The sequence below is a fragment of the Klebsiella sp. GW_Kp182 genome, from assembly GCF_040062275.1.
GTDB lineage: Bacteria > Pseudomonadota > Gammaproteobacteria > Enterobacterales > Enterobacteriaceae > Klebsiella > Klebsiella michiganensis.
This window is the reverse complement of the sequence record NZ_JBEAFQ010000001.1, coordinates 113017-169512: the sequence shown is the minus strand read 5'-3', so window position 1 is coordinate 169512 and position 56496 is coordinate 113017. Positions and strand designations below refer to the sequence as shown.

Here is a 56496-nt window from a genome sequence, read left to right as displayed (position 1 = left end):
TGCAGCTGCTCTTCTATTTCGCTGAGAGATTGCTGTAAGGCAAGGTAGTTTTCGCTGGCTTTAAGTTCCGGGTACGCTTCGCCGAGCGCGAAAACGCGCCCTAGCGTACCAGAGTACTGGCGTTCGCTGTCGGCGATCTGTCGGGTGCTGCCGACCAGTTCGCCGCGCTGGCGGGAGATCTCTTCCAGCAGTTCTTTTTCATGCTGCGCATAGCGTTTCACCAGGCTCAGCAGATTCGGCGCCAGGTCGTGGCGGCGCTTAAGCTGTATGGCAATGCCGCTCCAGGCTTCGTCTTTGAAACGTCGCAGGGAGATAAAGCGGTTATAGGTCATCACGACCCAGATGAGGACGACAACGAGGACGGCGAGGCCGATATACATTTCCATATGCAAGATCCATGAGCAGAGTAGGCTTTAGACCAGGACACCAGAGTCCGTGGCGATGGCACTCATACTGGCACATTCGTCCCTGCCGGGTAAATCAGCTTGTCGCTACAGATAAAGAAAAACCGCCGGTCCTGCCCAAAGCCTGTTGGCGTTATTGGGCAAGACCGGCGGTCTTAAGTCAGCGCGCTGAGTTATTCAGCAGGTGCAGGCATTTTACCTTCCGGCGCTTTACGATCTGTCAGATGCTTCTCAAAATTGGCATTGAACTGCTTTTTCTGTTCCGGCGTCAGAATGTTGTAAATCTTGTTCTGGGTTTCCAGACGAGCCAGCGCCATCTCTTTATGCTGGGCTTCCATCTTATCAATCTGCGCTTCCGCTTTTGCCTTATCGAAGGTATCGCTGGCTACCAGCTCATGCATCGCGCGGCGCTCATCCAGGGACGGACGCTTCATGTTGTCGCGCTGGCTCTTCATAATGTCGCGGATTTGCGTTTTCTGCGCATCGGTCAGGTTCAGCCCTTTAAACATCATTTCATGTGGGCCCGCAGGTCCGCGCTTATGATGCATCATCGGCGCGTTATCGGTTGGGGTTGCAGTAGCGTCAGCCGCGTGGGCCAGGTTAGCCGCGCCCAGAGCCAGAGTAGAGGCAACAAACAGTGCAGTAATCTTCTTCATAGTTCAATCCTTACTTTGCGTTATTCTTACGGCGCGTTGCCGTGTTGACGAGATTAACTTTACGACGTTTATCGTCAATTAATCAGAGCAAGCGTAAAACATTGAAAGTGTAAAAAACATTTTCTCGCCAATTATGGAGAAAATAAGGAAAATGAGGGGATAAATGCAATAAAAAATAAATAAGCAACTGTTTTAGTGGGAAATTATGAAGATTATAAATCAGCAGAGATTAAAAACAAAGCATTTAACCAGGAATAATCTGCAATCAATGGACAGAGCACGAAAAAATAAGATGACTGCGGAAAAATAAACGCTGAAATAAATGCCGCCGCCCGGACGGGCGACGGATTCACCGGAAGCGCTCCAGCATGAGCCCGGCGCGCTGGCCGAAGGCGACGCTGGGGTTGGGAAACAAAACGTACTCTTGATCCCTTTCCACTATGTAGCGGGTATCGCCATCCTCAGCAAGCAGCGTCCCGGCGGCAAACGGCGTAAAGTTCAGCGTCTGCGCCGACATATGCAGCTGGAAACTGTCGCTGCTGCGGGTAATTTGCTGTACCACCCTGTAGCGCAGCGGCGCGTGCGCCTCTTCCGCCGCCACTTCTCCCGCCAGCAGCAGCGACAGCGCGCGTTGAGTCGCCGCGAACAAGCGCAGATCGTTTTCGCCAAAAGGTAGCGCCTTGCCGAGCTCCAGCGTGCAGGAGCGCGCGCCGAAGCGTTCGCAGCTGAAATGGGTAAAAGTCCCGCCAGGCTGCTGATGAAACACCAGCGCCTCCAGCCCTGCCGCCCCTAACCAGCGCAAAAACGCTTCATCCCACGGCGTGTCCCGCGCCGGCAGGACACCAAAGCGGGTATGCAGCGAACCGCGTATGGCGGTATGTAAATCCAGGTGCCAGCGCTCGCCGGGCATCCCGGCAAAAAATCGCGCCAGCGCATGCTCCAGCTGCCGGGCGCGAACGGTTTCATCGCTGGCGCTAAAAGCGCGCCATCGCTCGCCGAACATCCGGTTGATATCGCTGTGCATATAGCGCTTGTTGGCCCGCAGCGCCGGAGGGTTACCAAAGATCGCCAGCAGCCGCCAGCGGAGCGGTATTTCCCCACGAAACAGCTGCCGCAGCAGTAAATCGGTGATTTCGACCGGTGCGGTTTCATTGCCGTGAAGCCCGGATGACAAAACCAATGACCGATCGCAGGGTTCATGGGGAATGAGCTGCAGAATACCGCAGTCAATCCAGTGCCAGCGGAAATGCGCGGTTTGACCATGGAAATGGTGGGGCAGACGCCCCGCCAGAGTAAGTGCCAGAAAGTCGTCCACGACGCCTCCTTATTGCTGAAACGGATACACTGAGCCCAGGCGCAGGATTTGCGTTAAGCGGTCGAGCGCCTCGCGCCCTTCGCGCAGCAGCTGCGGGTCCGCGAGATCGACCTGGGTCAGGCGATCGCGATAGTAGCGGTCTACCCAGTCATTAAGGGTGGCGAACAGCGTATCGTTCATCATGACCGCCGGATTCACCGCCTGTCGCTCGTCCTCCGTCAGCACCACCCGCAGCCTCAGGCAGGCCGGGCCGCCGCCGTTGGCCATGCTTTCGCGCAGATCGTAAACCTGTAGCTCATCGATGGGGTTATCGCCCTCCACCAGCCGGTTCAGGTAGCGCCAGACGCCCGGGTGTTCCTGCGCTTCCAGCGGCAAAATCAGCCGCATCCCGCCTTCTTCTTTGCTTAGCAGCTGGCTGTTGAACAGATAGGTCGCCACCGCCTCTTCTACTGAAACCTGACTCGCCGGCACCACCAGCGGCGTAAAGCCGGAGACCTGCTGCGCCAGCTGCTGCAGGAGCTGCGGCTGGTCAACAAACGCCTGTTCGTGGCAAAACAGCACCTGCTGATTGCTTACCGCAATCACATCGTTATGAAACACGCCTTTATCAATCACCGCCGGATTTTGGCGGGCGAAAATCACCTGCCGGGGATTGACCTGATTCAGGCGGGCGACGGCCTGGCTGGCCTCGAGCGTCTGCCGCGCCGGGTAGCGCAGCGGATTATCTTCGCCCCCCTGCTGGCGGCCGTAAATAAACAGCTGCACGCCGGGCGCGCCGTAGTCGCCGCCGAGGCGGTTATGGTTTGCCGCCCCTTCATCGCCGAACAGCGATACCTGGGGCAGCGCGCCGTGTACGGCAAACCGCTGCTCATCGGGGAAAATCGCCCGCAGCAGCGCTTCGGTGGTCGGCGCTTCGCTGGCGCGATGGAATTTATCGTTCAGGTTGGCGACGGTCAGATGCACCCGGCCATCCAGCGAATCGGCCGAGGGCGAGACCGTGGCGGCGTTAGCCACCCACATTGATGACGCGGAGCTGACCGCCGAGAGCAGTTCCGGCGCCTGGCGCGCCGCCTTTTCCAGCACCTGCTCATCGCTACCGCTAAAACCGATCTGCCGCAACAGCGGAATGTTTGGCCGCTCCTGCGGCGGGATCAGCGCCTGCGGATAGCCCGCATCCGCCAGCGCTTTCATTTTTTTCAGCCCCTGCTTTGCCGCCAGCTGCGGGTTCGACACCCGATAGCGGTGCTTCGTCGAGGCTTCGTTGCCGAAAGATAAACCCGCATAGTGGTGGGTCAGGCCCGGCAGCCCGTCAAAGTTCACTTCCCGGGCTTTCATTGTGGTGTCTCCTTACGGAAATTCAGCCCGGGGCTGAGGGTTGCCGGCAGCGCCAGCTCCGGTGATTCGAGACTGGCCATCGGCCAGGCGCAATAGTCTGCGGCGTACCACGCCCCCGGCCGGTGGTTACCGGAAGCGCCGGTACCGCCGAACGGCGCGGTGCTGGCGGCGCCGGTTAAGGGTTTGTTCCAGTTAACGATCCCGGCCCGCGCCTCCAGCAGCAGCTGGTCGAATTTGTCGCGTTCGGCGGAGATCAGCCCGCAGGAAAGCCCGAAACGGGTCGCGTTCGCGAGGGCAATCGCCTCATCGAAATGGTCATAGCGCCAGACGCAGAGCAGCGGCCCGAAGACCTCTTCGTCGGCCACCTGCGCCACCGCGCTCATCTCGATAATACCCGGCGTCAGCAGCGAAGTTCCGGCCTGCAGCAGGCGCGGCTCCAGCAGGGTTTTGCCGCCGCTGGCCACGTGGGCCAGCCAGGCCTGATGCACCTTTTGCGCGGCCTGCGCTGAAATTAACCCGCCGAGGAACGGCTGAGGTTCAGCGTCCCAAGCGTCGGGAATCAGCGTTTGTGACACCGTCACAAGCCGCTGAAGAAACGCATCGCCGATCTCGCCGCGTTTTACCAGCAGCCGCCGCGCGCAGGTACAGCGCTGTCCGGCAGTAATAAACGCCGACTGAATGGTCAGATGGACCGCGGCGTCGATATCCTGTGGGTCATCGACGATCAGCGGGTTGTTGCCGCCCATCTCGAGAGCGAGAATTTTTTCCGGCTGCCCGGCAAGCTGACGATGCAGTTGAAAGCCCGTCGCAGAGCTGCCGGTAAATAGCAGGCCGTCGATGTCAGACTGGCCGCTCAGCGCTTCGCCGGTTTCCCGCCCGCCCTGGAGCAGGTTAAGCACGCCCGGCGGCAGGCCGGCTTCGGCCCATAGCTTCACCACCGCCTCGCCGCTTTGAGGCGTCAGCTCGCTGGGTTTGAATACCACGGTATTTCCCGCTAGCAGCGCCGGAACAATATGCCCGTTAGGCAGATGTCCGGGAAAATTGTAGGGGCCAAATACCGCCAGCACGCCGTGCGGCCGATGGCGCAGCGTCGCCTCTCCGTCCGCCATCGCGGTCCGCGCTTCCCCCGTACGGCTATGATACGCGTTCACCGAAATGGCGATTTTGTTGATCATCGCGGTAATTTCCGTTGCCGCTTCCCAGCGCGGTTTGCCGGTCTCCTGGGCGATAATCCGGGTTAATTCGCCTTTATTTGCTTCCAGTAACGAAGCAAATTTTTCCGCTATCGCTTTCCGGGCGGCAAACGGCTGACGCGCCCACGCGGGAAACGCCGCGCGCGCCGCGGTGACCGCCAGCGCCACCTGCCCGGCATCGGCATCGTTGCCCTGCCACAGCAGCGCCTGGCTTACCGGGTTATGTTTACTACGGGCCGGGCCGCGACCGCTTTGCCAGTCGCCGTTAATCCATAAACTCATGATTTTTTCTCCTCAGGGCACAAACGAACCAGGCGAATCTGGTCGCCGGGGTGGCATTTCAGGGCATCCAGCTCGCGCGCGCTTAGCACCAGGCGGTCGCTTTCCGGGTCGGCGTGAACCAGCATGGCGCGAAACTGCTGGTACTGCTCATTAGCAACCAGACAGGCCGGCCACTCGCCCGGCGCGGGCAGGCCTTCGACGACGGTGACCAGCCGGCTTTTGCGAATGGCCCGCACCCGGTCAATTTCGCACTCCAGCGTCGGGCCGCCGTCGAAGATATCGACGTAGTTGAGATAGCGAAATCCCTCTTTCTCCAGCACCGCGCGTGCCGGCGCGGTTTGCGGATGGACCTCGCCGATGACCGCTCGCGCTTCGTCGCTTAAAAAGTCGATATACAGCGGGTGCTTCGGCATCAGCGCGGCGATAAACGCCTTCTGCCCGGTGCCGCACAGGTAGTCTGCGCGGGAGAACTCCATCGCGAAGAAGCGTTTCCCGAGACTCTCCCAGAACGGCGAGTAGCCGTGTTCGTCAATGACGCCGCGCATTTCCGCCACGACCTTATCGTTGAAACGTTCGCGAAAGGCGGCCATAAACAGAAAACGCGATTTCGACAGCAGATAGCCGTTGCCCTCTTTACGCCATTTTGGGTCCAGGAACAGCGTACACAGTTCGCTGCTGCCGGTATGGTCGTTACTGAGAAACAGCGTCGGCAGGGCGTTGTAGACGTTAAGCTCTTTCGATGCGTGCACCTGGGTACCGACGCGATAGTTGTACCAGGGGTCATTAAGCCCGACGGCCACCTCAATGGCGCAAATTCCCGCTACCGCGCCGCTGGCGCAGTCCTCAAGAACGAACACATAACCCTGCTCGCTTTTCGGCAGCTCGCCGCGCCAGGTCATCTGCGAACGTTCAATGCGCGCGGCCAGCGTGGCTTCATCGGCCGGCAGCGACGTCAGGCCGCCGCCGGTCTCCCCCGCCAGGGTCATTAGCCCCGGCAGATCGCCTTTTTCTACAGGACGGATCACCATCATGATGAGACCCCCGCGAGAAAGCGTTTGCAGGCCAGTTCGAAGCGATCCAGCCCAGTGTTGATCTCTTCTTCGCTGATAATCAGCGCCGGAGCGAAACGCACCACGTTGGCGCCGGCGATCAGCATCATCAGCCCCTCTTCCGCCGCCTCATTACTGATGGTCTTCGCCTTGCCGGCATATTCATCCTTCAGCACGCAGCCGATAAGCAGCCCCAGCCCACGAATCTCTTTAAACAGGCCGTAACGCGTGTTAATCGCGTTGAGCCGTTCGCAGAACCATTGATGGCGCTGCTTAACGCCGCTGAGCACTTCGCGAGTGTTGACGATGGCAAACACTTCTCCCGCCACCGCGCAGGCCAGCGGGTTGCCGCCGTAGGTCGTGCCGTGGGTGCCGACGGTCATCACGCTGGCGCAGCGCTCCGATGCCAGCAGCGCGCCGATCGGGAAACCGCCGCCCAGCGCTTTCGCGGTGGAAAGCACGTCCGGCGTCACGCCGTAGTGCATATAGGCGTACAGCTCCCCGGTACGGCCGACGCCGGTCTGGACTTCGTCGAAAATCAGCAGCGCGTTGTGCGCATCGCACAGTTCACGCAGGCCGCGCAGGAAGTCCGCATTCGCAGGTACGACGCCGCCTTCACCCTGCATCGGTTCGACGATCACCGCGCAGGTATTGTCGTCGATCAGGGCCTCTGCCGAGTCGAGATCGTTATAGATGGCGTGCTGAATCTGCGGCGGCAGCGGCGCAAAATCCTGCGAATAGGCCGGCTGGCCGCCCGCGGAAACGGTAAACAGCGTGCGGCCGTGGAAGGCATTCTTGAACGCCACGATGCCGCTTTTCTCACTGCCGAAACGATCGTGGGCATATTTGCGCGCCAGTTTTAGCGCCGCTTCGTTGGCTTCGGCCCCGGAGTTACAGAAAAAGACCCGGTCGGCAAAAGTGGCGTCAATCAGCTGCTTAGCCAGACGCAATACCGGCTCATTGGTATAGCCGTTACCGGTATGCCAGAACTTTTCCGCCTGCCCGGTCAGCGCCTTAACCAGCCGAGGATGAGCGTGACCGAGGGCGTTCACCGCAATGCCGCCGGCAAAATCGATATACTCTTTTCCCTGCTGATCCCACAGGCGTGACCCCTCGCCGCGTACCGGAATAAAAGCCGCTGGCGCGTATACAGGCATCATCCATTCATCAAAGTTGCTACGCGTAATTGACTGAGACATATCGACCTCTTCCGGTAAATAAAAAGTTTAAATAATGTTAATGAATATGGTTATTACGCTGTAAATGTAGATTGCACGGTTCGTGCCAGCCAGAGGTAAAAATGCATAAATCGAGGTCTTCAACGAAATATCAATAATTTACGAAAGACCGTTATTCACATAAAATGCATAAAAAGTGAATAAAAATACTAAAAGAGGCTTTTGCAGTGGAATAAAAAGAAAGATTATGCAGGGGTAAGATATAATTCTGTAATTGTGATCCTTGACGGAATTTATCGGCAATAATCGCCCTTTTTTGGCGCAGCGCGTTCCAGAATGGTGCACAGTTTGTGCAAACAGGCTACCAACCGCTGCAATCGGCAGAATAAAGCGCCTTTGCGCAGCCAGCCCGGCGAATTTCTGCTACCATCCCTGCACTATTCACCTTGCACAGTGGCAGCGACTATGAAATTTGTCTCTTTTAATATCAACGGCCTGCGTGCCCGCCCGCATCAGCTGGCCGCCATCATCGATAAACACCAGCCCGACGTCATCGGCCTACAGGAAACCAAAGTTCACGACGATATGTTTCCTCTCGAAGAGGTGGCAAAGCTGGGCTATAACGTCTTTTATCACGGGCAGAAAGGCCATTACGGCGTCGCGCTGCTGACCAAAGAGACGCCGATCTCCGTGCGTCGCGGTTTCCCAAACGATGGTGAAGAGGCCCAGCGCCGCATCATCATGGCGGAAATCCCTTCCCCGTTTGGCAACGTGACGGTGATTAACGGCTATTTCCCACAGGGCGAAAGTCGCGATCATGAAACCAAATTCCCGGCGAAGGCGGCGTTTTATCAGAACCTGCAAAACTACCTTGATACCGAACTGAATAAAGAGAATCCGGTACTGATCATGGGCGACATGAATATCAGCCCGACCGATCTCGATATCGGCATCGGTGAAGAGAACCGCAAGCGCTGGCTGCGTACCGGCAAGTGTTCCTTCCTGCCGGAAGAGCGCGAATGGATGGAGCGCCTGCTGAGCTGGGGCCTGGTGGATACTTACCGCCATGCGAATCCGCAGGATAACGAACACTTCTCGTGGTTCGACTATCGCTCTAAGGGCTTTGACGATAACCGCGGGCTGCGTATCGATCTGCTGCTGGCAAGCACCCCGCTGGCGCAGCGCTGCATCGAAACCGGCATCGACTACGAAATCCGCGCAATGGAAAAGCCGTCCGACCACGCGCCGGTATGGGCGACCTTTAAAGTCTAAATATTCCCTCTGTCAGGCTCTCCCGTCCGGAGAGCCTGAGCCATATCAAAAAAGCCGCCGTCAGAGATTGTGAACGGCGGCAAACTATTATACTGTCGCGCGCACTTCAGACCGCCCGCGCCATACAGGAGAACCCAATGCAAAAGAAGCCGTCATAAAGCAGAATATAAGCTGCTTTTTGTTGTGGTGATATTGAGCATTGTCGCCTGTCTTATTCAGCAGTCGGGTTTTGCCGGGCTGGTTACCCATTTTGATCGTCTGCGCGAAATGATCCGCCAGAGCGGCGCCTTCGGCTATACGCTCTATATTCTGCTGTTTATCGTCGCCACCCTGTTTTTGATTCCGGGCACTCTTTTAGTGATTGCCGGCGGGGTGATTTTCGGCCCGCTGGCGGGAACCTTGCTATCGCTGCTGGCGGCGACGCTCGCCTCCTCCGCGTCGTTTCTGTTCGCCCGCTGGCTGGGCCGCGAGCTGCTGCTTAAATACGTCGGGCAGACGGCGATTTTTCAGGCCATTGAAAAAGGCATCGCCCGTAGCGGCACCGATTTTTTAATTCTGACCCGGCTCATCCCGCTGTTTCCCTATAATATTCAGAACTACGCCTATGGCCTGACGGCGATTCCGTTCTGGACGTTTACCTTTATTTCCGCCCTCACCACCTTGCCCGGCATATTTATCTATACGCTGATGGCCAGCGAGCTTATCCGCGAGGGTATCACCCCCCTGTTTATACTGAAGCTGACGCTCGCGGGGCTGGCCTTATTTGTTCTGATTCAGGCGGCGAAAAGATATGCCCGCTATCGGCGAATCGAGACATCACGGATACAGGCTCACGATGAAAAATAGCAACGCGCGCTACCGGATAGCCATCGGCATGACGCTGTTTGCGCTTCTGCTGGCATGGTGGCTGATACCCGGCGTCAACGAGTTTATGCAGCGCAGCCTCGCCGCTTTTGCCACGCTCGATCAGCAGGCTATTGAACGCTTTATCGACTCCTGGGGCCCGCAGGCGGCGCTGATCTCCTTCGCCCTGATGATTTTGCAGGCGATTATCGCCCCGCTTCCCGCCTTCCTGATCACCTTCGCTAACGCTTCCCTGTTCGGCGCCTTCTGGGGCGGCGCGCTGTCGTGGGTGAGCGCGATGGCCGGCGCGGCGCTGTGCTTTTTTATCGCCAGAGCGCTCGGCCGCGACGCGGTGGAAAAGCTCACCGGCAAGAGCGTACTGCAGAGTATAGATGGCTTTTTTACCCGCTACGGCAAACACACCATATTAATCTGCCGTCTGCTCCCTTTCGTTCCCTTCGACCCGGTGAGCTACGCCGCCGGGCTGACGTCAATGCGCTTTCGCCACTTTATGCTGGCCACCGGTCTCGGCCAGCTGCCCGCGACGATAGTCTATTCGTGGACCGGCAGCCTGCTGACCGGCGGCACATTCTGGCTGGTGACCGGTTTATCGATCCTGTTTGCGCTGGCGATTGTGGTGGTCGTCGCGAAAGCGCTCTATCTTGAACAACAAAAGAGGCGTTCACGATGAGCTTACCCCCTCTGAAGTCCATTCCGCTGATTCTTCGCCCGCAGGCCTGGCTGCATCGTCGCCACTACGGCGAGGTGCTCAGCCCTATCCGCTGGTGGGGCCGTATTCCGCTGGTGTTTTACCTGGTGTCGATGTTCGTCGGCTATCTGGAACGCAAGCGTTCGCCCCTCGATCCGGTGCTGAGATCGCTTGTCAGTGCCCGCGTCGCGCAGCTGTGCCTGTGCGAGTTTTGCATTGATATCACCAATATGAAGCTGGCGGAACGCAGCGGCGGCAGCGCTAAGCTGCTGGCGGTCGCCGAATGGCGGGACAGCGCGCTATTCAGCGACCGCGAGCGGCTGGCGCTGGAGTATGCCGAGGCGGCCAGCATGACGCCGCCGGTGGTCGACGATGCGCTGCGCGACAGGCTGGCAGGCCAGTTTGACGCCCGCGCGCTCACCGAACTCACGGCGCTGATCGGTTTACAAAACCTGTCGGCGCGCTTTAATTCGGCCATGGCGATCCCCGCCCAGGGATTGTGCCGGATCCCAACCGATTCAAAACCATAAGGAGTGGTTATGCGCAGTGTGCTGGTCTTCGCTTTGCTGTTGCTCTCCCCGCTGGCCGCCAGCGCTGGCTGGCAATCCCTACAACAAGAAGCCCGCGGCCAGACGGTGTGGTTTAACGCCTGGGGCGGCGATCCGGCGGTGAACCGCTATCTCGACTGGGTCAGCGGTGAGGTAAAGCGCGACTACGCTATCGACCTGCGCATCGTGCATATTGCGGATGCCGCCGACGCGGTAAAACGCATCCAGACCGAAGCCCGCGCCGGACGCAGTAAAGGCGGTTCCATCGATCTGCTGTGGGTCAACGGCGAAAACTTCCGCACCCTGAAAAACGCCAGGCTGCTGCAAACCCGGTGGGCGGAAACCCTGCCCAACTGGCGCTTTGTCGATACGCAAAAGCCGGTGCGCGAGGATTTCTCCATCCCCACCGACGGCGCCGAGTCGCCGTGGGGCGGCGCGCAGCTCACTTTTATCGCCCGCCGCTCACAAACGCCCGACGGGCCCACCTCTCCGCAGGCGCTGCTGGCTTTCGCCGCCGCGCATCCCGGCAGCGTCACCTACCCGCGTCCGCCGGATTTTACCGGTACCGCGTTTCTTGAACAGCTGCTGCTGACGCTGACTTCGCGGCCCGACGCGCTACGCCAGCCGCCTGAGGAGGCCACCTTCGCCGCCGTGACCGCGCCGCTGTGGCACTATCTTGATCGGCTTCACCCTCTGCTGTGGCGCCAGGGCCGCGACTTCCCGGCTTCGCCCGCCCGTATGGATGCCATGCTTAAAAATGGGACCCTCAGGCTGTCCATCACCTTTAACCCGCTGCACGCGCAGCAAAAAGCGGTCAGCGGCGAGCTGCCGAAAGACAGCTACGGTTTCGGCTTCCGCGAGGGGATGCTTGGCAACGTCCACTTTGTGGCGATCCCGTCCAATGCCCGGGCGACGGCGGGGGCAAAAGTGGTCGCGAATTTCCTGCTCTCGCCGCAGGCCCAGCTGCGCAAGGCCGACCCGACGGTGTGGGGCGACCCCAGCATGCTGGATCCGGCGAAATTAACCGAGACTGAGCGGCAGGCCTTTAACGCCGTTGTGCCGCAGAATATGCCGCCGATGCTGGGTGAACCGCACGCGGCCTGGGTTGACGCGCTGGAGCAGGAATGGCTGCGCCGCTACGGCACTCACTAAGGCTGCTGGCCTGGGCCGCCGTCGCGCTGATCTATCTGCCGCTGCTGCCGGCCGCTGCGCTGATGGCGCTTCCGGCGCTCCGCCGCGCGCGCTGGCTGTCGCTGTTTGCCGACCCGCAATTCAGCCAGGCGCTGGCGGCGACTCTCGTCTCAACCCTGCTATCGGTTGGCGGCGCGCTGATCATCACGCTCACCGTCGTGGCCGCACTCTGGCCGTCGGGCGGCTGGCGGCGGCTGGCCGCAAGGCTCCCTCTGCTGCTGGCGGTGCCCCACGTGGCCTTCGCCACCGCCGCCCTGCTGCTCTTCGCCGATGGCGGCTGGCTCTCGCGCCTGTTGCCCTTTTTTACCCCGCCGGTTGACCGCTACGGCATTGGACTGGGCCTGACGATGGCGCTCAAAGAGAGCGCGTTCCTGCTGTGGGTGGTTTATGGCCTGTTAGGCGAGAATCGCCTGGCCGGACAGGCGACGGTATTAAAAAGCCTCGGCTATGGACGCTGGCAGAGCCTGAAATGGTTAGTCTTGCCCACGCTGCTTCCGTCGCTGTCGATAGCGCTGCTGGCCACCGCCGCCTGGAGCCTTTCGGCGGTCGACGTCGCGCTGGTTATTGGCCCGGGTAACCCGCCGACGCTGGCGGTGCTGGCCTGGCAATGGTTAAGCCAGGGCGATGAGATCCAGCAGGCGAAAGGCGCCCTCGCCAGCCTGGTACTGCTGCTGACGCTCGCTATCATGGCGCTGGCGGCGTGGGGAGTCTGGCGTCTCTGGCGACGGCGGATCCCGCAGGTTCAGGGGATCCGCCACCCGCAGCCGCGGGCGCTCGCCGGGAAAAGCTTCGCCCTTCTTCTGCCGCTGTGCGGCGTGGCCTGCGCCCTGCTGCTTGCCGCGGCGGCGCAGAATAGCCAGCCGGTCAGCGATAGCGTCGGCAACAGCCTGTGGCTTGGACTCTGCTCAGCGTCGCTCGGCGCGGTTATCTGCCTGCTGTGGCTGGCGTCTGGCCCTTCCCGTTTCGACGGATGGATCTGGCTGCCGCTGATTTTACCGGCGCTGCCGCTGGTAGACGGCCAATATCAGCTGGCGCTGTATACGTGGCTGGACGGCGAGTGGGTCGCCGTTTTATGGGGGCACCTGCTGTGGGTCGTGCCGTGGATGCTGTTTATTCTGCGTCCCGCGTGGCGCGCTCGCGACCCGCGCATGGAGCTGCTCGCCCGCACCCTCGGCTGGCAACGAGGCCGCATCTTCTGGCTGGTTACCTTACCCGCCCTGACGCGTCCTCTGCTGACCGCGCTGGCGGTGGGCTTTTCGGTAAGCATCGCGCAATATCTGCCGACGTTATGGCTGGGGGGCGGACGGTTCCCGACGCTCACCAGCGAAGCCGTCGCGCTGAGCAGCGGCGGCGAGACGTCCACTCTGGCCGCGCAGGCGCTATGGCAGCTACTGCTGCCGGCGCTGTTTTTTGCCGCCACCGCGCTGCTGGCCTGGCTGACCGGCCGCTATCGACAAGGATTACGCTAATGTTGATCGTCAAAAACCTGACTCTCAGCCTCAACGGAGATCCGCTGCTGCGCAACGTCGACTTTTCCGTTGCTCCCGGCGAGATACTGACCCTGATGGGCCCCTCGGGCAGCGGTAAATCAACCCTGTTCGCCTGGATGGTCGGCGCGCTGGCGGAGAATTTTCGCGCCGCCGGCGAGCTGTGGCTGGATAACCAGCGCTGCGACAGTTTACCCACCGAGCGACGGCGCATCGGCATCCTGTTCCAGGACGCGCTGCTGCTCGACCACTTCAGCGTCGGGCAAAATTTACTGCTGGCGCTTGCCGCTGACGTCCGCGGCCCCCAGCGCAAAGCCCAGGTCGAACAGGCGCTGGAGCGCGCCGGTCTGGCGGGGTTTTATACGCGCGATCCGGCCACCCTTTCCGGCGGCCAGCGGGCGCGGGTCAGCCTGCTGCGCGCCCTGCTGGCCCGACCGCGGGCGCTGCTGCTGGATGAGCCGTTTAACCGCCTCGACGTTGCGCTGCGCGCCGATTTTCGCCGCTGGGTGTTCAACGAACTGGCGCGGCAGGCGATCCCCGCGGTGCTGGTCACGCATGATGACCAGGATACGCCCGCCGGCGGACGCTGTTTGCATATGGGGCTCTGGCAATGAAAGCCTGCGCTATCGCAAAGAATTCTCCGCGTTGTTCGCGGAGAATTGCCGCTCAATTTTCTACTGCCGGGCATTTCGATGAAACGTGTTTCTCAATTGACCGCACTCGCCCTGCTGATGGGGCTTGCTGCTGCTTCCACCTCCGCCGCTGACACCATGCCAACGCTAACGCTTTCCACGCTGCAACAGCACAACGGCGTCGCTATTGATACGCGCCTTAGCGCTTTCTATAACGGTTGGCCGCAAGGCGCCAACGGCCCTCAGGGCCATGAACCGCAGGCGCTCAACCTCGCCGCCAGCTGGCTTGGCTCGCTGAACGATGAACAGCTGAGCGCCTGGGCTAAGCTGCACAATCTGCAGGCCTCTACGCCGATTGCGCTGTACGGCAGCGCCGACGACAACGCAAAAGTCGCGGCGCGCCTTAAGGCGGCAGGTTTCACTCACCTCAGCTCGCTCGGCGACGCCCTGAGCCAGGCGGACCGCCTGCAGAAGCTGCCGCATTTTGAACAGCTGGTGTATCCGCAGTGGCTGCACGACCTCCAGCAGGGTAAACCGGTCACCGCCGCGCCTGCCGGGCACTGGAAGGTGTTCGAGGCCGCCTGGGGCGCGCCGAAGTTTTATCTGCTGAGCCATATTCCGGGCGCCGGGTATATCGATACCAACGAGGTGGAGAGCGAGCCGCTATGGAACAAAGTCTCCGACGCGCAGCTTAAAGCGATGCTGGCAAAACACGGTATTCGCCATGACACCACGGTGATTTTGTACGGTCGCGACGTGTATGCCGCCGCCCGCGTGGCGCAGATCATGCTCTACGCCGGGGTGAAGGATGTGCGCCTGCTCGACGGCGGCTGGAAAACCTGGTCCGACGCCGGGCTGCCGGTCGAGCGCGGAACGCCGCCGAAGCAGAAGCCCGAGCCGGAGTTCGGCGCGCCGATCCCGGGTCAGCCGCAGCTGATGCTCAATACCGAGCAGGCTCGCGCCCTGCTGCACCGTCAGGACGCCTCGCTGGTAAGCATTCGTTCCTGGCCGGAGTTTATCGGCACCACCAGCGGCTACAGCTATATCAAGCCGATGGGGGAGATTGCCGGGGCCCGCTGGGGCCATGCCGGAAGCGACTCCACCCATATGGAGGATTTCCATAATCCGGACGGCACCATGCGTAGCGCAGATGATATCGCCGCGATGTGGAAATCATGGAATATTCTGCCGAACCAGCAGGTCTCTTTTTACTGCGGTACCGGCTGGCGCGCCTCAGAAACCTTTATGTACGCCCGGGCGATGGGCTGGAACAACGTCTCGGTCTACGACGGCGGCTGGTACGAGTGGAGCAGCAACCCGAAAAACCCGGTCTCGCGCGGGGAACGCGGCCCGGAAAGCAGTATGTAATTCGCCTGTTGGCCATATGCACCGCCGGGAAGCCTCCTTCCCGGCGCATTCCCGAAGACGGCGCTGACGCACCGGACCGCTGACGACTGTGGCCCCGTAGCCCGGCTAAGCGCAGCGCGAGCCGGGAAAAACCCGCCCATCAATCTCTTACCTGCTTCAGGGTAAGGTATCCGCTCCACACCCGCGTAAAGGTCGTCAGCCAGCACAGTGCGCCAAACATCCACGCCAGCCACGCAAACCACGCCGGAAACAGGCAGCTCAGCACAAACAGCGCGATAGTTTCCGTCCCTTCCGTCAGCCCGCCGAGATAATAAAACGATTTGTGGGCGTAGCCCGGATTATCGATTTGATGCTTAGCCGCCAGCGCGGCAAAGGCGAGAAAGCTGCTGCCGGTGCCGATAAACGCGAACAGCAGCCAGCCGCCCGCCAGCGCGTTGTGCGCCGGATCGGCAAGAATAAAGCCAAACGGCACCAGGGCGTAAAACAGAAAATCGAGCGAAATATCGAGAAAACCGCCCGCATCGGTCAATCCACGTCGCCGGGCCAGCGCGCCGTCCAGGCCATCCAGCAGGCGATTGAGCACGATCGCCGCCAGCGCCGCCGGATACCAGCCCAGGGCTAAAAACGGCAGCGCCAGCACGCCAATCGCAAAGCCAAATAGCGTCAGGCCATCGGGAGAGATAGCCGGACGATCCAGCAGGGCGGCGGCGGCGTTGAGGACAGGTTTCAGGCGGGGATGCAAATGACGGTCAAGCACAAAGTCTCTCCAGCGAATTCAGGGTTGTTTGACGGGGACAAGGACGGTGATAATAGGCCATTATCCCGTACAGAACGATGATTCACATGCTAAAAACCCTTGATGTTGTTGCCGCTATTATCGAACGCAACGGGCAAATTCTGCTGGCGCAGCGGCCGCCCCATGCGGATCAGCCGGGAATGTGGGAGCTGGCCGGCGGTAAAGTCGAACCCGGCGAAACCCAGGCCCAGGCGCTGGCGCGCGAGCTCCAGGAGGAGCTGGCGATCGACGCCCGGCCGGAATGCTACATCGCCAGCCACCAGCGCGAAGTGTCCGCCCGCCTGATACATCTTCACGCCTGGTGGGTTCCGCATTTTAACGGCGAACCCATCGCCCGCTACCACAGCCAGCTGCGCTGGTGTTCACCGCAGGAGGCGTTAACCTTCCCTCTTGCGCCAGCCGATATTCCCCTGCTCGAAGCCTTTATCGCCCAGCGCGCCGCTCTCCATTCCCGCTAATTTTGTCAGGTGGTTGTCATCGTTTTTGATTATGACCACCGCCTGATTATAAATTTTGCTTTCTGAACAATTTTTCCTTGCTTAACTAACGATTTCCGATGGTATAGTCGGAAAATCGGCTTTTTCAAGGGCTGAATCATAATAAATAGACGCAACCACAACCATAAGGGGAACTTATATCTATGGATCAGACGTGCACTCTGGAAGGTTTTCTCGCCCGCGTTCAACAGCGCGATCCAAATCAAACTGAATTTGCTCAGGCGGTCCGCGAGGTGATGACCACCCTGTGGCCATTCCTTGAGGAAAATCCGCGCTATCGTCAGATGAATTTGCTGGAACGTCTGGTTGAACCGGAGCGTGCTATCCAGTTCCGCGTCGTTTGGGTTGATGACCGCAATCAGGTTCAGGTTAACCGCGCCTGGCGCGTGCAGTTCAACTCCGCCATCGGCCCGTATAAGGGCGGTATGCGTTTCCATCCCTCTGTAAACCTGTCGATTCTGAAATTCCTCGGCTTTGAACAAACCTTCAAAAACGCCCTCACCACCCTGCCTATGGGCGGCGGTAAAGGCGGCAGCGACTTCGATCCTAAAGGAAAAAGCGATGGCGAAGTGATGCGTTTCTGCCAGTCGCTGATGACCGAGCTCTATCGCCACCTCGGTCCGGATACCGACGTGCCGGCCGGTGATATCGGCGTGGGCGGTCGTGAAGTGGGCTTTATGGCCGGAATGATGCGTAAGCTCTCCAACAACAGCGCCTGCGTCTTCACCGGTAAGGGCCTCTCCTTCGGCGGCAGCCTGATTCGTCCGGAAGCCACCGGTTACGGACTGATTTACTTCACCGAAGCGATGCTTAAGCGCCACGGTTTGGGCTTTGAAGGGGCTCGCGTCGCGGTGTCCGGGTCGGGCAACGTGGCGCAGTACGCGATTGAGAAAGCCATGGAGCTCGGGGCGCGGGTGATTACGGCTTCCGACTCCAACGGTACCGTGGTTGACGAATCTGGCTTCACCAAAGAAAAACTGGCGCGCCTGATCGACATTAAAGAGCGCTGCCACGGCCGCGTGGCGGATTACGCGCGCGAGTTCGGCCTGACCTACCTTGAAGGCAAGCAGCCGTGGTCCGTGCCGGTGGATATCGCTCTGCCGTGCGCCACGCAGAACGAGCTGGACGTCGACGCTGCCCGCCAGCTGATTGCCAACGGCGTGAAGGCCGTCGCGGAAGGCGCCAACATGCCAACCACTATCGCGGCGACCGATCTGTTCCTCGAAGCGGGCGTGCTGTTCGCGCCGGGTAAAGCGGCCAACGCCGGCGGCGTCGCCACTTCAGGACTGGAAATGGCGCAGAACGCCGCGCGCATGGGCTGGAAAGCGGAGAAAGTGGACGCCCGTCTGCACCATATCATGCTGGATATCCACCACGCCTGCGTTGAGTACGGCGGTGAAGCGAAGCAGACCAACTACGTACGCGGCGCGAATATCGCCGGTTTCGTGAAGGTCGCCGACGCAATGCTGGCGCAGGGTGTTATTTAAGTCCACTCGCTGAACGACCCCCTGTATATGGGTTCGAAGCATAATTGAAAAACCCCGGTTTCCCGGGGTTTTTTATTGCGGGCTTTCCGCCGCAGGGCCGGCGGCGCTTTTTTTATCTTTCGCTTTGGCTCTGCCTTTCCCCTTGCTAAAGCTCTTCTTGCCGTCGCCCGGAGCCACAATTCCGCGGAAGCGGCGTACCGGCGTGCTCCTGGCCTGGTCGATAAGCTGGAACAGGGTACCGACCAGCGGCTGCATAAAGTCCTGATAGCGGCACTGCTTCTCGCTGATTTGCGTCAGAATCGATTCCCAGTGGGCGGTCATATCCGGACGCGTCGCCATTTCAGGCAAAGAGTGGAACAGCGCCTTCCCGGCGTCGGTGGAGTGGATATAGCGCCCTTTCTTGGTTAAGAAGCCGCGTTTGAACAACAGTTCGATAATCCCGGCGCGGGTTGCCTCCGTACCGAGGCCATCCGTTGCGCGCAGGATCTTCTTCAGGTCTTTATCCTGCACAAAGCGGGCAATACCGGTCATCGCCGATAGCAGCGTCGCATCGGTAAAATGACGCGGCGGCTGGGTCTGACGCTCCACCACTTCGCCTTTTTCGCACAGCAGCTCGTCATCCTTTGCCACCACCGGCAGCGGCATGCCGTCGTTCTCTTCATCGCGCTCTTTATTGCCTAGCAGGGTTCGCCAGCCCGCTTCCGCCAGAAAACGCGCTTTGGCAACGAACTTGCCGTTGGCGATATCGAGATCGATCTGGCATTTGCGGAACACCGCATCCGGGCAGAACTGCATCAGATACTGGCGGGCAATCAGGCCGTAAACCTTTTCTTCATTGTCGCTGAGTTTTACCTGCGAACTGCGGGCGGTCGGAATAATCGCGTGGTGGGCATCGACCTTTTTATCATCCCAGCAGCGGTTACGGATCTCCGGATCCACCACCGGCTGCGGCAGCAGATCCGCCGCGTGCACGCCGATCGCGTTCAGCACCGCATGGCGCCCGGCAAAATGCTCCTCCGGCAGATAGCGGCTATCCGAACGCGGATAGGTAATCAGCTTATGGGTTTCGTACAGCTTCTGGCAGATATCCAGCACGTTCTGCGCGCTAAAGCCGAAGCGCTTCGCGGCTTCAATCTGCAGCGCCGAGAGCGAGAACGGCAGCGGCGCTGGTTCAGAGTCCCGCTTATCGTTATAAGCGGTGACCGTCGCCGGCTGGCCCTCAATGCGCTTGACGACGTGCTCGGCAAGCGAGCGATGCAGCAGTCGCCCCTCTTCATCCTGGTACGGTTCGCAGGCCTCGCTGGGCACCCAGGTGGCGACAAAACGCTCATCCTTGGGGGTAACGATATGCGCCTTGACGTCGAAGAAGTCTTTAGCGACGAAGTTTTCAATCTCTTCATCGCGGCGTACCACCAGGCCAAGCACCGGCGTTTGCACGCGCCCGACCGAGAGTACCCCCTGGTAACCCGCGTTACGGCCAAGGATGGTGTACGCGCGGGTCATATTGATCCCGTATAGCCAGTCGGCGCGGGCGCGGGCCAGTGCGGAGACGCACAGCGGAACAAATTCGCTGTTGGCGCGCAGGCGGTTAATCGCCCGCTCCACCGCCTGCGGGTTAAGATCGTTAATCAGACAGCGCTGCACCTGCTGACGCTTTTCCGGCGCCAGCTGCAGGTAGTCAAGTACCTCATCCACCAGCAGCTGCCCCTCTCTGTCCGGGTCACCCGCATGAATGACTTCCTGCGCATCGCCGAGCAGACGCTTAATCACGTTAAGCTGTTTGGTCACCGACGGTTTAGGCTGCAGCTGCCACTTTTCCGGCACGATAGGCAAGTCGAGCAGGTTCCAGCGCGCATAGCGCGCATCGTAGACGTCGGGCTGGGCCTGCTCCAGCAGGTGGCCGATGCACCACGTGACCACCTGCCCGTTACCGCACTCAATGTAGCCGTCGCCTTTGCGATGCGGTTTTGGCAGCACATCGGCGATGGCGCGACCGAGACTCGGTTTTTCTGCAATAAACAGCCGCATGAAATCAACGGATCTCGATCATGGGGCGTCCGCCGCGGGCGGTAACCAGCTCGCCGATAGCGGTAAGCGTGATACCAAACTCAGCGGCGGCAGCCTGCACCTCAGCCTCGGCTTCCGGCGTTACCGCCAGCAGCAGACCGCCGGAGGTTTGCGGATCGCACAGCAGATCGCGCCACGCTGGCGGCATGTCGCCCATCAAATGGCCGTAGCTGGCAAAGTTACGCCCGGTACCGCCCGGCACCGCGCCCGCCGCGATGTAGGCTTCGACGCCGGGCAATTTCGGGATATCCGCATAGGTAAGCTGCGCCTGTACGCCCGCGCCGCGGCACACTTCGCTCAGGTGGCCCAGAAGCCCGAAGCCGGTGACGTCGGTCATCGCTTTCACGCCGTCGATATTAGCAAACGCCGAGCCAACGAGATTCATCTGGCACATGGTTTCCGTCGCCAGCCCCTGGTGCTCAGGCTTCAGCAGCGACTTTTTCTCCGCGGTGGTCAGCACGCCAATACCCAGCGGTTTAGTGAGATACAGCTTGCAGCCGGCCTGCGCGGTGCTGTTTTTCTTCACCCGCTCGGTCGGGACGACGCCGGTCACGGCGAGCCCGAAGATGGGTTCCGGAGCGTCAATGGAGTGGCCGCCGGCAAGCGCGATCCCCGCCTGCTGGCAGGCAAAGCGCCCGCCCTCAACCACCTGACGGGCAATTTCCGGCGCCAGGGTATTGATGGGCCAGCCGAGAATAGCGATCGCCATAATCGGCTTACCGCCCATGGCGAAAATATCGCTGATGGCGTTGGTCGCCGCAATGCGCCCAAAGTCGAAGGGGTTGTCGACGATCGGCATAAAAAAATCGGTAGTACTGACGATCGACGTACCGTTACCGAGATCGTAGACCGCGGCATCATCGCTGGTTTCGTTGCCCACCAGCAGATTCGGGTCGATAAATTTGGCCTGGTCGCTTTGCAGGATAGTTTCCAGCACCTTAGGGGAAATTTTACACCCGCAACCGGCTCCGTGGCTGTATTGCGTTAAACGAATGGCTTGCTCGCTCATGGACATCTCCTGTCATTGCAATCCCGATATGGTAGCGCCCAAATGGCGGAGTGGTAAGTGCGACAGTCCGAAATCGCGTATGGTTGCTCATTAAGCAGACAAAAAACCGATTTTGCGATGCGGCCCCGCTTTTTCAACGTGATTTTACCCTTTACTAAAAAATGACGGAAATATGACAAGCATAAATTCTGTTTTCTCTGGACATATAACAACGTAAGGAAGTTTTCATGAAAAAGCGTGTTCTCGCCGTTTGCCTGGCCAGTCTCTTCTCCCTTAACGCTTTCGCCCTGGTTCCCGCCGGTAACGACGTCACCACAAAACCCGATCTCTACTACCTGACCAACGCCCAGGCCATCGACAGCCTGACGCTGCTGCCGCCGCCGCCGGAAGTAGGCAGTATCGCGTTTTTAAACGATCAGGCGATGTATGAGAAAGGTCGTCTGCTGCGCGGCACCGAGCGCGGTAAGCTGGCGGTTGAAGACGCCAACCTGAGCGGCGGCGGCATCGCCAACGCCTTCTCCGGCGCCTTCGGTTCGCCCATTACCGCCAAAGATGCGCCGGAGCTGCACAAGCTGCTCACCAACATGATTGAAGATGCCGGCGACCTGGCGACGCGAGGAGCGAAGGAGAAGTACATGCGCATTCGCCCATTTGCGTTTTATGGCGTCGCCACCTGTAACACCAAGGAACAGGATACGCTGTCGAAAAACGGCTCCTACCCCTCCGGCCACACCTCTATCGGCTGGGCCACCGCGCTGGTGCTGGCTGAGATTAATCCCCAGCGGCAAAATGAAATCCTTAAGCGCGGCTTTGAGCTCGGCGAGAGCCGGGTGATCTGCGGCTATCACTGGCAGAGCGACGTAGACGCGGCGCGTATCGTCGGTTCGGCGGTCGTCGCCACGCTGCATACCAATCCGGCCTTCCAGCAGCAGCTTCAGAAAGCGAAAGACGAATTCGCGAAACGACAGAAGTAACATCGTCGCCGTTGAATGCCCGGAGGCGGCGTCTGAAACGCTCTGCCTCGGCTACGGGTTCCAGGCCGTCCGCGGTTTGGTAGCCCGGACAGGTGCGCCAGCACCGCCTCCGGGAAAAGTGTCAAGTCTGATAGACTGGCACTGCTTCCACCCGGCTCGCGCTGCGCTTAGCCGGGCTACTTCCCCCGAGGAGGCGGTGAGCCGGGCCCGCCCGGCATAACGAGAACGGACTCAGAAGCGCGTCACGAACGGCGCGGTACCCGGCAAAGCGATGGTGGTTGACGCTTTGAGCTGCGGGGTCCCCAGATAGAGAAAGCCCACGATCTTATCCTGCTCGCGGCAGGCAAACCCTTCGCGTACAACCGGGCTTTCGGTTAACGCGCCGCTGCGCCAGATGCCGTTAAACCCCTGCGCCACGGCCGCCATCTGCATGGCCATCACCGCACAGCCCGCCGACATCTCTTGCTCCCACTTTGGCACCTTCGGATGATCTTCACAGTGCGCCACCACCGCAATGATCAGCGGCGCGCGAAACGGCGCGCTGCGCGCTTTTTCAATCGCTTTTTCATCTCCCCCTGCCGCCACCGCGCCTTTTTCCAGCAGCTGGCTGAAGCGCTCGCGCCCTTCATCGGCAATAATGAAGAAGCGCCACGGCTGCAGCGTCCCGTGGTCCGGCGCGCGCAGGCCAGCGCGAAGGATGTTTTCCAGCTGTTCGCCCGCCGGAGCCGGGTCGGTCAGACGTGAAGCGCTGCGGCGATTAACCAGTAGTTCGAGAGCATCCATCTGTATAACTCCTGTGATGTGATTTTTCATAAAATTAACATGCGCAAGGATTTTGTTACAGCCCAACGGGTGATTCCTGCTGACAACCGACGGCACTCTCATTAGGATAGCCAGACGCGGCAGCCCCTGCGGCTCGCCCATTTTTGATTATGGTTAGGGAGAATACATGCGAACTCTTTGGCGACTGCTCGCCGGATTTTTTAAATGGACATGGCGCGTGCTCAATTTCATTCGCCAGCTCGCACTGAACGTGGTTTTCCTGGTGCTGGTGCTGGCCTGCGTCGGTATCTGGGCCCAGTTCAGCAGTACAACGACAGAGCACGCTACCCGCGGCGCGCTGCTGCTGGATATCACCGGCGTGGTGGTCGATAAACCCTCGGCCAGCAGCAAGCTTGGCGTGATTGGCCGCCAGCTGTTTGGCGCCAGTTCCGATCGCCTGCAGGAAAACTCGCTGTTCGACATTGTGCAGACAATTCGCCAGGCGAAAGACGACCGCAATATCACCGGTATCGTGCTGGATCTGAAGGACTTTGCCGGCGGCGATCAGCCGTCGATGCAGTATATCGGTAAAGCGCTGCGCGAATTCCGCGATAGCGGCAAGCCGGTATATGCCATCGGCAGCAGCTACAGCCAGGGTCAGTACTATCTGGCCAGCTTCGCCAATAAGATCTGGCTCTCGCCGCAGGGCGAAGTGGACCTGCACGGCTTCGCGACCAACGGCCTGTACTACAAATCGCTGCTCGACAAGCTCAAAGTGTCGACCCACGTTTTCCGCGTCGGCACCTACAAGTCAGCGGTAGAGCCGTTTATCCGCGATGATATGTCCCCGGCGGCGCGCGAGGCGGACAGCCGCTGGATTGGCGAGCTGTGGCAAAACTACCTCAATACCATTGCCGCCAACCGCCAGATCACCGCTCAGCAGCTGTTCCCCGGCGCTCAGGGCGTGATTGACGGCCTGCGTAAAGTCGATGGCGATACGGCAAAATACGCGCTGGATAACAAGCTGGTTGATGCGCTGGGCACCTCTACCGAGGTGGAAAAAGCGCTGACTAAACAGTTTGGCTGGAGTAAAGAGGACAACAACTACAGCGCAATCAGCTACTACGATTACACGCTGAAAACGCCTGCCGACCAGGGTTCCGCAATAGCGGTTATCTTTGCTAACGGCGCGATTATGGATGGCGAAGAAACGCCGGGTAACGTCGGCGGCGACACCACCGCCGCGCAGATCCGCGACGCGCGCCTCGATCCGAAAGTGAAAGCGATCGTGCTGCGGGTTAACAGCCCGGGCGGCAGCGTCAGCGCCTCCGAGATGATTCGCGAAGAGCTGGCGGCGGCAAAAGCGGCCGGTAAACCGGTGGTGGTCTCAATGGGCGGCATGGCAGCATCCGGCGGCTACTGGATCTCCACCCCGGCGGATTATATCGTCGCCAACCCCAGCACCCTTACCGGCTCTATCGGTATCTTTGGGGTGATCAATACCGTCGAAGATACCCTCGGCTCAATTGGCGTCCATACCGACGGCGTGGCCACCTCGCCGCTGGCTGATGTCTCAACCACCAAAGCGCTGCCTCCGGAAGTGCAACAGCTGATGCAGCTCAGCATCGAAAACGGCTACAAGCGTTTTATCACCCTGGTGGCGAACGCGCGTAAGAGCACGCCGGAGAAAATTGACCAAATCGCTCAGGGCCACGTCTGGACCGGTGAAGATGCAAAAGCGAACGGCCTGGTCGATAGCCTTGGCGACTTTGACGACGCGGTGGCAAAAGCCGCCGAGCTGGCGAAGCTGAAACAGTGGCATATCAACTACTATCAGGAAGAACCGACCTTCTTTTCGATGGTGGTGGATAGCCTGACGGGTTCCGTTCGCGCGGCGCTGCCGTCAGCGGTCCAGGCGTATCTGCCCGCACCGGTCGCCGCGGCGGCCAATGCGGTGAAAACCGAGAGCGATAAGCTGGCGGCATTCAACGATCCGCAGAACCGCTACGCGTTCTGCTTAACCTGCGCCAATATTCGTTAATCCTCTGCCGCCCCATCCCGTGGGGCGGCATTTACTTTATTTTTTCTTCCGCCCCTCTATACTGCGCCTGTCTACGTTTAACCTAAGCGATGCTATGCAGAAGAAATCTATTTACGTTGCCTATACCGGCGGCACCATTGGTATGCAGCGTTCTGAACACGGCTATATCCCCGTTTCCGGCCATTTACAGCGCCAGCTGGCGTTGATGCCCGAGTTTCACCGCCCGGAGATGCCGGACTTCACCATTCATGAATACGCCCCGTTAATGGACTCTTCCGATATGACGCCGGAAGACTGGCAGCATATCGCCGACGATATTCGCGACCATTATGACCAGTACGATGGTTTCGTGATCCTCCACGGCACGGACACCATGGCGTTTACCGCCTCGGCGCTCTCCTTCATGCTGGAGAATCTGGGAAAACCGGTCATTGTGACAGGGTCACAAATCCCGCTTGCCGAACTGCGCTCTGATGGCCAGATTAACCTGCTCAACGCGCTGTACGTCGCTGCCAACTATCCGATTAACGAAGTGTCGCTGTTCTTCAATAATCGCCTCTACCGCGGCAACCGCACGACGAAGGCCCATGCCGACGGCTTTAACGCCTTCGCCTCGCCCAACCTGGCGCCGCTGCTGGAAGCCGGTATCCATATTCGCCGGCTCGGCACGCCTCCCGCGCCGCACGGCAGCGGCGAGCTGGTGGTTCACCCTATCACGCCGCAGCCGATTGGCGTGGTGACGATTTATCCCGGCATTTCCGCCGACGTGGTGCGCAACTTCCTGCGCCAGCCGGTCAAAGCGCTGATCCTGCGCTCCTATGGCGTCGGTAACGCGCCGCAGAACGGCGAGTTTATTCAGGTCCTGGCCGAAGCCAGCCAGCGCGGTATCGTGGTGATTAATTTGACCCAGTGTATGTCCGGCAAGGTCAACATGGGCGGCTACGCCACCGGCAACGCGCTGGCGCAGGCTGGCGTGATTAGCGGATTTGATATGACCGTCGAGGCCACGCTGACCAAACTACACTATTTGCTGAGCCAGGATCTGGACGTGGCGGCTATCCGTCACGCCATGCAGGAGAATCTGCGCGGCGAACTGACACCCGATGAGTAAGGAGAAGCACATGACCCAGCGCGCGCTGCTACTGGTCGATTTACAAAATGATTTCTGCGCTGGCGGCGCGCTAGCCGTCCCGCAGGGCGACAGCACGGTGGACGTCGCCAACCAGCTTATCGCCTGGAGCACGGCGCGGGGCGAAACGGTGGTTGCCAGCCAGGACTGGCACCCGGCGAACCACGGCAGCTTTGCCAGTCAGCATCAGGTCGAACCCTATACCCAGGGCGAGCTTGATGGCCTGGCGCAGACGTTCTGGCCGGATCACTGCGTGCAGAATAGCGAAGGCGCGTCGCTGCATCCGCTGCTCAAACAGCAGGCTATTGCCGCCGTGTTCCACAAAGGGGAAAATCCGGCCATTGACAGCTACAGCGCCTTTTTCGACAACGGCCACCGGCAGAAAACGCAGCTCGATGCATGGCTGCGCGAGCGCGGCATCAGCGAGCTAACGGTGCTGGGTCTCGCCACCGACTACTGCGTCAAGTTTACCGTGCTTGACGCCCTCAATCTGGGCTACACCGTCAACGTGATTACCGACGGCTGCCGCGGGGTGAATATTCAGCCGCAGGATAGCAATCTGGCGTTTATGGAGATGGCCGCCGCGGGCGCAACTCTCTATACCCTTGACGACTGGCTGGAAACCCACGCATAAAATACGCCGACAGGCATTGTCCTGTCGGCGCGTTATCTCAGGCCAGAGCGGAAATCTCTTCCAGCGACGCGTTGCGCGTTTCGATGCCAAAACAAAACAGAATCAGCGCGCAAAGCGCCAGCAATAAACCAAGAACCATAAATACGGTAATCGCGCCGTAGCGGGTCAGCAGGATAGCGACGCCGTAAGGGGTAAATACGGCGACAATTCTGCCTACCGCGTTAACAAAACCTGAACCGCGCAGACGGAGATGCGTTGGCCACAGCTCCGGCACATATACCGCTGAAGCAAAGCAGACGTACATGTACAGGAAAAATATCATCACCAGACCATAGCTTAAGATGGCCCACTCTGCGGTTTGAATCGAATAGACGTAGCCGAGCACCGCAATAATTATCAGTAGAAATGAGCCAAATAATCGCCGCGGAAAACGGTCGATAATCAGCGCGGCGATAAATATCCCCACCGGCGCCCCAACCATCATTATCGCGGTCATCAAGATAGATTTCGTCACGTCGATCCCCGAATTGACGAAAATCGTTGGGATCCACACCGTGATGGTATAGAGCGAAATGTTCATGGCGATCAGTACCGCGATCGCCACCAGCGTTCGCCGCAGCATCTGACCTTTAAACAGCAGCCAGAAAGAGCCGCTTTCCGCGCACGGCTCCGCAACCGGGGCAGTACTCTGCCAGGACGGTAATGTGATGTTTTTCTCTTTCTCGATTTGCGACTCCACCTGCCGGAGGTGTTCTTCAGCCGCATGTCGTTGTCCCTTGCCGGCCAGCCAGCGTGGGGATTCAATAAAATACATCCCCGACAGATACCAGGCCAACAGCATAGCCGCACCGCCGAGCAGAAACATCATCCGCCAGCTTAAAAAAGCGATCACTACAACGCCGATGGCCGCCGACAGCATGGGCGACCAGTTGCCGACAAACGACAGTCGGGCGGACCATTTGCCACGCACCGCGGGCGGTATAAATTCGGTAAATGAGGCATAGCCCACCATAATCAGCGCGCCCATCCCGCAGCCCATCAGACAGCGGAATAAGATAAGCCAGTACATATTGGGCACAAAGGTTGCCGCACAGGCAGAGATCCCGACGATCAGTAAATTGACGCGAAAAGCTTTGCGCCGTCCGAGATAGTCCCCCATAAAACCACCGGTCAGCGAGCCGATAAAGTAGCCAAACATCAGCGCCGAGGTAAATGCCGCATTGAGATAATTATTTGACCAGCCGTTGCTGACTAATTTTGCCAGCACCACGTTACCGGAATAGCTGAGAAAACCGGTGATTAATAAACTAAAACTAATAATGCCAAAAATACGAAAATGAAATCGCGACAAGGGTAAGCGGTCTAATCTTGCGCCGATAGGGTCACATTGTTCCATCTGGATGCCTCAAATTCAGCTAAATTATAAAGTATGACGTTGGCGGCAGGGTCACTTTTGCCGCGCTGTCCGTCATCATTAAATTTTTATGGCATTACCCAGGTGCAAACGAAAACAATATCGACACCACCAACGGCGAAGTTAATAAACCAGTTGAATATTATTTTCTTTACAGAATGCAATCCACTGTGCACCCGGCGCCTTATTAGTGATCAGGTAATTAATATGGCTAAAATCCACCAGCTTGACGAACGCTTTACGATCGAATTTGGAGTGATCGACCAGCAGAGCTACTTCGGCTGCCTGGCGAATCATGGTTTTCTTGATTTCCGCTTCCGCTTCGTTAGAGTCAAGCGCCCCGCTCTGCATATCGAGGCCTTTGCAGCTCATCACCATAATATCTACATGATAACGACTGATAATTTCCTTGGTGATCCGCCCCTGCAGCGACAGCGTGTTCTTATTCAGTTCTCCGCCGGTCGAAACAACATTTATTTCCGACTGCGCCAGCTCATGAAATGCTTCCGCCGAGTTGGTTAACAGCGTGAGATCGTTTCTCTCCTTTAGCAGCTTTAATAACTCCATCGCCGTACTGCTGGAATCGGCAGCCATGGTGGTTTTATTTTTAATAAACGGCAAGGCATTACGGGCAATAATTTGCTTCTCTTCAAAATGAGACTTTGCCCGTTTATAAAAATGAATATTGTCGGATAAAGCACTGGTATTTAATACCGCACCGCCGTACGTTCGGGTCAAAAAACCTTCATCTTCGAGCTTTTCCAGATCGCGGCGTATGGTTTCCTCAGTGACCTGAAAAATTGCGCTTAAATTAGAAACCGCCACTTTCTTATCGTTAGTCACCATTTGCTTAATGGCCTGAATCCTGTCTTTTGCCGCCACGATAACACCTCTGTTTCCCGCAAAGTAATAACCCCCTGGCTTCTGCCAGGATATGTTTGTTTTCAAAATAACATGTCCGAATAGCAGATTCCAATATTCTTTTACACAGAAACAGAGGTCAATGATGCCGCTCTTATTTTGTCTCCACCGCTTCCGCCATTCGTCTCATCAATAATGAATCATCATCCGTCAGAGCGATGGTCAGCGCGGCAATATTCTCACGCACCTGTTCGGGCGCCGTGGCGCCGCTGAGTAAGGTGATTAAATCGCTTTGCTTTAAAATCCACGCCAGCGCCAGCGCGGGGATGGTGCAGCGGTATTTTTCGCACAGCGGCTGCCACTGCTCAAGCATATCAATCACGCGCAGCATATTTTCCCGCTGGAACCAGACCTTATTAGCGCGCGCGCCGCCGGGAACATAATCGCGGCCGATAGTGCCGGTCAGTAGCCCCTGTTCAAGCGGCGAGTAGACCTGCACCACAATACCGTTCTGCTGACAGAGCGGCAGCAGCTCGGCTTCCAGCGCCCGGTCAAGAATGCTGTACTTGGCCTGCACGATATCCAGCTCGCCGTGTTTGAGGTACTCCCTGATATGCCCGACATCGACGTTCGCCGCGCCGATGGCGCGAATCTTGCCCTCTTTCTTTAGCGCGTTCAGCGTGGCGACGGTCTCCACAATTGGCGTAAAGCAGGGCTCCACCGACTGCCAGTGGGTCATATAGATATCAATGGTGTCGATACCCAGCCTTTGCAGGCTGGCCTCCACCTCTTCGCGAATCGACTCGGGCGTCAGGTTTTTGTACAGCTGGCGATCGCCGACCTTGTTAAACAGGCTACCCGTCCGCTCCCAGACGATACCGCATTTGGTTTCGACGACGACTTCACGGCGCGGAAGCTGTTTAAGCGCCTGGCCGACAATCACTTCGCTGTTGCCGAAGTTGTAGCCCGGCGCGGTATCAATCAGATTGATCCCACAGCGATGCGCCTCAACAATGGTATCGATACATATCTGCAGGTCGAGATCGCCGTTCCATGCCGGGCCGCCGCCAATGGCCCATGTGCCTAATCCCATGCGGGAAAGCGTCATATCCGTACTGCCTAAAGGAATCATTTTCATCTGCTGCTATTACCCTTCGTATTCGTCGAGAAGTTGTTCAACCAGCTTTCTGTTCTTCACGCCCGTGGTGGCGCCTACGCTAAGCACCGAGATCGCGGCCGTTGCGTTAGCAAACAGCGCGCAGTCGCGCAGCGGCTTGCCTTCCAGCAGCGCGGAGATAAATCCCGAGGCAAAATTGTCGCCCGCGCCAATGGTGTCGATGGCGGTAATGCCAGAAACCGCCGGAACCTCCATTTTCATATCGGCACGCTTAATAAAGCAGCCTCTCTTACCGGTCTTGATGACGACCGTTTTTACGCCGCAGCTCAGGAAACAGTCGGCAATCTCATCCAGCGTCTCTTTGCCGGTGAGCAGTTTTGCCTCGGCAAAATTGGGAAACAGATAATCGACGTAGCTCAGCGCCTCACGAATATCCTCAAGGGTTTCGTTAAGCCGCGGCTTAATCATATCGGCGCAAATAATTAACCCATGCGCTTTGGCCTGAATGAAGATCTCCGTTAACGCTTTGCCGTCGAGCAGCGGGCTATTAAAAATGCTCGCCAGCGACAGCAGCGTTGCCTGAGAGAAGCGGTCAAAATCAACATCGTTAATATTCAGCTTCCACAGGCTCCCGTTGCGGTTAGTCACAAAAGTACGCTCGCCATCGGCGGTGACTAAGCCCACGTTGATTGAGGTATCGATTTCGCTATCCTGCTTCAGGCTATGGATATCAATATTCTCCCGGCGGCAGTGTTCAAGAATAAAATGTCCTGCTGCGTCGTTCCCTATCCGGCTAATTAATGCTGTTCGGTGACCGAGTCGGGAAATAATAGTGGCCTCATTAATGGCATCTCCCCCGGTGGTCATGGCGATGCGTTCTAACGGATAAGAGTCGACATCAAAGATATTTTTACTCACCGGCTGCAGAGGAATATCTACGATAGCCGCACCCAGACAAATAACCTCGATATTATCCATATTGTCATTCCGCTTTCCCGTCAGAACCAAACAGTTTGATCTTCTCCAGCGCGCGCGCTTTCACCGCTTTGCGAACTTCACGTTCTACGTGCAGGAACGGCTGATTGTGGTTCTCCTGTACCGCCGCCATCGCCGCCTGGCACAGTTCGGTATGGATGTTAATCTTCGAAATACCTAACGAAATGGCCTGCTTAATATCCGCGTCGCTAATGCCGGACGCGCCGTGTAGCACCAGCGGAACGGATACCGCCTCGCGCACACGTTTCACTACATCAAAATTCAATTTCGGTTCTGAGGTATAGACGCCGTGCTGGTTGCCAATCGCCACCGCCAGCGAATCGCAGCCGGTACGCTCGACGAACTCCGCCGCCTGATCCGGGTCGGTATAGTGATAGTCCGCCAGCGCTTCTTCGTAGACCGTTTCATTCCCCACATGCCCCAGCTCCGCCTCAACCGGAATACCCAGCGGATGGAAGAAATCCACCGCCTCTTTGGTCAGGCGAATGTTCTCTTCAAAATCAAAGGCTGAAGCGTCGCGCATCAGCGAATTCATGCCGTGGACCCAGGCGTTGTGGATTATCTCCATGCTGCGCCCGTGGTCCCAGTGAGCAATCACCGGAACCGACGCCTTTTTGGCCATCGAAACCATCATATGCGAAAAATCTTCAAACGAGGTATTGCCCACAAATCCGGTACCGAAAGAGATAATCACCGGCGACTTAGCCTCTTCCGCTGCATCAATAACTCCCATCAGCATTTCCGCATTCCACACGTTAAAGTGGGCAATCGCATAATGTTTATTCTGGGCATCGCTTTCCCAATATTTAATATCTGCCAGCATGGTTGTTTCTCCCTTTGCAATACATTAATGGTTAACTTTAATAACGCCTTTAATAATCTCGCGTTTGTTATTAACGGATTCATCAAACGCGCGCTGAACATCCTCAAAATCATAAATATGCGTCACCATCGATTTCACATCGAAACGCCCGGAGGAGATCGCTTCTATGGTGACCGGATAGCGGTTGGCATAGCGGAAGACGGTCTGAATCGAGACCTCACGGTTAATTTTGAGGAAATTGATGGCTGAATCACCGGGAACCGTACCGACGATCATGATTTTTCCTCCGCGCATCACCAGGTAAGGAGCCTGCTTAACGGTGATGGCAGACCCGGCCGTTTCAAAAACAACATCGGCCCCCATATCGCCGGAGAACTGCTGGCAACGCCCAACGGTGTCCTCTTTCGCGCCGTTGATAACGACTTTGGCTCCGAGCTGTTCGGCCATGGCAAGGCGTTTTTCCAGCACATCAACCACCGCGATGTCGGTTGCCCCCAGGCAAAGGCATGCCTGCAGGGTCATTAAGCCAATACAGCCTGCGCCAAGTATGACGATTTTCTTGCCCGGCTTGACGTTCGCCAGCATTGCGGCATGCATGCCAACCGCCGCAGGCTCCACCAAAGCGCCTTCAAGGGTGTCCACGTTATCGGGCAGTTTGTAAGTGAAGCTCTCCGGATGGCATAGATAGTGGGTTAGCGCACCGCGATAATTTGGCTGCGTGGCCATAAAGTCGACGTCGGGACAGATATTGTATTTTCCCTCCAGGCAGTAGCGACAGTGGCCGCACGGCACGCCGGGTTCAATATTCACCCGGTCGCCCGGCTTAAATTTGCTTACGCGCTTGCCTACGGCCACCACCGTACCGGCGCATTCGTGTCCCAGACCAATTTCCTGATTAGGGTCTTTCGGCGGAATAAAGGGCCCCGACTCAAAACCGTGGACATCTGAACCGCAAATTCCGACGTATTCAATTTTGATCAGCACTTCATGTTCTTTGGGTACCGGGATATCGGCAGCGATAATTTTCATCGTGCCCGGTGTTTTTAATATCGCTTTTGAATTTTTCATTTTATTTCCCGTCAATATTATTTGCTGGTAACTGCATCAATACCGAGACTTTCGACAGAGACGCCTTTGGTTTCAATTCCGATGGTTGCAATAGCGATAGCGACAATAATAGAGACGGCCCCCAGCAGCACAAACACCCCGGTTACGCCATAGCCGTTAAGCAGTACCGCCACCGCATAAGGCGCGGCGATACCGCTGATTCGCCCCACCGCGTTCGCGAGACCCGACCCGCGAAGCTTCGCTTCAGTCGGCCATATTTCCGGAACATAAACCGCCGAGGCGTAACAGACGTACATATAGACAAACGTAATCAGGAAGAAGCCAATTAACGTAATCAGCAGCATGCTGGTTTGCAGCGAATAGATATATCCCAGCGCGGCAATTAACACTAACAGACCTACACCCATCGTCTTTCTGGGAATTTTATCCATCACCAGCATGGCGATAAAAATCCCGAACGGCGCGCCGAACATACTCATGGTATTTAAGACAATAGAGTCTTTCAGATTAATACCCTGGGTCATAAATATCGTCGGTAGCCAGTTAATTAAGGTGTACTGGACGACGTTCATGGCTATCAGCACGAAGGAGCCTAAAATAACCCGTTTCAGCAATGCGCCCGTTAATAAGGCCGAATAAGGAACGGCACGCGGCGGTTTGCCGTCATCATCGATAACTACCGGCGGCAGCGGCTTACCCGTCTGCCGAGCCACCCGCCCTTCAATGGCCTGCATTATCTCCTCAGCTTCCGCATAGCGCCCGCGCGACTCCAGCCAGCGGGGGGATTCAGGGAAACTGCGCCAGGCAATCACGGTAGCTATCAGCGACAACGCGGCCGGGATCAACAGCTGCACGCGCCAGTTCCATTCCGCGCTAATTAGCGGCGTTAATGCCATCGCGATTAGCGAACAGAGCGGATAAGACCAGTTACCGATAAACGAGACCCGACTGGACCAGGTTCCGCGATTTCTGCCGGGCATATATTCGGTGAAACCGGCAAATAAGGTTACCAGCAGCGCGCCTAATCCCACGCCCATGACAAAACGACAGGCAATAAGGAAGCTCATATTCGGGGAAAACGCCCCAATGACCATGGCGATAATATGAATCGCTTCATACAAAATAAACGCGTTTTTACGCCCAATTTTATCGCCGATGATGCCGCCGCCGAGCGCGCCGAGAAACATACCTGCCGTGGTAATGGCGGAGAACGTGGCGGTAGTCGAATTGTCGGTCCAGCCGAGCTCTTTTAACTGCGCGAGAATTAATCCACCAACGGCATTACTCCAGCAGACCAGTAATCCGAAAGCGACCATGGCAAACATTGAAGAGTGCCAGCGGCAGTCAGGCAGGCGATCCAGCCTGGCGCCGCAGTGCGGTTTTGCTATCTGTTCCATCGGATAACGTTCCTTTTTATCACGGGGGTTATTCATCAAAGTCGTAAGTCATGATGACTTTGATGGCGGTTTTATCGACCATGGCGTCAAACCCTTCGCGCCATTGCGACAGGCCAATGCGGTGCGTGATCATTGGTTTGACTTTGATAGCGCCGCTGGCGAGCAGGCGAATGGCGTTGCGCCAGGACGTAGAGTCATAGGCCATATGCCCGATGATGCTTTTGTTCCACGCGGTGATATCGTTGATGGAGAAGTCCAGCGCTTTGAAGCCCATACCTACGCGTACCACTTCACCGTTGGGGCGCAGCATTTCAATGGATTGTTTGAGAGCGATATTGGCGCCGGAACATTCGATAACCAACCCCAGATTATCTTTGCCGCAGATTGCCTGGCAGCGGGCGACCACATCTTCGGATGAACCGTTGACGACCGCCGTTGCCCCGAGCGCTTTGGCAACAGGGAAACGCACCGCGACGTCCTCTTCCAGACCGACCATCACGATATTAACGGCCCCCATAATGCGCGCCATCTGTACGGCAAATAGCCCTAATGGACCGGTACCGAAAACCACCACGTCCTGACCGGGAAGAAACCTGGATTGTTGGGCGAGCGATTTATAGGCATTACAGATAGGATCCAGCACCGCAGCTTCTTCGTAATCAACGCCCGGCGGGATTTCCCACAGCGCGTGGCGATGAATTTTGAGGATCTCCCCCGGCACCAGGCAGTATTTCGAAAATCCGCCGCCCCAGGTATTGTTGTCCAGGCCTAAATTCACTTTTTCTGTACAACACAGAAAATCGCCCTGCTCGCAGGCCGGACACACGCCGCAGACGTGCCCGCTGTTGTCAGAAACCACCCGCTGGCCGACCTTCCAGTCCTTGACCTTTTCGCCAACCCGGACAATTGCACCGGCAAATTCGTGACCGCGAATGGAGTTAAATTCACCGGAGCCGCTGTCCACGTTGTAGTGTTTCATATCCGCGCCGCAGATGGCGGCGGCTTTGATTTCAATCACCACGTCATCCGGTCCGCACGCCGGCTCCGGAACATCAATCATCTTATAGCCGCCAAAGGCCTTACCAAATCTTGCCAGTGCTTTCATTGCGTTTTCCTTTGTTTAATGATTTTGCATCAGTGAAAGCCATACTTAACCACAGAATCTTTGAGGTCAATATTAAATCTTTAAAACACAGATATTGATCTGCATTTCACAACTCAGATCACAAATACGGTAAAATTCGTCGAGGGAGATGATTGAAGTGAAGAAAAGGACGTCGTCTCACTACCGCTTCGCTAATGCAGCCGTGAACCGCTTCGCATTTTTGCGCAGCGGAAGATGCTAGGCTGCACGAGCTGTTTTTTTCGCCACGCCATTTCCGTGGCGTGTTTGCTTTTCAATGTCACTTTTAAGTCAAAGAGGATCCGCTATGAAACTTTTGCCTTTACTGGCAGCTTTACCCCTGCTCTGCGCGAGCGTTGTTTCCGCTAACTCACTGATGTCCGTCGGCTACTTTAACGGCGGCGGCGACGTCACTGCCGGTCCAGGCGGCGATATTGATAAACTGGACGTACGCCAGATTACCCATCTCAACTACTCGTTTGGTCTGGTTTACAACGATGAAAAAGACGAAACCAACGCCGCCCTGAAAGATCCGAGCAAGCTGCATCAAATTTGGCTGTCGCCGAAAGTGCAGGCTGATTTACAGAAAATCCCCAGCTTGCGCCAGCAGAACCCGAACCTGAAAGTCTTGCTTTCCGTCGGCGGCTGGGGAGCGCGCGGATTCTCCGGCGCGGCGGCGACGAAGGAAACCCGGGTGGTGTTTATTCAATCCGCTCAGGCGATTATTGAAAAATACGGTCTCGATGGGATCGATCTGGACTGGGAGTATCCGGTCAACGGCGCGTGGGGGCTGGTCGCCAGCCAACCGGCCGATCGCGATAATTTTACCGCCCTGCTGAAAGAGCTGCGCGCGGCGGTAGGTAATAAAAAACTGGTGACCATCGCCGTAGGCGCCAACGCGGAGAGCCCAAAAAGCTGGGTGGACGTCAAAGCCATTGCGCCATCACTCGACTATATCAACCTGATGACCTACGACCTGGCCTACGGTACCCAGTACTTCAATTCCAATCTGTATGATTCAACCCGCTGGCCGACGGTCGCCGAAGCGGATAAGTACAGCGCGGACTTTATAGTGAACAACTACCTTGCCGCCGGTCTAAAGGCGAGCCAGATGAACCTGGGGATTGGTTTCTATGGCCGGATACCCAAACGCGCCGTCGAGCCGGGTATTGACTGGAGCAAGCCGGACGCGCAGAAAAACCCGGCCACCCGCCCCTACTTTGCGGCTCAACAGATTGAACTGTTCGAATCGCTGGGCGTCGATCTGACCAAAGATACCTATGTGAAATATAACGATATCGTGGCGAAGTTAATCAACGATCCGCAGAAGCGCTTTACTCAGCATTGGGATGATGAAGCGAAGGTACCGTGGCTGTCGGTGCAGTCCGCCGACGGTCAAGCCCTCTTTGCGCTTTCGTATGAGAACCCGCGCTCGGTGGCCATCAAGGCTGACTACATCAAGAGCAAGGGGCTGGGTGGCGCGATGTTCTGGGAGTACGGCGCCGATGACCAGAATCAGTTAGCGAAACAGCTGGCCGAGTCATTGGGGATCAAACGCTGATCTGCGCGGTGTCAGCGCCAGCACAATAGGTTATGATAACCCCATTCCGCTGCGCCGGCTCCGGCGCAGCTTTTCATTTGCAACAAAAGGCATGGGTATTATGGCTTATATCCCGAAAAACTACGCCCGTCTGGAAGTCGGTTACCGCGAAAAAGCGCTGAAGCTCTTCCCCTGGGTCTGCGGACGCTGCTCGCGAGAGTTTGTCTATTCAAACCTGCGTGAACTGACGGTACACCATATTGACCACGACCACTCCAATAACCCGGAAGATGGTAGCAACTGGGAGATGCTGTGCCTGTACTGTCACGATCATGAGCACTCAAAATACACCGAAGCCGATCTGTATGGCTCGACGGTGGTCGCTGGCGAAGATGCGCAGAAAAGCGTCGGCGAAGCGAAATATAACCCCTTCGCCGATCTTAAAGCGATGATGAACAAGAAGTAACGTTGTGATGCTTCAGAGCCCGGCGCGGAGTTAGCCGGGCTGACGCAGGCCTTTTCAGTCTCAGGATTTAAAGGTCGCGATAGGCTGCGGCGTAATGCCGAAGTCAACTTTCAGCTGCTGTTTACTCTTCATCACCATCTGCCCGTTGGTATCGATGGTCATATGCTGCGCGTCAACGTTGTATCGCGCCTGCCAGAGCATCACCAGCTGCAGACAGTTCTCTTTCTGTTCGTCAGTCAACGCCACGCCGTCCGGCCATTTACCCAGCTCAACCGCCGTCGCCAGGCGCTGATAAACTTCCGGCGTCATACCGTCAATAATCCGCTCAATTTCCATCTTCCGCCAACCCCGTTTGGAATAATTTGCTGAATCGTTTTTTCAACCCTTAATTTGCTCACCGTTTTCATCATTGGTGAAGCTTAATGAGGCCGAATTAACACAAAAACGCTCTCCGGTAGGCTGTGGACCATCCGGGAATACGTGCCCAAGGTGAGCATCGCAGTTTCCGCAGCGAATTTCCGTGCGCTGCATACCGTGGGAGTAATCATTAAGGTAGCGGATAGCGTCATCGCTGACGGGCTCATAAAAGCTTGGCCAGCCGCAGCCGGAATCATACTTGGTTTGCGAGTGAAACAGCGCGGCATCGCACACCAGGCAGTGGTAGACGCCATCGCGTTTGTTGTGGAGCAACCGCCCGGTGAACGGCGGTTCAGTACCGTGATTCTGCGTCACGTAAAACTGCATCTCGCTCAAATTTTTTTTGAGCTCGTCCGAAGAGGGTTTATTCGACATTGGCTTGCTTCTCGCTGTGAAAGGACAACTTTTCACGTCAATTCTAACAAAATATTAACAATGAAGCGTGCACTTTTGTTCTAAACTTAGGCGACGCCAAAAGGCAGCCACACAATTGTGATGAATATCACATTTTTATCTTCAGTGACCTTTAAAATTCCGGGCGCAGCCCCCATATGGAATTGGGCTCAAAGGGAAAGTGGGATAAATCGACCGCGCAAAGGCATGCTCTGGATTGATTTGTCGCAATGATTGACACGATTCCGCTTGACGCTGCGTAAGGTTTTTGTAATTTTACAGGCAACCTTTTATTCACTAACAAATAGCTGGTGGAATATATGACTATCAAAGTAGGTATCAACGGTTTTGGCCGTATCGGTCGCATTGTTTTCCGTGCTGCTCAGGAACGTTCTGACATCGAGATCGTTGCAATCAACGACCTGTTAGACGCTGACTACATGGCTTACATGCTGAAGTATGACTCCACTCACGGCCGTTTCAACGGTACCGTTGAAGTGAAAGACGGTCATCTGATCGTTAACGGTAAAAAAATCCGTGTTACCGCTGAGCGTGACCCGGCTAACCTGAAGTGGGACGAAGTGGGTGTTGACGTTGTTGCTGAAGCAACCGGTATCTTCCTGACCGACGAAACCGCTCGTAAACACATCACCGCTGGCGCGAAAAAAGTCGTACTGACTGGCCCGTCCAAAGACAACACTCCGATGTTTGTTAAAGGCGCTAACTTTGACAAATACGAAGGCCAGGACATCGTTTCCAACGCATCCTGCACCACCAACTGCCTGGCTCCGCTGGCAAAAGTTATCAACGACAACTTCGGCATCATCGAAGGTCTGATGACTACCGTTCACGCAACCACCGCGACTCAGAAAACCGTTGATGGCCCGTCTCACAAAGACTGGCGCGGCGGCCGCGGCGCAGCTCAGAACATCATCCCGTCCTCTACCGGCGCAGCTAAAGCTGTAGGTAAAGTTCTGCCAGAACTGAATGGCAAACTGACCGGTATGGCGTTCCGCGTTCCGACTCCGAACGTATCCGTTGTTGACCTGACCGTTCGTCTGGAAAAAGCTGCTTCTTATGAAGAAATTAAGAAAGCAATCAAAGCTGCTTCCGAAGGCGCAATGAAAGGCGTTCTGGGCTACACCGAAGACGACGTGGTATCCACCGATTTCAACGGTGAAATCTGCACTTCCGTATTCGACGCCAAAGCGGGTATCGCTCTGAACGACAACTTTGTGAAACTGGTTTCCTGGTACGATAACGAAACTGGTTACTCCAACAAGGTTCTGGACCTGATTGCTCACATCTCCAAATAAGTTGAGATGAGACAGTAATCTGTAAGAGCGACTTCGGTCGCTCTTTTTTTTGTCTGAAGATAAAGGATTGCGTAATGATTAATAAAATTTTTGCCCTCCCGGTTATCGAACAGCTTACCCCTGTACTTTCCCGCCGCCAGCTTGATGACCTGGAGCTGATCGTCGTTGACCATCCGCAGGTGAAAGCGTCCGTGGCTTTCCAGGGCGCTCACCTGCTCTCCTGGAAGCCCGCTGGCGAAGAAGAAGTCCTGTGGCTCAGTGGCAACACCCCATTTAAAAACGGCGTTGCCCTGCGCGGCGGCGTGCCGATTTGCTGGCCGTGGTTTGGTCCTTCTGCTCAGCAGGGCCTGCCCTCCCACGGCTTCGCCCGCAACCTGCCGTGGGCCCTGAAAGGGCACGATGAAGACGACAACGGCGTGGTGCTGACCTTTGCACTGAAAAGCAGCGACGCCACCCGCCAGTACTGGCCGCACGAGTTCACCCTGCTGGCGCGCTTTAAGCTGGGCAAAACCTGCGAAATTGAGCTGGAGGCGCACGGCGAATTTGAAACCACGTCAGCCCTGCATACCTATTTCAACGTCGGCGACATTGCGGCAGTGAAGGTCAGCGGTCTGGGCGACCGTTATATTGATAAAGTGAAAAATGCGGAAGAAGGCGTATTAAGCAACGGCACAGAGACTTTTCCCGATCGTACCGACCGCGTCTATCTGAATGCCGAAACCTGCAGCGTGATTCATGACGATGCGCTGAACCGCAACATCGACGTTACGCATCATCACAACAGCAACGTAGTGGCCTGGAACCCGGGCCCGGCGCTTTCCGTCAGCATGGGCGACATGCCGGATGATGGTTACAAGACCTTCGTTTGTGTAGAAACCTGCTGCGTGACCGAAACGCAGAAGGCCAGCGAAGAGAAACCTTCGCGCCTGACGCAAACCCTTCGCGTGGTGAAACGCTAACGCCAGAAAGGTTGGCCCACGGGTTAACCGCGTGTGCGCCATATCTGCCGGATGGCAGCTGAAGCCCCGCGAAGTCGGGGCTTTTCTTTAACGCTTGTTCAGACCATATCCAGCGGCGTTTTTCTGGCTGGCGCCGGGTAGGCGTTATCCAGAAGCGCAAGCTCCTCATCGTTCAGCACAATATCCAGCACCGCGGCATTTTGCCTGACATGCTCAATGCTTGACGCTTTCGGGATCGCCATTACGCCCCGGTGGCTAATCACCCACGCCAGCAGAATCTGCGCCGCGGTTACGCCCCGCTCCTGCGCAATATTTTTCACAACGGAATGATTTAAAAGTCCATTGCGCAGTCGACCGGCCTGAGCCAGCGGACAATATGCCATCACCGGCAGCCGCTGCTGCTGGCACCACGGCAGCAGGTCATGTTCAATACCGCGGGAGGCCAGATGGTAGAGCACCTGATTGGTCGCGCACTGTTCGCCGCCGTCCGCCTGCCAGAGTTCCTGCATATCATCGTAATCGAGGTTTGATACGCCCCAGCGGCGAATTTTTCCCTGCGCAACGAGCGCGTCCATACCCGCAACCGTCTCCTGCAATGAATAGTCCCCACGCCAGTGCAGCAGGTAGAGATCCAGATAGTCGGTATTGAGGCGGCGCAGGCTCTCCTCGCAGGCGCTGGCTATTTTGCGACCGCCAGCATTCCACGGATAGACTTTAGACACCAGCACTACGCGCTCGCGCTGCCCGCGAATGGCCTCGCCGACAACCTCTTCGGCGCCGCCGTCGGCGTACATTTCCGCCGTATCGATCACCGTCAGGCCAAGATCGATGCCCGCGCGTAGTGCAGCAGACTCCTGCGCGCGCAGAGCCGGGTTTTCGCCCATGAACCAGGTCCCCTGCCCTATGAGCGGAACCGCTGAATGCTCGCCAAAACGGATGGTCCTTTCTGCCATGACATGCTCCTGTGTTTGATTGCACCACCGTAATGCAAAACAGGGCTTTACGCCCTGTTTTGATGCACAAATTGCACTGTAATAATGCACTATCAGAAGGAGTAAGTGATCCCGGTTGAAATCAGCCCGCTCCAGGATTTGTCCACCATCGGGCTATCGGTAATTTCGTCAGACAGGCGGGTATAGCGCGCCACGCCGTATACGCTCCAGTCGCCGAGGAAACGATAGTTAGCCGACAGCTCGAGGTACGGGTTCCAGCTGCTGTCCGGATCGTAGCTGCGCATGCCGCTGCGATTCGATTCATGCTTCGAAACACCGTAGTAGTACTCGTTCTGGTTGTCGCTGTTCCACTCCACGCCAATACCCGGCGTAAGCGTCAGGTTGCCGTTGGTATAGCGATACAGCCAGGCCAGATCCCACACGATACCGTTGCTGTTATCGAGGGTGTCCCCCGACAGCGCGGTGCGCAGGAAACCGTACTGCGTATAGTGTTCGTAGGAAAGCCCTGCCATCACCGTGGACTTACGTTTATCCAGACGGCGCATCTGCTCGCTATCGCTGTCGCCTGGCTTAAAGTACATCGGCGACCAGTAGGCGGTCACGGAGAGCTTATCGTTGGTATCATTCCACAGGTAGAGGCCACCGCCCAGGCCGCGGAACCAGAAGTTATCGCTCTCGTAATTAATCACCGGCACCGGGTAAACATCAGCATCATATTGCTTGTACGGATGTTCAACGACGCCTACACCCGCCCCTAAAGTGAACTTCCCTTCAGCGTGTACGGCGGATGCTGAAGTCGCAATCAACACACCAAGTGCCAGAAGTTTGATTTTAGTCACGATCCATATTCCTGTTGTCAAATTATTAGCGCAGGCAGTTTAACGTTGTATACGTCATGCCTCAAATTCTTTACCAGTCATTACACTGAATTCACCAGATTCTCATCATCAGATGACCACCCGCTGACAGCTGAATGACAGCGTCATGACGCGGCGAAACCCGAAGTGCGAATGAGACGCTGCTTTTCCGGATGAGTTGTTGATAAGTCATTGAAATTGATTTTCTGCGCCATGCAAGTTTTCCAAATGCATCTACGCTTTAATTTAGAAGAAGTAAATGCGGGGCACGTTATCCCGAGACTTCGCCAACCTGGCATAAGGGTTGCTGGAGATTCAGAGAGCGCTGTGCAGCTTACCTCTTCCGGGGGCTCCCACTATTCATATGAACGGCTCTCAACCTGTGCTAAAAACGAAAGGACGGCATGCCATGAATATATTCGATCACTATCGCCAGCGCTATGAAGCTGCCAAGGACGAAGAGTTCACACTGCAGGAGTTTCTTACCATCTGTCGGCAAGATCGCAGTGCTTATGCTAACGCAGCAGAAAGATTGCTGATGGCCATCGGTGAGCCGGTCATGGTCGATACGGCCCTCGAACCCAGGCTATCCCGTCTCTTTTCAAACCGGGTCGTCGCGCGCTACCCGGCCTTTGAAGAGTTTTACGGTATGGAAGATGCCATTGAGCAAATTGTTTCTTACTTAAAACACGCCGCTCAGGGGCTGGAAGAGAAGAAACAGATTCTGTATCTGCTGGGCCCCGTGGGCGGCGGTAAATCATCGCTTGCCGAACGCCTGAAGTCCTTGATGCAGCGCGTCCCTATCTATGTGCTCAGCGCAAACGGTGAGCGCAGCCCGGTCAACGACCATCCGCTGTGTCTGTTTAACCCGCAGGAGGATGCGCAAATCCTCGAAAAAGAGTACGGCATTCCAAACCGCTATCTGGGGACGATTATGTCGCCGTGGGCGGCCAAGCGTCTGCATGAATTCGGCGGCGACATCACGAAATTCCGCGTGGTGAAAGTGTGGCCGTCAATCCTGGCGCAGATTGCCATCGCCAAAACCGAGCCCGGTGACGAAAACAACCAGGACATCTCGGCGCTGGTCGGTAAAGTCGATATCCGTAAACTGGAACACTACGCGCAGAATGACCCGGATGCCTACGGCTACTCCGGCGCTCTGTGCCGTGCCAACCAGGGGCTGATGGAGTTCGTCGAGATGTTTAAAGCGCCTATCAAGGTGCTGCATCCGCTGCTGACCGCGACGCAGGAAGGCAACTATAACGGTACCGAAGGGATCTCCGCCCTGCCGTTCAACGGGATTATCCTCGCCCACTCCAACGAATCGGAATGGGTGACCTTCCGTAATAACAAAAACAATGAGGCCTTCCTCGACCGCGTGTATATCGTCAAGGTGCCTTATTGCCTGCGTATCTCGGAAGAGATCCGTATCTATGAAAAACTGCTTAACAACAGCGAGCTGACCCATGCGCCGTGCGCGCCGGGCACGCTGGAAACGCTGTCGCGCTTCTCCATTCTGTCGCGCCTGAAAGAGCCTGAAAACTCAAGCATTTATTCAAAAATGCGCGTCTATGACGGCGAAAGCCTGAAAGACACCGACCCAAAAGCGAAATCCTATCAGGAGTATCGCGATTATGCCGGCGTTGATGAAGGGATGAACGGCCTGTCTACCCGCTTCGCGTTCAAAATCCTGTCGCGGGTATTTAACTTTGACCATGCCGAGGTCGCCGCCAACCCGGTGCATCTGTTCTACGTCCTCGAGCAGCAGATCGAGCGCGAGCAGTTCCCGCAGGAGCAGTCAGAGCGTTACCTTGAGTTCCTCAAAGGCTATCTGATCCCGAAATATGCAGAGTTTATCGGGAAAGAGATCCAGACCGCCTACCTTGAATCCTACTCGGAGTACGGGCAGAACATTTTTGACCGTTATGTCACCTACGCTGACTTCTGGATTCAGGATCAGGAGTATCGCGACCCGGATACCGGCCAGCTGTTTGACCGCGAGTCGCTGAATGCGGAACTGGAGAAAATCGAGAAGCCCGCCGGGATCAGCAACCCGAAAGACTTCCGTAACGAAATAGTCAACTTCGTGCTGCGCGCCAGAGCGCACAACAGCGGGCGTAATCCAAACTGGACCAGCTACGAGAAACTGCGCACGGTTATCGAGAAGAAAATGTTCTCCAATACCGAAGAGCTGTTGCCGGTGATTTCCTTCAACACCAAAACGTCAACCGATGAGCAGAAAAAACACGATGACTTTGTCGACCGCATGATGGAGAAAGGCTATACCCGCAAGCAGGTTCGCCTGCTGTGCGAATGGTATCTGCGGGTACGTAAATCATCCTGATAGACCAGCCCGGCTGGCAGCGGCTGCCGGGCTAATAATAACTGCGAAGACCCAATGACATTCAGCGCCAGCATATTTCGGCGCCTGAATGGCCGGGGCATAAGTTGGCAAATGCAGTACAGGAGGGCATATGACCTGGTTCATAGACCGACGCCTGAACGGGAAAAATAAAAGCGCCGTCAACCGGCAGCGCTTTCTGCGCCGCTATAAAGCGCAGATAAAACAGTCGATCTCCGAGGCCATAAACAAGCGCTCGGTGACCGATATTCAGAGCGGAGAGTCCGTCTCCATCCCAACGGACGATATTAACGAACCGATGTTTCATCAGGGGCGCGGCGGCCTGCGCAATCGCGTACACCCGGGTAACGATCACTTCGTACAGAATGACCGCATTGAGCGCCCTCAGGGCGGCGGAGGCGGTGGAGGCAGCGGTCAGGGCCAGGCCAGCGCCGACGGCGAAGGCCAGGATGAGTTTGTTTTTCAGATTTCGAAAGACGAATATCTCGATCTGCTCTTTGAAGATCTCGCCCTGCCGAACCTGAAGAAAAACCAGCAGCGTCAGCTGACGGAGTATAAAACCCATCGCGCGGGCTATACCGCTAACGGTGTGCCCGCTAACATCAGCGTCGTTCGCTCGCTGCAAAACTCGCTGGCGCGCCGCACGGCGATGACCGCCGGTAAACGCCGGGAACTGCACGCGCTGGAAGAAGACCTGGACACCATTAGCAAAAGCGAACCGGCGCAGCTGCTGGAAGAGGAGCGGCTGCGCAAAGAGATAGCCGAACTGCGGGCGAAAATTGACCGCGTGCCGTTCATTGACACTTTCGATCTGCGTTACAAGAACTACGAAAAACGGCCAGAACCGTCAAGTCAGGCCGTGATGTTCTGCCTGATGGACGTTTCCGGCTCCATGGACCAGGCGACAAAGGACATGGCAAAACGCTTTTACATCCTGCTGTATCTGTTCCTCAGCCGGACCTATAAAAACGTTGATGTGGTTTATATCCGCCACCATACGCAGGCGAAAGAGGTCGACGAACACGAATTCTTCTATTCGCAAGAAACCGGCGGCACCATTGTCTCCAGCGCCCTGAAGCTGATGGATGAAGTGGTCAAAGAGCGCTATGACCCGGCGCAGTGGAATATCTACGCCGCGCAGGCTTCGGATGGCGATAACTGGGCGGACGATTCACCGCTGTGTCACGAACTGCTGGCGAAGAAAATCCTGCCCGTGGTGCGCTACTATAGCTATATCGAGATAACCCGGCGCGCGCACCAGACGCTGTGGCGGGAATATGAACACCTGCAGTCAACCTTCGAAAACTTTGCTATGCAGCATATTCGCGACCCGGAAGATATTTATCCGGTGTTCCGTGAACTGTTTCACAAGCAAACCTCAAAAGCGGACGGTTAAGCCTTTCCGGACAGCCAGCACAGACGCTGGCTGTTTTTTTACCCCACCTTACCCGGCTCGCGCCTGTTGCAGGGTGACGGGATCAATCTCCGACATTATCAGGTCGGGCAAGCTCTCCAGCTGGTATACCTTGCCGCATTTAACGATAATCTGCCGCGCGTTGTCGTACCCCGGAGCCCAGAGTCGATTATTCATCCGCACATCTTTGTAGACCGCGATAAGCGGTTTTTTCCACGCCGCCGCCATATGGACCACCGAGGTATCCGGCGAGATAACTAAGTCGGCCTCGGCGATAAGCGCCATGCAGTGGTGCAGCGTTTTAAACGGATTCACGCAGACCTTCTCCGGCAGGGGGATCCGGATTTCATTGCGATGATCGAGCAATATGATATTGACGTCCGGATAATCCTCACACAGCCTGGCCAGAAGCGTTGCCAGCTGCGCCTGCGACATGCTGCGGTCCTGATGCCCGGCAAAAATATTAATCACCACGTTACGCCCGTTGAGCGCCGCCAGATAATCACGAACCTGCTGGCAGATATCCTGTGGTATATGCAGATCATAAGATTGCAGAGATTTTTTATCCAGCTGCAGATAATCAGCGATAAAAGAAAATGTCTTACTGACGTGCCAGTTTTCACAGTCAAAATCAAAAGACTTGCTGTAGTGTTTAATAGAAGGCCACTTATTGAAACCCAGTACCGCTCTGGGCTTTATCTGTCGTAACAACAGCATCCTGTGTACCGGAATATCAAACAACGACGGGTCGATTACAATATCGTACTTATTATTCGCAAGCTCAGTAATAACTGACTGAGGAACGTTATGGGTAAATTTGTGCAAATAATCCGCCGAGTCGACATTCTCGGCCTCATAGATATGGCGAATGCGCGGATTATACCGCATGACCTGACTATTGGATTTGGTCAACAGAAAGTCAACGGTCATTCCCGCCTCGTGAAGACATTTAACCAGCGCTGAATCAACAACTACATCGCCGATCGCACCTTCATTACGCATTAACAGCACCGTTTTTGCGGAGGTTAAATCAGCTTCGCGGCGCGCGCGACTATCCCAGAACGCTTTAGCGATATAGACTCGCAGATCATTGCGTATTTTCTTAAAAAAATAATTTCTCCGCCTGTTTAGCGCCCTTATTTTTTTAAACTTTCGAGGGGTTCCCTGCACCGCTGCGTTTTCCATCATGATAACCTCATTGCCGCTTTCAATAGTACTGCCTGTAACCCTGCTAAGGACTGGTAAAAATAAGAAAAGTTCGCTTGATAATTAACATTATTTCATTTTTAGCTGCACCAGGATAGCCATAGCAGCGTCATTGCAGCATATTTCATTGAGGATAAAATGAGTGAAAAATGGATTTTGCAGGATATTTATGACAGCAATATTCATTAGCGCCCTCATATTTAATAAACTATTTATTTTCATTGCCGCGCGGTGGTGCCCGATTCCGGCACTGGATAGATAAACAGTCTGCCTGCCACCGAACGTGGCGTCCCTGCGCCGCACATGGTAGAATTGTCTTAATTGTGCTGGCGAAATTATCATCATGAAATTACAGAATAAATTACTCCGACATTTCATTTCTGCGGGGGTGGTTGTCCTGACATCTTCATTTCTGGTGTATGAATTAGTCGCCAGCCATCGGGATATGTCGGAATACATGCGCTACATCGTCGAGAAGGGCGAATCCGCCTTTCTGTACGATAAATATCAAAATCAGTTGGTTATCTCCCAGGTCTCGCGAAAGCTGGATACGCATCCCACTGCCGAAAAGGCCCAACAGGCCTGCGCTGGCGTGCAGACCAATGGCAACGTATACGGGCTCAATATCGCCGGGCATACCTTCCCCGGGCTTCACGGTACGCTCAGTACCACCCAGCCTTCGTGCGAGCCGTGGATTAACGATCTCCCGGCCCTGCAGGCTTTTGATGCCGCGATAGCCCAAAGCGATATTATCGCCGCGCTGAATTCGGCAACCTTCAAATCCGATAAACGCTTCCGCTATTACCTCGATTTAGACAATAAATACGCGTATTTCTATTCGCCGATTGAGATAAATAGCAGCCCCGTTGATAACTGGAACTTTCTTCACGACAGTAAACTGGGCATCACTCAGTTCAGTCTTAACGGTTTACTTCGCGGGCGTACGCTAATTTCCAGTATCTATGCTGACGCGCTAACCGGACAGAATATTTTGTCGTTCTTAACCCCGGTCTATCATCGGGATCGGCTGAAGGGCATTGTGATGGTGGACGTCACTCGTCACGATATTGAGAAGCTGCTCTATACCACCGACCGCCCCCTGGTCTGGCGCTATCTCGACATCACCTTAACGGACTCGGACTCAACGTCTGAAATCCGCGTTCACCGCAGCAACACGCATTTTTTCAGCTACGCCCACCATAGCCAGCAGGTGGCGGAAAACCTGCACATTTCGCTGTCGCTGGATATGTCCTATTTTCTGCTTAGCTCCTGGAAGCTATTTTTGTTTTACCTGATATCTACCGGCGTTCTGCTGCACCTGGTACGCATGCACTTTCGCCTGTATACCGACGTTTTTAAAGAAAACATTAGTGATTCTTTAACCGGTCTGTACAACCGAAAAATTCTCTCCTCGCTGCTGGAATCGCGTATGCAAAAGCTCACCGAGCAAGGCGTGAATATCGTGTTTATGGCGCTGGACTGCGACCGGCTAAAATACCTTAATGACACCTGGGGACACGATGAAGGCGACCGCGCCATCGTGCTGCTCGCCCAGTCCATTTCCGCCGCCATACGTAAAAGCGATTACGGCATCCGGCTGGGCGGCGATGAGTTCTTCCTGATACTGATCGATTATGAGGAACAGGAGGCGAAAAATATACCCGAGCGTATTCGCCAGCACCTGAAGGAAATTGACATTAACCAGCGCGTTAATTTCTCATGGGGGGCCTGCAGCATGGCGCCGGGGGATAGCCTGGCCGACGTCATGAAAATCGCGGATGCCCGGCTGTACGAAAATAAAAAGCAAAAAAAACACGCTTACCCGGGGCGAGAGGATTAATCTTGAGGTTTTATTTTTAAGGAAAAAAACGACATGAACGCGCCGGTAAAAGTGAGTATTCATCAGCAGCTGTTGGCGCTGCTTAACCGCGACCACGCCCGTTACCGGGTCGTGGAACATGAAGCCGTCGGAAAGTGTGAAGCCGTGTCGAAGATCCGCGGCACCGCGCTGGGTCAGGGAGCAAAAGCGCTGGTATGTAAAATTAAAGGACATGGGGTTAATCAGCACGTTCTGGCTATCCTTGCCGCCGATCTGCAGGCGGATTTAGCCCGTCTGGCCGAATACGTCGGCGGCAGCAAAGCCTCTCTGGCCAGTCCGGCGGAAGTTGACGCCCTGACCGCCTGCGTCTTTGGCGCCATTCCCCCTTTCAGCTTCCACCCCTCTTTACGCCTGGTCGCCGACCCGCTGCTGTTTGAGCGCTTCCCGGAAATCGCCTTCAACGCCGGGCAGCTTGATAAGTCCATCATCCTTGATACCGCCGACTATCTGCGTATTGCCCGTCCGGAACTGATCGCGTTTCATCGCGAAGCCTGATTGTTCCCTCTCCTGCGCCAGGGCGCGCATTGTGCCGCGGGGGAAAATCGATCGTGCAGATGCCTCAAATCGCGAGTCTGCGATAAAAAACCTGTTTACTTACGCGATTATGCGTAGAGTAAACGGGCTGTTCTTTTTTATATTCTGGCAAGGACCTCTGCACATGCTCGACACCACCCTGTTAATACTGCTGGGCCTGGCGGCGCTCGGCTTTATTAGCCATAACACCACCGTAGCTATTTCAATCCTGGTATTAATTATCGTCCGCGTCACCCCGCTCAACGCCTTCTTTCCGTGGATTGAAAAGCAAGGGCTGACCATCGGTATTATTATTCTCACCATCGGCGTGATGGCGCCCATTGCCAGCGGCACGCTACCGCCCTCTACGCTGCTGCACTCCTTCGTGAACTGGAAATCGTTGCTGGCGATTGCCGTGGGGGTTTTTGTTTCCTGGCTCGGCGGGCGCGGCGTGGCGCTGATGGGCTCGCAGCCGCAGCTGGTAGCCGGACTGCTGGTCGGCACCGTGCTCGGCGTCGCCCTCTTCCGCGGCGTCCCGGTCGGCCCGCTGATCGCCGCCGGGATCATTTCGCTGTTTATTGGGAAGTCGTAGCCAGGCTGGCAAGATAGCGCCCCGGGGTTTGCCCGAGGCCCTTTTTAAACATGGTAATAAAGGCGGTGGTCGAGTCATAGCCCAGGCTCTGCGCCGTCTGCTGTACCGTCTGCCCGCGGATCAGCATCTGCAGGGAGAGGATCAGCTGCAGCTGATGTCGCCAGCGGCGAAAGCTTAAGCCCGTCTCACGCACCACCAGCCGCGCCAGATTGCGTTCGCTCATGGCAAACTCCGCAGCCCACTGCGCCAGCGTTTGCCAGCGGGCCGGGTCGACGGCCATCGTGTCCACCATCTGACGAATTTTTGGATGCCCGGAGACCGGGAGCTGCAGGTGCTCCTGCGGCTGCTGCGGGAGTTCATCGAACAGCACCTGCACCAGGCGGTTCATTGCCGGTTTAGCGAGTTCGGCCCTGCCGCGCTCGGCCATAACGAGGATAAGCTCGCGCACCAGCGGCGAAATCTTTAGCGTGCAGCAGAAATCCGGCATCGGCGCCGCGTGGGGTTCAATAAATAAAAAGCAGACCTGCGCCTCCGGCGTCGCGCGATTGCTGTGCGGCACCTGTCCCGGTACCCACACCGCGTACTGCGGAGGCACCATCCACATCGCGTTCTCCACTTCGCAGGTCAGCGCTCCGTGCAGCGCCAGGATGAGCTGACCTTTACGGTGCTGATGGCGCGGAATGTACTGCTCGTCCGCGACCACCTGAATACGAAAAGCCGCCGCCGCTTCGTGGCCGCTGTCCGGGTCGTAGCCGTCCAGGCCGAGTCCGATCATGATATTGTCCGATTTTAGCGATAATCTGTCATTTTAGCTTGATTTAAACAGGCGGCAAACAGGCTATGGTAAGCGCCACGTATTCTTGTTTGAGATAGCCATGAATTCTGTTTCACCTTCTGCCGGCCGCCGTAATCTGCTATTGATTGCCGGTATTCTGCTTATCGCCACCACCTTGCGGGTCACCTTTACCGGCGCCGCGCCGCTGCTTGATGCCATTCGCAGCGAATATGGCCTCACCACCGCGCAAACCGGTCTGTTAACCACACTGCCGCTGCTGGCCTTTGGCCTGGTCTCGCCGCTGGCGGCGGGTGTCGCCCGCCGATTCGGCATTGAACGTAGCCTGCTGCTGGCGATGATCCTGATTTGCCTCGGCGTGGGTCTGCGCTCCCTGCCCTTCGTCTCGCTGCTGTTTATCGGAACCGCGATTATCGGCTGCGGCATCGCCCTGGGAAACGTTCTGCTGCCCGGACTGATCAAACGTGACTTCTCGCAGCACGTCGCCAAAATGACCGGCGCTTACTCTCTCACCATGGGGGGCGCGGCGGCGCTGGGTTCGGCAATGGTCGTTCCGCTGGCGCTCGCCGGACTGGGCTGGCGCGGCGCGCTGTTGATGCTGATGGCATTTCCGCTGCTGGCGCTGTTTATCTGGCTACCGCAGGCGCGCAGGCAAGTCACCGCGCCGCTGACGGGGTCGGGCGCCATCCACAACCGCGGGATCTGGCGCTCGGCGCTGGCCTGGCAGGTGACGCTGTTTCTCGGGATTAACTCGCTGGTCTACTACGTCATCATCGGCTGGCTGCCCGCCATTTTGCAAAGCATAGGCTACAGCGAAGCGCAGGCGGGCTCCCTGCACGGGCTGCTCCAGCTCGCCACCGCGGCGCCGGGGCTGGCGATCCCGTTAATACTGCATCGGCTGAAAGATCAGCGCGGCATTGCGGTGCTGGTCGCCCTGATGTGTGCAGTCAGCGCGCTCGGTTTATGGTTTTTACCCGCTCAGGCGGTGCTGTGGACGCTTATCTTTGGCTTCGGTTCCGGCGCGACCATGATTCTGGGATTGACCTTTATCGGGCTGCGCGCCAGCTCGGCGCACCAGGCCGCCGCGCTGTCGGGAATGGCGCAGGCGGTGGGCTATCTGCTGGCCGCCTGCGGGCCGCCGGTGATGGGAAAAATTCATGATGCCAACGGCGACTGGCATATCCCGCTGATCGCCGTGGCGCTGATTTCCGTTGCGATGGCGGTATTTGGCGCGCTGGCCGGTCGCGATCGGGAGATCAACGGCTAGCGATATCGACGCCCGGCAACCGCCGCCGGGCGTTCGCTCACTGACTTGCCGCGCGTAAAAACGCGTGAACCAGCGGCGCAGGTCTGCCTTCCAGCGCATTGCGCTCGTGCTGAAATAGCGTGGCGACAAAGAACGGATGCGTCACCAGTTCTACCGCCCGAATCTCACCGTCATCATCCCAGCCCGTAACCCGCAGGTCGCCCTGCTCCAGCTCGCGGGCAAAATCGCTGGCAATCCCGTAGCTGCAGTGGTAACCCTCTTCAATACTGTCGCGGCCATAGGCGCGAGAGATCAGCGTATTGGCCCGCAGTTCAATGTTGTCCGACTTTTCTACCAGCGAGCAGCTAAGCGGCGCGATAACCATCCGGCCTTCGGTATCGGTTTCCGCATGTGCGGCATCCCGCCAGCCCATAACGTTGCGCGCGTATTCGATAATCGCGTGCTGGAATCCTCCGCAGGTGCCAAGGAACGGAATGCTGTTTTCCCGCGCGTGGCGTATAGCGATAAACGCGCCTTCGGCGTTTTTATAGGGGCTGGCGGGAACCACCCAGATAGCATCGTAATCAGCGAGATCGTCAGCGGACTTTATTTCGCTGGTGGCCAGCCAGTCATAACGCAGCGGCAGCTCCAGTACGGCGGCGGCATCATCAATCGCCAGGGGAATCGCTTTATGGGCAACTACATCAGGGTTGTAATCACCAACCAGGGCAATACGCAGGGGGGAGTTCATAGCAGAATCCTTATGTCAGAGCGAATATCAGGCAACACAAGGAGCCTCAGGTTAGCGATCTCAACGGCAGAACACAATCCTTATTTTGTCTGCTTCTGAACGCGGGTAATTTAGCCTGACTGGCGCTATGGTATAGGGCAGACAAATCGCTATGGATGCATGATGAAGGACAAAATTTTGGTTAGCGCCTGCCTGATGGGCTTTCAGGTTCGCTATAACGGTAGCCACAAAGCCCGGCTGGCTAACGCGCTGTCTCGCTGGCAGAGCGAGGGGCGGCTGGTCACCCACTGCCCGGAGCTGGCTGCCGGATTGCCCATCCCCAGGCTACCGGCGGAAATCCTTGGCGCGCAGGGAGCGGATGTCATGCAAAACCGTGCGAAAATTGTTGAAAGTGACGGCCAGGACGTCACTGCGAGCTATCAGCTGGCCGCCTGGCTGGCGCTAAAAGCAGCGCAGGAGGAAGGCTGTACCGCAGCATTGCTCACCGACGGCAGCCCAACCTGCGGCAGTCAGTTTATCTATGATGGTACCTTTAACGGACAGCGCAAACCCGGCGCTGGCGTTGCCGCCGCCCTGCTTCGCGAATACGGGATAACGGTATTTTCCGAGCAGCAGTTGCCGCAGCTGCTTGCCTGGATGGAACAGAGGGAGAGTGACGATGATTCAATGTAAACGGGTTTATGACCCGCAGGAAGCGAGCGACGGCTACCGGATACTGGTAGACCGCCTGTGGCCGCGCGGAATAAAAAAAGAGGCGCTGAATTACGATGAGTGGTGCAAAATCCTGGCGCCATCGACTGATTTGCGTAAGGCTTTTCACGGCGAGACGCTTGATTTTGCCCACTTTAGCCAGCGCTATCGCCAGGAGCTGGAAGCCCACCGCGATGAAGGCGAGCGCCTGGCCGCGCTTGCCAGGCAGCAGCCGCTGACGCTGCTCTACGCAGCGAAAAACACCCGGCAAAACCATGCCCAGGTGCTGGCTGACTGGCTGAAAGCGCTATGACTTAGCCGGATGATCGCGGCGCCAGAGCGCCCATTCATCTAACGTTTCACCACTGGGTAGCTTGCACTCGGTGCGCACGCCCTGCGGGCTTTGGACAGGAACCTGTTTCCCTCCCAGCTGCTGGCAGTATACCGAAGCCGGGTTAGCCATCCCTATCGGGTGTGCTTGCTGCGCCGGCTGACTCTGCGCGCATCCGGCAAGCGCCAGAGGCAGCATGACTATCATCCCCTTCATTTCCCCTCCTTAATCGATTAAAACGGTCTTTCACCCTGAATCTCCACGGTTTCTCCATTTTAGCTGCACTTTTGCATCGTAGAGTAGCCCTGTTCTCGAATTGACCAGAGAACAGATCATTCCATAATCAATGAGTTTTCCCCGTCGCCCCCGACGGGGCTTTTTTTCCCGCCGCGGATGCAGGTATTCTCCCCCCAGATGTGTTAAATTTTGTGTATCTCTGTTAATTCTGCGCTGATTGTTTTTTAGCATCATTTGCTGGTAGTGACGATTAGCATTCGGGAGCCGTATTTCTCATGTCCGATTTTATTCTCGCTCGCGTGTCGCAAACGCTCGCTAATGAACACTCCCTCGAAACCCTGGTGCGACAGCTGCTTGAGATGCTGGAGCTGGTTACCCGAATGGAATCTACCTACCTGACTCGTATCGACTTCGACGCGCAGCGCCAGCATATTATGTACGCGCACAACAGCAGCGAAATGCAGATCCCCGAAGGGTTCTCCGTCCCGTGGAACGACTCGCTGTGCAAACGCGCGCTGGACGACCGCTGCATTTTTAGCAACGATGTTGCCGAGCGCTGGCGTTCGTGTCTCGCCGCCCAGGATTTGGGGATCGCCACCTTTTTCAGCATTCCCGTGCGCCTGACCGACGGCTCATTATTCGGCACGCTGTGCGCCACCAGCCGGGCAAGACAGCCCTATAACATTGAGGGTGAGCAGGTGATGAATCTGTTTGCCAACCTCATCTCCCATTACGTTGAGAAAGAGACGCTGGTACAGCAGCTTCGGGCGGCTAACGTCGCGCTGGAGATGCATTCGTATACCGACGAGCTTACGGGTTTGCCGAATCGCCGCTCGCTGTTTAAGCATCTTGCCGCACAGTTTTCGCAGGCCCGGGAACAGCAGCGCAGCGTGCTACTGATTTTTATCGATCTCGATGATTTCAAAGCAATCAACGATCGATTCGGCCACCCGTGCGGCGACAGCTTTTTGATTCAGATCGGAGAACGCCTGGCCGCCCGCGTGCGCAGCGGCGATATTGTAGGCCGTCTCGGCGGCGATGAGTTTTTAATTGTCGGTCCGGGTCCCGATTCAGCCGACCAGCAGGAGTATATCGCCGCGTTACGTCAAGCGCTGGCGGGGATCTATTTCCTTGGCGAACACCGGATTAACTACCCCGGCGCCAGTTTTGGGGTGATTGAAGCCGACCCCTGGCAGATCGACGTAGAACTGGCGCTGCGCGCCGCCGATGAGGCGATGTATCAGGATAAGCAGTCTCGCCGTCAGGGGCGTTTTTTTCATATTGACTAATCTACGGTGAAATCCCGTATCATAGTCGACACGACTCGCACTTACAGGGGCTCAATAATGAGACTGGGTATTCTATTTCCGGTGGCTATTTTTATCGTCGCCGTGGTTTTTCTGGGCTGGTTTTTTGTCGGCGGCTATGCGGCACCAGGCGGAGCGTAATGAAAAAAAGCACCATAATTATGCTTATTGTCGCCATCGTCGCCGTGGCGGGTACGCAATTGGGCTGGTGGTAAATCCAGGATTATTCGCGCGTCTTTCCGGCAAGGATTGCAGAATTATCTCATCTACTCAATAAGTTAAAAGCATACACTCACCTCATCAGCCGATGGCGCATGCCCGTTTTTGCGCACGGATTTAACTGGAGAAGTGAGAAATGAAAAAACCGATCGTGTTGCCGTTGATTCTGGCGCTTTGCACGCTGTTATCGGGATGTATTGTCGACCCAGGCTATCACCATCAACACCGCCACCATCATCATGACGACAGAGACTGGCGATAGCCGTGGAAACATAATAAGGCGAACTTCGGTTCGCCTTATTGCATGAAATTAGTCCCGGCGGTCGGAACCTAAAAAGAGGAAACCCAGCGGGATGGAAAACAGCAGCGTAAACACAATGCTGTAAACCGTGACCATC

General features: G+C 56.7%; 57 protein-coding genes (2 of these 57 cut by a window edge). 29 read left to right on the top strand and 28 right to left on the bottom strand.

Features of this window, described 5'->3' with window-relative positions:
- The 7 genes from ABLU88_RS00850 to ABLU88_RS00820 form a co-directional block, all read right to left on the bottom strand.
- Window positions 1-386, bottom strand: the 5' portion of a protein-coding gene (locus tag ABLU88_RS00850) for a LemA family protein (protein WP_348836099.1). 157 nt of this gene lie to the left of the window's left edge; only the first 386 of its 543 coding nucleotides appear in the window; it begins with the start codon at window positions 384-386; its stop codon lies beyond the left edge, outside the window.
- A 191-nt stretch (window positions 387-577) separates the two neighbouring features.
- A complete protein-coding gene (gene spy, locus ABLU88_RS00845; RefSeq protein ID WP_014228981.1) occupies window positions 578-1060 on the bottom strand; it encodes an ATP-independent periplasmic protein-refolding chaperone Spy in 483 nt (160 codons plus the stop codon).
- A 349-nt stretch (window positions 1061-1409) separates the two neighbouring features.
- Entirely contained in the window at window positions 1410-2375 is a 966-nt protein-coding gene (gene astE, locus ABLU88_RS00840) for a succinylglutamate desuccinylase (RefSeq protein ID WP_348836098.1), read from the bottom strand.
- A 9-nt stretch (window positions 2376-2384) separates the two neighbouring features.
- Window positions 2385-3710 carry an N-succinylarginine dihydrolase gene (gene astB / locus ABLU88_RS00835; RefSeq protein ID WP_009653522.1) on the bottom strand — a complete coding sequence of 442 codons (1326 nt, stop codon included), beginning with the start codon at window positions 3708-3710 and terminating at the stop codon, window positions 2385-2387.
- Entirely contained in the window at window positions 3707-5185 is a 1479-nt protein-coding gene (gene astD / locus ABLU88_RS00830) for a succinylglutamate-semialdehyde dehydrogenase (RefSeq protein WP_348836097.1), read from the bottom strand. Before astD ends, astB begins: the two co-directional genes overlap by 4 nt.
- Window positions 5182-6216 (bottom strand): arginine N-succinyltransferase, encoded by a 1035-nt coding sequence (gene astA / locus ABLU88_RS00825; protein WP_348836096.1) that lies wholly within the window; start codon window positions 6214-6216, stop codon window positions 5182-5184. The genes astD and astA overlap by 4 nt, the downstream gene beginning before the upstream one ends.
- Window positions 6213-7433, bottom strand: a complete 1221-nt coding sequence (locus tag ABLU88_RS00820; RefSeq protein ID WP_348836095.1) for an aspartate aminotransferase family protein — start codon at window positions 7431-7433, stop codon at window positions 6213-6215. Before ABLU88_RS00820 ends, astA begins: the two co-directional genes overlap by 4 nt.
- A 444-nt stretch (window positions 7434-7877) precedes the next feature.
- Between ABLU88_RS00820 and xthA the strand changes: the two genes are divergently transcribed.
- From xthA to ABLU88_RS00780, 8 genes are all read left to right on the top strand, one after another.
- Entirely contained in the window at window positions 7878-8684 is an 807-nt protein-coding gene (xthA, locus tag ABLU88_RS00815; protein ID WP_014228976.1) for an exodeoxyribonuclease III, read from the top strand.
- 183 nt (window positions 8685-8867) lie between these two features.
- Window positions 8868-9530 (top strand): TVP38/TMEM64 family protein, encoded by a 663-nt coding sequence (locus tag ABLU88_RS00810; protein WP_348836094.1) that lies wholly within the window; start codon window positions 8868-8870, stop codon window positions 9528-9530.
- Complete coding sequence (locus ABLU88_RS00805) at window positions 9520-10218, top strand: TVP38/TMEM64 family protein (RefSeq protein WP_348836093.1); 699 nt, start codon at window positions 9520-9522, stop codon at window positions 10216-10218. The genes ABLU88_RS00810 and ABLU88_RS00805 overlap by 11 nt, the downstream gene beginning before the upstream one ends.
- Complete coding sequence (locus tag ABLU88_RS00800) at window positions 10215-10766, top strand: carboxymuconolactone decarboxylase family protein (protein ID WP_014228973.1); 552 nt, start codon at window positions 10215-10217, stop codon at window positions 10764-10766. Before ABLU88_RS00805 ends, ABLU88_RS00800 begins: the two co-directional genes overlap by 4 nt.
- A 9-nt stretch (window positions 10767-10775) precedes the next feature.
- Window positions 10776-11936, top strand: a complete 1161-nt coding sequence (locus ABLU88_RS00795) for an ABC transporter substrate-binding protein (RefSeq protein ID WP_348836092.1) — start codon at window positions 10776-10778, stop codon at window positions 11934-11936.
- Window positions 11909-13444, top strand: coding sequence for an ABC transporter permease subunit (locus tag ABLU88_RS00790; RefSeq protein ID WP_348836091.1), 1536 nt, complete (start codon window positions 11909-11911; stop codon window positions 13442-13444). Before ABLU88_RS00795 ends, ABLU88_RS00790 begins: the two co-directional genes overlap by 28 nt.
- A complete protein-coding gene (locus ABLU88_RS00785) occupies window positions 13444-14076 on the top strand; it encodes an ATP-binding cassette domain-containing protein (protein WP_348836090.1) in 633 nt (210 codons plus the stop codon). Before ABLU88_RS00790 ends, ABLU88_RS00785 begins: the two co-directional genes overlap by 1 nt.
- Before the next feature lie 78 nt (window positions 14077-14154).
- On the top strand, window positions 14155-15462 hold the full coding sequence (locus ABLU88_RS00780; RefSeq protein WP_348836089.1) for a rhodanese-like domain-containing protein: 1308 nt from the start codon (window positions 14155-14157) through the stop codon (window positions 15460-15462).
- A 139-nt stretch (window positions 15463-15601) separates the two neighbouring features.
- On the opposite strand, the gene ABLU88_RS00775 is transcribed toward ABLU88_RS00780, so the two are convergent.
- Window positions 15602-16219 carry a CDP-alcohol phosphatidyltransferase family protein gene (locus ABLU88_RS00775; RefSeq protein ID WP_014228968.1) on the bottom strand — a complete coding sequence of 206 codons (618 nt, stop codon included), beginning with the start codon at window positions 16217-16219 and terminating at the stop codon, window positions 15602-15604.
- A gap of 86 nt (window positions 16220-16305) precedes the next feature.
- Here ABLU88_RS00775 and ABLU88_RS00770 point away from each other — a divergent pair, with 86 nt between their 5' ends.
- Both ABLU88_RS00770 and gdhA read left to right on the top strand, forming a co-directional pair.
- Window positions 16306-16716 carry a pyrimidine (deoxy)nucleoside triphosphate diphosphatase gene (locus ABLU88_RS00770; RefSeq protein WP_009653472.1) on the top strand — a complete coding sequence of 137 codons (411 nt, stop codon included), beginning with the start codon at window positions 16306-16308 and terminating at the stop codon, window positions 16714-16716.
- Between the two features lie 182 nt (window positions 16717-16898).
- Entirely contained in the window at window positions 16899-18242 is a 1344-nt protein-coding gene (gene gdhA, locus ABLU88_RS00765) for an NADP-specific glutamate dehydrogenase (RefSeq protein WP_004850048.1), read from the top strand.
- A 72-nt stretch (window positions 18243-18314) separates the two neighbouring features.
- On the opposite strand, the gene ABLU88_RS00760 is transcribed toward gdhA, so the two are convergent.
- Both ABLU88_RS00760 and selD read right to left on the bottom strand, forming a co-directional pair.
- Complete coding sequence (locus ABLU88_RS00760; protein WP_014228966.1) at window positions 18315-20270, bottom strand: DNA topoisomerase III; 1956 nt, start codon at window positions 20268-20270, stop codon at window positions 18315-18317.
- A gap of 4 nt (window positions 20271-20274) precedes the next feature.
- Complete coding sequence (selD, locus tag ABLU88_RS00755) at window positions 20275-21318, bottom strand: selenide, water dikinase SelD (RefSeq protein ID WP_014228965.1); 1044 nt, start codon at window positions 21316-21318, stop codon at window positions 20275-20277.
- Window positions 21319-21545: 227 nt separating this feature from the next.
- On the opposite strand from selD, the gene phoC reads away from it, so the two are divergent.
- On the top strand, window positions 21546-22292 hold the full coding sequence (gene phoC / locus ABLU88_RS00750) for an acid phosphatase PhoC (RefSeq protein ID WP_348836088.1): 747 nt from the start codon (window positions 21546-21548) through the stop codon (window positions 22290-22292).
- Between the two features lie 231 nt (window positions 22293-22523).
- Here the strand turns inward: phoC and ABLU88_RS00745 are convergent, their stop codons facing one another.
- Window positions 22524-23075 carry an NAD(P)H nitroreductase gene (locus ABLU88_RS00745; RefSeq protein WP_348836087.1) on the bottom strand — a complete coding sequence of 184 codons (552 nt, stop codon included), beginning with the start codon at window positions 23073-23075 and terminating at the stop codon, window positions 22524-22526.
- A gap of 166 nt (window positions 23076-23241) precedes the next feature.
- Between ABLU88_RS00745 and sppA the strand changes: the two genes are divergently transcribed.
- The 3 genes from sppA to pncA all read left to right on the top strand — a co-directional run bounded on the left by sppA (window position 23242) and on the right by pncA (window position 26858).
- Window positions 23242-25095 (top strand): signal peptide peptidase SppA, encoded by a 1854-nt coding sequence (gene sppA / locus ABLU88_RS00740; RefSeq protein ID WP_348836086.1) that lies wholly within the window; start codon window positions 23242-23244, stop codon window positions 25093-25095.
- A 94-nt stretch (window positions 25096-25189) separates the two neighbouring features.
- On the top strand, window positions 25190-26206 hold the full coding sequence (gene ansA, locus ABLU88_RS00735) for an asparaginase (protein ID WP_004850037.1): 1017 nt from the start codon (window positions 25190-25192) through the stop codon (window positions 26204-26206).
- A gap of 10 nt (window positions 26207-26216) precedes the next feature.
- Entirely contained in the window at window positions 26217-26858 is a 642-nt protein-coding gene (gene pncA / locus ABLU88_RS00730) for a bifunctional nicotinamidase/pyrazinamidase (RefSeq protein ID WP_032749510.1), read from the top strand.
- Between the two features lie 37 nt (window positions 26859-26895).
- On the opposite strand, the gene ABLU88_RS00725 is transcribed toward pncA, so the two are convergent.
- From ABLU88_RS00725 to ABLU88_RS00690, 8 genes are all read right to left on the bottom strand, one after another.
- Window positions 26896-28254, bottom strand: a complete 1359-nt coding sequence (locus ABLU88_RS00725; protein ID WP_047724040.1) for an MFS transporter — start codon at window positions 28252-28254, stop codon at window positions 26896-26898.
- 141 nt (window positions 28255-28395) lie between these two features.
- Window positions 28396-29154, bottom strand: a complete 759-nt coding sequence (locus ABLU88_RS00720; protein ID WP_049082154.1) for a DeoR/GlpR family DNA-binding transcription regulator — start codon at window positions 29152-29154, stop codon at window positions 28396-28398.
- Window positions 29155-29287: 133 nt separating this feature from the next.
- On the bottom strand, window positions 29288-30271 hold the full coding sequence (locus ABLU88_RS00715) for an aldo/keto reductase (RefSeq protein WP_348836085.1): 984 nt from the start codon (window positions 30269-30271) through the stop codon (window positions 29288-29290).
- Window positions 30272-30280: 9 nt separating this feature from the next.
- Window positions 30281-31228: a sugar kinase gene (locus ABLU88_RS00710; RefSeq protein ID WP_032749515.1), complete on the bottom strand. Its 948-nt coding sequence runs from the start codon at window positions 31226-31228 to the stop codon at window positions 30281-30283.
- A 4-nt stretch (window positions 31229-31232) separates the two neighbouring features.
- Complete coding sequence (locus tag ABLU88_RS00705) at window positions 31233-32069, bottom strand: ketose-bisphosphate aldolase (protein WP_014228956.1); 837 nt, start codon at window positions 32067-32069, stop codon at window positions 31233-31235.
- Between the two features lie 24 nt (window positions 32070-32093).
- Window positions 32094-33137 carry an NAD(P)-dependent alcohol dehydrogenase gene (locus ABLU88_RS00700; RefSeq protein WP_348836084.1) on the bottom strand — a complete coding sequence of 348 codons (1044 nt, stop codon included), beginning with the start codon at window positions 33135-33137 and terminating at the stop codon, window positions 32094-32096.
- 17 nt (window positions 33138-33154) lie between these two features.
- Complete coding sequence (locus tag ABLU88_RS00695; RefSeq protein WP_348836083.1) at window positions 33155-34534, bottom strand: MFS transporter; 1380 nt, start codon at window positions 34532-34534, stop codon at window positions 33155-33157.
- Between the two features lie 28 nt (window positions 34535-34562).
- Window positions 34563-35639 (bottom strand): zinc-binding dehydrogenase, encoded by a 1077-nt coding sequence (locus tag ABLU88_RS00690; RefSeq protein WP_102802814.1) that lies wholly within the window; start codon window positions 35637-35639, stop codon window positions 34563-34565.
- 325 nt (window positions 35640-35964) lie between these two features.
- Here ABLU88_RS00690 and ABLU88_RS00685 point away from each other — a divergent pair, with 325 nt between their 5' ends.
- A complete protein-coding gene (locus ABLU88_RS00685) occupies window positions 35965-37218 on the top strand; it encodes a glycoside hydrolase family 18 protein (protein ID WP_348836082.1) in 1254 nt (417 codons plus the stop codon).
- 100 nt (window positions 37219-37318) lie between these two features.
- A complete protein-coding gene (gene yajD / locus ABLU88_RS00680) occupies window positions 37319-37663 on the top strand; it encodes an HNH nuclease YajD (protein ID WP_004138290.1) in 345 nt (114 codons plus the stop codon).
- A gap of 60 nt (window positions 37664-37723) precedes the next feature.
- Here the strand turns inward: yajD and ABLU88_RS00675 are convergent, their stop codons facing one another.
- The gene (locus ABLU88_RS00675) at window positions 37724-37999 is read right to left on the bottom strand and encodes a YeaC family protein (protein ID WP_004850031.1); all 276 of its coding nucleotides are present in this window, start codon (window positions 37997-37999) and stop codon (window positions 37724-37726) included.
- Window positions 38000-38041: 42 nt separating this feature from the next.
- The gene (msrB, locus tag ABLU88_RS00670; RefSeq protein ID WP_004121465.1) at window positions 38042-38455 is read right to left on the bottom strand and encodes a peptide-methionine (R)-S-oxide reductase MsrB; all 414 of its coding nucleotides are present in this window, start codon (window positions 38453-38455) and stop codon (window positions 38042-38044) included.
- A 338-nt stretch (window positions 38456-38793) separates the two neighbouring features.
- Between msrB and gapA the strand changes: the two genes are divergently transcribed.
- Both gapA and ABLU88_RS00660 read left to right on the top strand, forming a co-directional pair.
- Window positions 38794-39789, top strand: a complete 996-nt coding sequence (gapA, locus tag ABLU88_RS00665; protein WP_004138295.1) for a glyceraldehyde-3-phosphate dehydrogenase — start codon at window positions 38794-38796, stop codon at window positions 39787-39789.
- A gap of 74 nt (window positions 39790-39863) precedes the next feature.
- Window positions 39864-40748, top strand: coding sequence for a D-hexose-6-phosphate mutarotase (locus ABLU88_RS00660; protein WP_014838178.1), 885 nt, complete (start codon window positions 39864-39866; stop codon window positions 40746-40748).
- A 98-nt stretch (window positions 40749-40846) separates the two neighbouring features.
- On the opposite strand, the gene ABLU88_RS00655 is transcribed toward ABLU88_RS00660, so the two are convergent.
- Window positions 40847-41701, bottom strand: coding sequence for an aldo/keto reductase (locus ABLU88_RS00655; protein WP_049082148.1), 855 nt, complete (start codon window positions 41699-41701; stop codon window positions 40847-40849).
- Between the two features lie 92 nt (window positions 41702-41793).
- Window positions 41794-42540: a MipA/OmpV family protein gene (locus ABLU88_RS00650; protein ID WP_004850021.1), complete on the bottom strand. Its 747-nt coding sequence runs from the start codon at window positions 42538-42540 to the stop codon at window positions 41794-41796.
- A gap of 427 nt (window positions 42541-42967) precedes the next feature.
- Here ABLU88_RS00650 and yeaG point away from each other — a divergent pair, with 427 nt between their 5' ends.
- Both yeaG and ABLU88_RS00640 read left to right on the top strand, forming a co-directional pair.
- Window positions 42968-44902, top strand: a complete 1935-nt coding sequence (gene yeaG, locus ABLU88_RS00645; RefSeq protein WP_004121478.1) for a protein kinase YeaG — start codon at window positions 42968-42970, stop codon at window positions 44900-44902.
- Between the two features lie 130 nt (window positions 44903-45032).
- Entirely contained in the window at window positions 45033-46316 is a 1284-nt protein-coding gene (locus ABLU88_RS00640) for a YeaH/YhbH family protein (protein WP_004138302.1), read from the top strand.
- Window positions 46317-46364: 48 nt separating this feature from the next.
- Here ABLU88_RS00640 and ABLU88_RS00635 read toward each other — a convergent pair whose 3' ends face one another.
- Window positions 46365-47522 (bottom strand): glycosyltransferase family 9 protein, encoded by a 1158-nt coding sequence (locus ABLU88_RS00635; RefSeq protein ID WP_004850015.1) that lies wholly within the window; start codon window positions 47520-47522, stop codon window positions 46365-46367.
- Between the two features lie 361 nt (window positions 47523-47883).
- Here ABLU88_RS00635 and dgcJ point away from each other — a divergent pair, with 361 nt between their 5' ends.
- The 3 genes from dgcJ (at window position 47884) to ABLU88_RS00620 (ending at window position 50524) form a co-directional block, all read left to right on the top strand.
- The gene (gene dgcJ / locus ABLU88_RS00630) at window positions 47884-49380 is read left to right on the top strand and encodes a diguanylate cyclase DgcJ (protein ID WP_048261684.1); all 1497 of its coding nucleotides are present in this window, start codon (window positions 47884-47886) and stop codon (window positions 49378-49380) included.
- A 33-nt stretch (window positions 49381-49413) separates the two neighbouring features.
- The gene (locus tag ABLU88_RS00625) at window positions 49414-49914 is read left to right on the top strand and encodes a YbaK/prolyl-tRNA synthetase associated domain-containing protein (protein ID WP_004850011.1); all 501 of its coding nucleotides are present in this window, start codon (window positions 49414-49416) and stop codon (window positions 49912-49914) included.
- 163 nt (window positions 49915-50077) lie between these two features.
- Window positions 50078-50524, top strand: coding sequence for a DUF441 domain-containing protein (locus ABLU88_RS00620; protein WP_004138309.1), 447 nt, complete (start codon window positions 50078-50080; stop codon window positions 50522-50524).
- Here the strand turns inward: ABLU88_RS00620 and ABLU88_RS00615 are convergent.
- Window positions 50508-51302 carry a helix-turn-helix transcriptional regulator gene (locus tag ABLU88_RS00615; RefSeq protein ID WP_162140806.1) on the bottom strand — a complete coding sequence of 265 codons (795 nt, stop codon included), beginning with the start codon at window positions 51300-51302 and terminating at the stop codon, window positions 50508-50510. The two genes, ABLU88_RS00620 and ABLU88_RS00615, sit on opposite strands and share 17 nt — an antisense overlap.
- 97 nt (window positions 51303-51399) lie before the next feature.
- On the opposite strand from ABLU88_RS00615, the gene ABLU88_RS00610 reads away from it, so the two are divergent.
- Window positions 51400-52584 carry a CynX/NimT family MFS transporter gene (locus ABLU88_RS00610; RefSeq protein WP_032692759.1) on the top strand — a complete coding sequence of 395 codons (1185 nt, stop codon included), beginning with the start codon at window positions 51400-51402 and terminating at the stop codon, window positions 52582-52584.
- A gap of 37 nt (window positions 52585-52621) precedes the next feature.
- Here the strand turns inward: ABLU88_RS00610 and ABLU88_RS00605 are convergent, their stop codons facing one another.
- Complete coding sequence (locus ABLU88_RS00605; RefSeq protein ID WP_025106945.1) at window positions 52622-53314, bottom strand: CTP synthase; 693 nt, start codon at window positions 53312-53314, stop codon at window positions 52622-52624.
- A gap of 162 nt (window positions 53315-53476) precedes the next feature.
- On the opposite strand from ABLU88_RS00605, the gene ABLU88_RS00600 reads away from it, so the two are divergent.
- Both ABLU88_RS00600 and ABLU88_RS00595 read left to right on the top strand, forming a co-directional pair.
- On the top strand, window positions 53477-53986 hold the full coding sequence (locus ABLU88_RS00600) for a DUF523 domain-containing protein (protein ID WP_224294119.1): 510 nt from the start codon (window positions 53477-53479) through the stop codon (window positions 53984-53986).
- Complete coding sequence (locus ABLU88_RS00595; RefSeq protein WP_014228940.1) at window positions 53973-54317, top strand: DUF488 domain-containing protein; 345 nt, start codon at window positions 53973-53975, stop codon at window positions 54315-54317. Before ABLU88_RS00600 ends, ABLU88_RS00595 begins: the two co-directional genes overlap by 14 nt.
- Here the strand turns inward: ABLU88_RS00595 and ABLU88_RS00590 are convergent.
- The gene (locus ABLU88_RS00590; protein WP_025106943.1) at window positions 54312-54551 is read right to left on the bottom strand and encodes a DUF333 domain-containing protein; all 240 of its coding nucleotides are present in this window, start codon (window positions 54549-54551) and stop codon (window positions 54312-54314) included. The genes ABLU88_RS00595 and ABLU88_RS00590 overlap by 6 nt on opposite strands.
- A gap of 296 nt (window positions 54552-54847) precedes the next feature.
- On the opposite strand from ABLU88_RS00590, the gene ABLU88_RS00585 reads away from it, so the two are divergent.
- From ABLU88_RS00585 to ABLU88_RS00575, 3 genes are all read left to right on the top strand, one after another.
- Entirely contained in the window at window positions 54848-55861 is a 1014-nt protein-coding gene (locus tag ABLU88_RS00585; RefSeq protein ID WP_025106942.1) for a sensor domain-containing diguanylate cyclase, read from the top strand.
- A 57-nt stretch (window positions 55862-55918) separates the two neighbouring features.
- Complete coding sequence (locus tag ABLU88_RS00580) at window positions 55919-56020, top strand: YoaK family small membrane protein (RefSeq protein ID WP_004101234.1); 102 nt, start codon at window positions 55919-55921, stop codon at window positions 56018-56020.
- A 214-nt stretch (window positions 56021-56234) separates the two neighbouring features.
- Window positions 56235-56360 (top strand): hypothetical protein, encoded by a 126-nt coding sequence (locus ABLU88_RS00575; protein WP_086074258.1) that lies wholly within the window; start codon window positions 56235-56237, stop codon window positions 56358-56360.
- A 48-nt stretch (window positions 56361-56408) separates the two neighbouring features.
- On the opposite strand, the gene ABLU88_RS00570 is transcribed toward ABLU88_RS00575, so the two are convergent.
- Window positions 56409-56496 carry the 3' portion of a DUF2534 family protein gene (locus tag ABLU88_RS00570; protein ID WP_004131510.1) on the bottom strand. Its footprint extends 176 nt past the window's final position, so only the last 88 of its 264 coding nucleotides appear in the window; its start codon lies off the right edge, out of view — the gene reads right to left on this strand; the stop codon is at window positions 56409-56411.

Coding starts and splice junctions, on each gene's coding strand:
- ABLU88_RS00710 (WP_032749515.1), bottom strand. CDS start 31,228: ATGGATAATATCGAGGTTATTTGTCTGGGTGCGGCTATCGTAGATATT.
- ABLU88_RS00785 (WP_348836090.1), top strand. CDS start 13,444: ATGTTGATCGTCAAAAACCTGACTCTCAGCCTCAACGGAGATCCGCTG.
- ABLU88_RS00585 (WP_025106942.1), top strand. CDS start 54,848: ATGTCCGATTTTATTCTCGCTCGCGTGTCGCAAACGCTCGCTAATGAA.
- ABLU88_RS00635 (WP_004850015.1), bottom strand. CDS start 47,522: ATGATGGAAAACGCAGCGGTGCAGGGAACCCCTCGAAAGTTTAAAAAA.
- ABLU88_RS00625 (WP_004850011.1), top strand. CDS start 49,414: ATGAACGCGCCGGTAAAAGTGAGTATTCATCAGCAGCTGTTGGCGCTG.
- ABLU88_RS00695 (WP_348836083.1), bottom strand. CDS start 34,534: ATGGAACAGATAGCAAAACCGCACTGCGGCGCCAGGCTGGATCGCCTG.
- ABLU88_RS00640 (WP_004138302.1), top strand. CDS start 45,033: ATGACCTGGTTCATAGACCGACGCCTGAACGGGAAAAATAAAAGCGCC.
- ABLU88_RS00685 (WP_348836082.1), top strand. CDS start 35,965: ATGAAACTTTTGCCTTTACTGGCAGCTTTACCCCTGCTCTGCGCGAGC.
- ABLU88_RS00610 (WP_032692759.1), top strand. CDS start 51,400: ATGAATTCTGTTTCACCTTCTGCCGGCCGCCGTAATCTGCTATTGATT.
- ABLU88_RS00745 (WP_348836087.1), bottom strand. CDS start 23,075: ATGGATGCTCTCGAACTACTGGTTAATCGCCGCAGCGCTTCACGTCTG.
- ABLU88_RS00715 (WP_348836085.1), bottom strand. CDS start 30,271: ATGAAAATGATTCCTTTAGGCAGTACGGATATGACGCTTTCCCGCATG.
- ABLU88_RS00605 (WP_025106945.1), bottom strand. CDS start 53,314: ATGAACTCCCCCCTGCGTATTGCCCTGGTTGGTGATTACAACCCTGAT.
- gdhA (WP_004850048.1), top strand. CDS start 16,899: ATGGATCAGACGTGCACTCTGGAAGGTTTTCTCGCCCGCGTTCAACAG.
- gapA (WP_004138295.1), top strand. CDS start 38,794: ATGACTATCAAAGTAGGTATCAACGGTTTTGGCCGTATCGGTCGCATT.
- msrB (WP_004121465.1), bottom strand. CDS start 38,455: ATGTCGAATAAACCCTCTTCGGACGAGCTCAAAAAAAATTTGAGCGAG.
- ABLU88_RS00700 (WP_348836084.1), bottom strand. CDS start 33,137: ATGAAAAATTCAAAAGCGATATTAAAAACACCGGGCACGATGAAAATT.
- yajD (WP_004138290.1), top strand. CDS start 37,319: ATGGCTTATATCCCGAAAAACTACGCCCGTCTGGAAGTCGGTTACCGC.
- ansA (WP_004850037.1), top strand. CDS start 25,190: ATGCAGAAGAAATCTATTTACGTTGCCTATACCGGCGGCACCATTGGT.
- ABLU88_RS00620 (WP_004138309.1), top strand. CDS start 50,078: ATGCTCGACACCACCCTGTTAATACTGCTGGGCCTGGCGGCGCTCGGC.
- ABLU88_RS00780 (WP_348836089.1), top strand. CDS start 14,155: ATGAAACGTGTTTCTCAATTGACCGCACTCGCCCTGCTGATGGGGCTT.
- ABLU88_RS00820 (WP_348836095.1), bottom strand. CDS start 7,433: ATGTCTCAGTCAATTACGCGTAGCAACTTTGATGAATGGATGATGCCT.
- ABLU88_RS00760 (WP_014228966.1), bottom strand. CDS start 20,270: ATGCGGCTGTTTATTGCAGAAAAACCGAGTCTCGGTCGCGCCATCGCC.
- ABLU88_RS00590 (WP_025106943.1), bottom strand. CDS start 54,551: ATGAAGGGGATGATAGTCATGCTGCCTCTGGCGCTTGCCGGATGCGCG.
- sppA (WP_348836086.1), top strand. CDS start 23,242: ATGCGAACTCTTTGGCGACTGCTCGCCGGATTTTTTAAATGGACATGG.
- astB (WP_009653522.1), bottom strand. CDS start 3,710: ATGAAAGCCCGGGAAGTGAACTTTGACGGGCTGCCGGGCCTGACCCAC.
- ABLU88_RS00805 (WP_348836093.1), top strand. CDS start 9,520: ATGAAAAATAGCAACGCGCGCTACCGGATAGCCATCGGCATGACGCTG.
- astA (WP_348836096.1), bottom strand. CDS start 6,216: ATGATGGTGATCCGTCCTGTAGAAAAAGGCGATCTGCCGGGGCTAATG.
- spy (WP_014228981.1), bottom strand. CDS start 1,060: ATGAAGAAGATTACTGCACTGTTTGTTGCCTCTACTCTGGCTCTGGGC.
- xthA (WP_014228976.1), top strand. CDS start 7,878: ATGAAATTTGTCTCTTTTAATATCAACGGCCTGCGTGCCCGCCCGCAT.
- ABLU88_RS00675 (WP_004850031.1), bottom strand. CDS start 37,999: ATGGAAATTGAGCGGATTATTGACGGTATGACGCCGGAAGTTTATCAG.
- ABLU88_RS00690 (WP_102802814.1), bottom strand. CDS start 35,639: ATGAAAGCACTGGCAAGATTTGGTAAGGCCTTTGGCGGCTATAAGATG.
- ABLU88_RS00795 (WP_348836092.1), top strand. CDS start 10,776: ATGCGCAGTGTGCTGGTCTTCGCTTTGCTGTTGCTCTCCCCGCTGGCC.
- astD (WP_348836097.1), bottom strand. CDS start 5,185: ATGAGTTTATGGATTAACGGCGACTGGCAAAGCGGTCGCGGCCCGGCC.
- ABLU88_RS00575 (WP_086074258.1), top strand. CDS start 56,235: ATGAAAAAACCGATCGTGTTGCCGTTGATTCTGGCGCTTTGCACGCTG.
- ABLU88_RS00725 (WP_047724040.1), bottom strand. CDS start 28,254: ATGGAACAATGTGACCCTATCGGCGCAAGATTAGACCGCTTACCCTTG.
- phoC (WP_348836088.1), top strand. CDS start 21,546: ATGAAAAAGCGTGTTCTCGCCGTTTGCCTGGCCAGTCTCTTCTCCCTT.
- pncA (WP_032749510.1), top strand. CDS start 26,217: ATGACCCAGCGCGCGCTGCTACTGGTCGATTTACAAAATGATTTCTGC.
- ABLU88_RS00655 (WP_049082148.1), bottom strand. CDS start 41,701: ATGGCAGAAAGGACCATCCGTTTTGGCGAGCATTCAGCGGTTCCGCTC.
- dgcJ (WP_048261684.1), top strand. CDS start 47,884: ATGAAATTACAGAATAAATTACTCCGACATTTCATTTCTGCGGGGGTG.
- ABLU88_RS00580 (WP_004101234.1), top strand. CDS start 55,919: ATGAGACTGGGTATTCTATTTCCGGTGGCTATTTTTATCGTCGCCGTG.
- yeaG (WP_004121478.1), top strand. CDS start 42,968: ATGAATATATTCGATCACTATCGCCAGCGCTATGAAGCTGCCAAGGAC.
- ABLU88_RS00705 (WP_014228956.1), bottom strand. CDS start 32,069: ATGCTGGCAGATATTAAATATTGGGAAAGCGATGCCCAGAATAAACAT.
- ABLU88_RS00770 (WP_009653472.1), top strand. CDS start 16,306: ATGCTAAAAACCCTTGATGTTGTTGCCGCTATTATCGAACGCAACGGG.
- ABLU88_RS00790 (WP_348836091.1), top strand. CDS start 11,909: ATGGCTGCGCCGCTACGGCACTCACTAAGGCTGCTGGCCTGGGCCGCC.
- ABLU88_RS00800 (WP_014228973.1), top strand. CDS start 10,215: ATGAGCTTACCCCCTCTGAAGTCCATTCCGCTGATTCTTCGCCCGCAG.
- ABLU88_RS00595 (WP_014228940.1), top strand. CDS start 53,973: ATGATTCAATGTAAACGGGTTTATGACCCGCAGGAAGCGAGCGACGGC.
- ABLU88_RS00660 (WP_014838178.1), top strand. CDS start 39,864: ATGATTAATAAAATTTTTGCCCTCCCGGTTATCGAACAGCTTACCCCT.
- ABLU88_RS00600 (WP_224294119.1), top strand. CDS start 53,477: ATGAAGGACAAAATTTTGGTTAGCGCCTGCCTGATGGGCTTTCAGGTT.
- selD (WP_014228965.1), bottom strand. CDS start 21,318: ATGAGCGAGCAAGCCATTCGTTTAACGCAATACAGCCACGGAGCCGGT.